General features: G+C 42.3%; 53 protein-coding genes and 3 rRNA genes. 18 read left to right on the top strand and 38 right to left on the bottom strand.

The window, feature by feature from the left end:
• Nucleotides 1-293: 293 nt before the first annotated feature.
• Entirely contained in the window at nt 294-1,409 is a 1,116-nt protein-coding gene (gene zapE / locus ND16A_RS12380; protein ID WP_033076978.1) for a cell division protein ZapE, read from the bottom strand.
• Nucleotides 1,410-1,633: 224 nt separating this feature from the next.
• On the opposite strand from zapE, the gene ND16A_RS12385 reads away from it, so the two are divergent.
• The 3 genes from ND16A_RS12385 (at nt 1,634) to ND16A_RS12395 (ending at nt 4,851) form a co-directional block, all read left to right on the top strand.
• Nucleotides 1,634-2,086 carry a YhcB family protein gene (locus ND16A_RS12385; RefSeq protein ID WP_033076977.1) on the top strand — a complete coding sequence of 151 codons (453 nt, stop codon included), beginning with the start codon at nt 1,634-1,636 and terminating at the stop codon, nt 2,084-2,086.
• A gap of 170 nt (nt 2,087-2,256) precedes the next feature.
• Nucleotides 2,257-3,624 carry a Do family serine endopeptidase gene (locus ND16A_RS12390; RefSeq protein WP_033076976.1) on the top strand — a complete coding sequence of 456 codons (1,368 nt, stop codon included), beginning with the start codon at nt 2,257-2,259 and terminating at the stop codon, nt 3,622-3,624.
• A gap of 168 nt (nt 3,625-3,792) precedes the next feature.
• Nucleotides 3,793-4,851, top strand: a complete 1,059-nt coding sequence (locus tag ND16A_RS12395; protein WP_033076975.1) for a trypsin-like peptidase domain-containing protein — start codon at nt 3,793-3,795, stop codon at nt 4,849-4,851.
• Between the two features lie 241 nt (nt 4,852-5,092).
• Here ND16A_RS12395 and murA read toward each other — a convergent pair whose 3' ends face one another.
• From murA to mlaF, 7 genes are read right to left on the bottom strand one after another with little or no spacing between them, the layout of a single operon-like run.
• Nucleotides 5,093-6,358, bottom strand: a complete 1,266-nt coding sequence (gene murA / locus ND16A_RS12400) for a UDP-N-acetylglucosamine 1-carboxyvinyltransferase (protein ID WP_033076974.1) — start codon at nt 6,356-6,358, stop codon at nt 5,093-5,095.
• 19 nt (nt 6,359-6,377) lie between these two features.
• Nucleotides 6,378-6,635, bottom strand: a complete 258-nt coding sequence (locus ND16A_RS12405; RefSeq protein WP_033076973.1) for a BolA family protein — start codon at nt 6,633-6,635, stop codon at nt 6,378-6,380.
• A gap of 43 nt (nt 6,636-6,678) precedes the next feature.
• The gene (locus tag ND16A_RS12410; RefSeq protein WP_160173493.1) at nt 6,679-6,984 is read right to left on the bottom strand and encodes an STAS domain-containing protein; all 306 of its coding nucleotides are present in this window, start codon (nt 6,982-6,984) and stop codon (nt 6,679-6,681) included.
• A gap of 2 nt (nt 6,985-6,986) precedes the next feature.
• Nucleotides 6,987-7,676 carry a phospholipid-binding protein MlaC gene (gene mlaC / locus ND16A_RS12415; RefSeq protein ID WP_081945510.1) on the bottom strand — a complete coding sequence of 230 codons (690 nt, stop codon included), beginning with the start codon at nt 7,674-7,676 and terminating at the stop codon, nt 6,987-6,989.
• 31 nt (nt 7,677-7,707) lie between these two features.
• Nucleotides 7,708-8,184 carry an outer membrane lipid asymmetry maintenance protein MlaD gene (gene mlaD, locus ND16A_RS12420; protein WP_033076971.1) on the bottom strand — a complete coding sequence of 159 codons (477 nt, stop codon included), beginning with the start codon at nt 8,182-8,184 and terminating at the stop codon, nt 7,708-7,710.
• 46 nt (nt 8,185-8,230) lie between these two features.
• Entirely contained in the window at nt 8,231-9,010 is a 780-nt protein-coding gene (mlaE, locus tag ND16A_RS12425; protein ID WP_033076970.1) for a lipid asymmetry maintenance ABC transporter permease subunit MlaE, read from the bottom strand.
• On the bottom strand, nt 9,010-9,813 hold the full coding sequence (mlaF, locus tag ND16A_RS12430) for a phospholipid ABC transporter ATP-binding protein MlaF (protein ID WP_033076969.1): 804 nt from the start codon (nt 9,811-9,813) through the stop codon (nt 9,010-9,012). The genes mlaE and mlaF overlap by 1 nt, the downstream gene beginning before the upstream one ends.
• Before the next feature lie 879 nt (nt 9,814-10,692).
• Here mlaF and ND16A_RS12435 point away from each other — a divergent pair.
• The 12 genes from ND16A_RS12435 (at nt 10,693) to mgtE (ending at nt 20,154) form a co-directional block, all read left to right on the top strand.
• The gene (locus tag ND16A_RS12435) at nt 10,693-11,670 is read left to right on the top strand and encodes a calcium/sodium antiporter (protein ID WP_033076968.1); all 978 of its coding nucleotides are present in this window, start codon (nt 10,693-10,695) and stop codon (nt 11,668-11,670) included.
• 14 nt (nt 11,671-11,684) lie between these two features.
• Complete coding sequence (locus ND16A_RS12440; protein ID WP_033076967.1) at nt 11,685-12,659, top strand: KpsF/GutQ family sugar-phosphate isomerase; 975 nt, start codon at nt 11,685-11,687, stop codon at nt 12,657-12,659.
• A 22-nt stretch (nt 12,660-12,681) separates the two neighbouring features.
• A complete protein-coding gene (gene kdsC, locus ND16A_RS12445; protein WP_033076966.1) occupies nt 12,682-13,230 on the top strand; it encodes a 3-deoxy-manno-octulosonate-8-phosphatase KdsC in 549 nt (182 codons plus the stop codon).
• Nucleotides 13,227-13,793, top strand: coding sequence for an LPS export ABC transporter periplasmic protein LptC (gene lptC / locus ND16A_RS12450; RefSeq protein ID WP_033076965.1), 567 nt, complete (start codon nt 13,227-13,229; stop codon nt 13,791-13,793). The genes kdsC and lptC overlap by 4 nt, the downstream gene beginning before the upstream one ends.
• Complete coding sequence (lptA, locus tag ND16A_RS0118995) at nt 13,783-14,343, top strand: lipopolysaccharide transport periplasmic protein LptA (protein WP_052072972.1); 561 nt, start codon at nt 13,783-13,785, stop codon at nt 14,341-14,343. Before lptC ends, lptA begins: the two co-directional genes overlap by 11 nt.
• Nucleotides 14,340-15,068: an LPS export ABC transporter ATP-binding protein gene (lptB, locus tag ND16A_RS12455; RefSeq protein ID WP_033076964.1), complete on the top strand. Its 729-nt coding sequence runs from the start codon at nt 14,340-14,342 to the stop codon at nt 15,066-15,068. The genes lptA and lptB overlap by 4 nt, the downstream gene beginning before the upstream one ends.
• An 85-nt stretch (nt 15,069-15,153) precedes the next feature.
• Entirely contained in the window at nt 15,154-16,653 is a 1,500-nt protein-coding gene (locus ND16A_RS12460) for an RNA polymerase factor sigma-54 (RefSeq protein WP_033076963.1), read from the top strand.
• Between the two features lie 26 nt (nt 16,654-16,679).
• Nucleotides 16,680-16,967, top strand: a complete 288-nt coding sequence (gene hpf, locus ND16A_RS12465) for a ribosome hibernation promoting factor (RefSeq protein ID WP_033076962.1) — start codon at nt 16,680-16,682, stop codon at nt 16,965-16,967.
• Between the two features lie 3 nt (nt 16,968-16,970).
• Nucleotides 16,971-17,423: a PTS IIA-like nitrogen regulatory protein PtsN gene (gene ptsN, locus ND16A_RS12470; RefSeq protein WP_033076961.1), complete on the top strand. Its 453-nt coding sequence runs from the start codon at nt 16,971-16,973 to the stop codon at nt 17,421-17,423.
• 11 nt (nt 17,424-17,434) lie between these two features.
• A complete protein-coding gene (gene rapZ, locus ND16A_RS12475) occupies nt 17,435-18,280 on the top strand; it encodes an RNase adapter RapZ (protein WP_033076960.1) in 846 nt (281 codons plus the stop codon).
• A gap of 74 nt (nt 18,281-18,354) precedes the next feature.
• Nucleotides 18,355-18,633 (top strand): HPr family phosphocarrier protein, encoded by a 279-nt coding sequence (locus ND16A_RS12480; RefSeq protein ID WP_033076959.1) that lies wholly within the window; start codon nt 18,355-18,357, stop codon nt 18,631-18,633.
• Nucleotides 18,634-18,792: 159 nt separating this feature from the next.
• Nucleotides 18,793-20,154 (top strand): magnesium transporter, encoded by a 1,362-nt coding sequence (gene mgtE / locus ND16A_RS12485; protein ID WP_033076958.1) that lies wholly within the window; start codon nt 18,793-18,795, stop codon nt 20,152-20,154.
• A 242-nt stretch (nt 20,155-20,396) separates the two neighbouring features.
• Here mgtE and pmbA read toward each other — a convergent pair whose 3' ends face one another.
• Nucleotides 20,397-21,740 (bottom strand): metalloprotease PmbA, encoded by a 1,344-nt coding sequence (pmbA, locus tag ND16A_RS12490; RefSeq protein WP_033076957.1) that lies wholly within the window; start codon nt 21,738-21,740, stop codon nt 20,397-20,399.
• Nucleotides 21,741-21,890: 150 nt separating this feature from the next.
• Between pmbA and yjgA the strand changes: the two genes are divergently transcribed.
• A complete protein-coding gene (gene yjgA, locus ND16A_RS12495; RefSeq protein WP_033076956.1) occupies nt 21,891-22,418 on the top strand; it encodes a ribosome biogenesis factor YjgA in 528 nt (175 codons plus the stop codon).
• A 106-nt stretch (nt 22,419-22,524) separates the two neighbouring features.
• Here the strand turns inward: yjgA and tldD are convergent, their stop codons facing one another.
• From tldD to ND16A_RS12575, 18 genes are all read right to left on the bottom strand, one after another.
• Entirely contained in the window at nt 22,525-23,964 is a 1,440-nt protein-coding gene (gene tldD, locus ND16A_RS12500; RefSeq protein ID WP_033076955.1) for a metalloprotease TldD, read from the bottom strand.
• 151 nt (nt 23,965-24,115) lie between these two features.
• Nucleotides 24,116-28,060 carry a YhdP family protein gene (locus tag ND16A_RS12505; protein WP_033076954.1) on the bottom strand — a complete coding sequence of 1,315 codons (3,945 nt, stop codon included), beginning with the start codon at nt 28,058-28,060 and terminating at the stop codon, nt 24,116-24,118.
• Nucleotides 28,060-29,523, bottom strand: coding sequence for a ribonuclease G (gene rng / locus ND16A_RS12510; RefSeq protein WP_033076953.1), 1,464 nt, complete (start codon nt 29,521-29,523; stop codon nt 28,060-28,062). The genes ND16A_RS12505 and rng overlap by 1 nt, the downstream gene beginning before the upstream one ends.
• The gene (locus ND16A_RS12515; protein WP_033076952.1) at nt 29,520-30,155 is read right to left on the bottom strand and encodes a Maf family protein; all 636 of its coding nucleotides are present in this window, start codon (nt 30,153-30,155) and stop codon (nt 29,520-29,522) included. The genes rng and ND16A_RS12515 overlap by 4 nt, the downstream gene beginning before the upstream one ends.
• A gap of 1 nt (nt 30,156) precedes the next feature.
• On the bottom strand, nt 30,157-30,639 hold the full coding sequence (gene mreD / locus ND16A_RS12520; protein ID WP_033076951.1) for a rod shape-determining protein MreD: 483 nt from the start codon (nt 30,637-30,639) through the stop codon (nt 30,157-30,159).
• Nucleotides 30,629-31,525 (bottom strand): rod shape-determining protein MreC, encoded by an 897-nt coding sequence (mreC, locus tag ND16A_RS12525; protein WP_033076950.1) that lies wholly within the window; start codon nt 31,523-31,525, stop codon nt 30,629-30,631. Before mreC ends, mreD begins: the two co-directional genes overlap by 11 nt.
• Before the next feature lie 150 nt (nt 31,526-31,675).
• Complete coding sequence (locus ND16A_RS12530; protein ID WP_033076949.1) at nt 31,676-32,719, bottom strand: rod shape-determining protein; 1,044 nt, start codon at nt 32,717-32,719, stop codon at nt 31,676-31,678.
• Nucleotides 32,720-33,140: 421 nt separating this feature from the next.
• Nucleotides 33,141-33,599, bottom strand: a complete 459-nt coding sequence (locus ND16A_RS20155) for a hypothetical protein (protein WP_052072971.1) — start codon at nt 33,597-33,599, stop codon at nt 33,141-33,143.
• Nucleotides 33,589-34,395 carry a PilW family protein gene (locus tag ND16A_RS12535; protein ID WP_033076948.1) on the bottom strand — a complete coding sequence of 269 codons (807 nt, stop codon included), beginning with the start codon at nt 34,393-34,395 and terminating at the stop codon, nt 33,589-33,591. Before ND16A_RS12535 ends, ND16A_RS20155 begins: the two co-directional genes overlap by 11 nt.
• Nucleotides 34,392-34,973 (bottom strand): type II secretion system protein, encoded by a 582-nt coding sequence (locus ND16A_RS12540; protein ID WP_033076947.1) that lies wholly within the window; start codon nt 34,971-34,973, stop codon nt 34,392-34,394. The genes ND16A_RS12535 and ND16A_RS12540 overlap by 4 nt, the downstream gene beginning before the upstream one ends.
• Nucleotides 34,963-35,445 (bottom strand): pilus assembly FimT family protein, encoded by a 483-nt coding sequence (locus ND16A_RS21005; protein WP_033076946.1) that lies wholly within the window; start codon nt 35,443-35,445, stop codon nt 34,963-34,965. Before ND16A_RS21005 ends, ND16A_RS12540 begins: the two co-directional genes overlap by 11 nt.
• 17 nt (nt 35,446-35,462) lie before the next feature.
• Nucleotides 35,463-35,936, bottom strand: a complete 474-nt coding sequence (locus ND16A_RS21845; protein ID WP_052072970.1) for a prepilin-type N-terminal cleavage/methylation domain-containing protein — start codon at nt 35,934-35,936, stop codon at nt 35,463-35,465.
• A gap of 15 nt (nt 35,937-35,951) precedes the next feature.
• The gene (locus ND16A_RS12550) at nt 35,952-36,575 is read right to left on the bottom strand and encodes a prepilin-type N-terminal cleavage/methylation domain-containing protein (protein ID WP_052072969.1); all 624 of its coding nucleotides are present in this window, start codon (nt 36,573-36,575) and stop codon (nt 35,952-35,954) included.
• A 91-nt stretch (nt 36,576-36,666) separates the two neighbouring features.
• On the bottom strand, nt 36,667-37,893 hold the full coding sequence (locus ND16A_RS12555) for a type II secretion system F family protein (RefSeq protein ID WP_033076945.1): 1,227 nt from the start codon (nt 37,891-37,893) through the stop codon (nt 36,667-36,669).
• A 10-nt stretch (nt 37,894-37,903) separates the two neighbouring features.
• A complete protein-coding gene (locus ND16A_RS12560; protein ID WP_033076944.1) occupies nt 37,904-39,616 on the bottom strand; it encodes a GspE/PulE family protein in 1,713 nt (570 codons plus the stop codon).
• 77 nt (nt 39,617-39,693) lie between these two features.
• A complete protein-coding gene (locus ND16A_RS12565) occupies nt 39,694-40,371 on the bottom strand; it encodes a hypothetical protein (RefSeq protein WP_033076943.1) in 678 nt (225 codons plus the stop codon).
• On the bottom strand, nt 40,371-40,976 hold the full coding sequence (locus ND16A_RS12570) for a hypothetical protein (RefSeq protein ID WP_033076942.1): 606 nt from the start codon (nt 40,974-40,976) through the stop codon (nt 40,371-40,373). The genes ND16A_RS12565 and ND16A_RS12570 overlap by 1 nt, the downstream gene beginning before the upstream one ends.
• Nucleotides 40,969-41,817, bottom strand: a complete 849-nt coding sequence (locus ND16A_RS12575) for a hypothetical protein (protein ID WP_152593837.1) — start codon at nt 41,815-41,817, stop codon at nt 40,969-40,971. The genes ND16A_RS12570 and ND16A_RS12575 overlap by 8 nt, the downstream gene beginning before the upstream one ends.
• Before the next feature lie 318 nt (nt 41,818-42,135).
• Here ND16A_RS12575 and ND16A_RS12580 point away from each other — a divergent pair, with 318 nt between their 5' ends.
• Complete coding sequence (locus ND16A_RS12580; protein WP_235282010.1) at nt 42,136-43,071, top strand: 1-aminocyclopropane-1-carboxylate deaminase/D-cysteine desulfhydrase; 936 nt, start codon at nt 42,136-42,138, stop codon at nt 43,069-43,071.
• A gap of 409 nt (nt 43,072-43,480) precedes the next feature.
• Here ND16A_RS12580 and ND16A_RS12585 read toward each other — a convergent pair whose 3' ends face one another.
• Together ND16A_RS12585 and ND16A_RS12590 are read right to left on the bottom strand one after the other, a co-directional pair.
• Entirely contained in the window at nt 43,481-44,209 is a 729-nt protein-coding gene (locus ND16A_RS12585; protein WP_052072968.1) for a complement resistance protein TraT, read from the bottom strand.
• An 18-nt stretch (nt 44,210-44,227) separates the two neighbouring features.
• Nucleotides 44,228-44,959, bottom strand: coding sequence for a complement resistance protein TraT (locus ND16A_RS12590; RefSeq protein WP_052072967.1), 732 nt, complete (start codon nt 44,957-44,959; stop codon nt 44,228-44,230).
• A 214-nt stretch (nt 44,960-45,173) separates the two neighbouring features.
• Between ND16A_RS12590 and dapA the strand changes: the two genes are divergently transcribed.
• Nucleotides 45,174-46,082, top strand: coding sequence for a 4-hydroxy-tetrahydrodipicolinate synthase (gene dapA / locus ND16A_RS12595; protein ID WP_033076939.1), 909 nt, complete (start codon nt 45,174-45,176; stop codon nt 46,080-46,082).
• Between the two features lie 240 nt (nt 46,083-46,322).
• Here dapA and rplI read toward each other — a convergent pair whose 3' ends face one another.
• The 9 genes from rplI to ND16A_RS0118975 all read right to left on the bottom strand — a co-directional run.
• Nucleotides 46,323-46,775 carry a 50S ribosomal protein L9 gene (rplI, locus tag ND16A_RS12600; protein WP_033076937.1) on the bottom strand — a complete coding sequence of 151 codons (453 nt, stop codon included), beginning with the start codon at nt 46,773-46,775 and terminating at the stop codon, nt 46,323-46,325.
• Between the two features lie 18 nt (nt 46,776-46,793).
• Nucleotides 46,794-47,021, bottom strand: coding sequence for a 30S ribosomal protein S18 (gene rpsR / locus ND16A_RS12605; RefSeq protein ID WP_033076936.1), 228 nt, complete (start codon nt 47,019-47,021; stop codon nt 46,794-46,796).
• A gap of 63 nt (nt 47,022-47,084) precedes the next feature.
• Nucleotides 47,085-47,393 (bottom strand): primosomal replication protein N, encoded by a 309-nt coding sequence (priB, locus tag ND16A_RS12610; RefSeq protein WP_033076935.1) that lies wholly within the window; start codon nt 47,391-47,393, stop codon nt 47,085-47,087.
• A gap of 6 nt (nt 47,394-47,399) precedes the next feature.
• Entirely contained in the window at nt 47,400-47,816 is a 417-nt protein-coding gene (gene rpsF, locus ND16A_RS12615; RefSeq protein ID WP_033076934.1) for a 30S ribosomal protein S6, read from the bottom strand.
• A 195-nt stretch (nt 47,817-48,011) separates the two neighbouring features.
• Complete coding sequence (gene rlmB, locus ND16A_RS12620) at nt 48,012-48,767, bottom strand: 23S rRNA (guanosine(2251)-2'-O)-methyltransferase RlmB (protein ID WP_033076933.1); 756 nt, start codon at nt 48,765-48,767, stop codon at nt 48,012-48,014.
• Nucleotides 48,768-48,802: 35 nt separating this feature from the next.
• Complete coding sequence (rnr, locus tag ND16A_RS12625) at nt 48,803-51,196, bottom strand: ribonuclease R (protein ID WP_033076932.1); 2,394 nt, start codon at nt 51,194-51,196, stop codon at nt 48,803-48,805.
• A gap of 341 nt (nt 51,197-51,537) precedes the next feature.
• Nucleotides 51,538-51,652 (bottom strand): 5S ribosomal RNA (gene rrf / locus ND16A_RS12630).
• A gap of 127 nt (nt 51,653-51,779) precedes the next feature.
• A 5S ribosomal RNA gene (rrf, locus tag ND16A_RS12635) occupies nt 51,780-51,894 on the bottom strand.
• A gap of 218 nt (nt 51,895-52,112) precedes the next feature.
• A 23S ribosomal RNA gene (locus ND16A_RS0118975) occupies nt 52,113-52,219 on the bottom strand; the annotation flags it as partial.

Genomic DNA, 52,219 nt, shown 5'->3' with positions numbered 1-52,219 from the left:
TAAGAAGAGGCTTTTGCATCCCGAGAAGCTAAAAGCTTTTGACGTCTTAGCCTCTTCTTCTCACTCTAGCTTAGCCCTTAAGTAATAATTTATTTAGGGGCTTCTTCTTTTATATGACGTGGTGTAAATAAACGAATACTGTGAGTGCTTTTATATTCTTAGAAAGCATGCACCGTCATTCCAAACTTGATTTGGAACCCCCATATTTGACAGCGAGCACAACTTAAACCCCCGCTCTTCGTGTTTCGTTTCTCGTTTCTCGTTTCTCTTTTATAGTTTCTCGTTTCTGATTATTACGGCAAATGCTCACTGGCCAAATAGTCATGCGACTGCATTTCTTGTAAGCGTGATAGACAGCGTTTAAATTCAAAATTTAAGCCGCCATCACTGTATAAACTTTCCATCGCCACGTCTGCCGAAATGATCAGTTTTACCCCACGTTCATAAAATTCATCAACCATTGCAATAAAGCGCCTTGCACTGTCGTCGCTATCACGTCCCATTTGCTTAACATTAGCAAGTAACACGGTATGATAAACTCTGCTTAGCTCCATATAGTCACTCTGACTGCGAGCCGTTTCACAAAGCTGATGAAAATCAAAATGTACTAAGCCATCAGATTCAGCAATGCTCGCTAATAATCGATTATTGATTTCTATATCTTTGCCCCGCACACCTTCTTCAACGGATAACTGTTTAAAATATAACGCTAAATTTTCATTTGCTTGCTGATCAATAGGGAAATGATAAATCTCCGCTTGTTCTAAAGTTCTCAAACGGTAATCAATACCACTATCGACATTCACCACATCACAGTTTTCATTAATGAGTTTTATAGCCGGTAAAAAACGTGCTCGCTGTAACCCATTGCGATAGAGCTCATCGGGAATAATATTTGATGTTGCGACTAACGTCACATTATGGCTAAAAAGCTCCTCAAACAGGGTACCAAGTAACATTGCATCGGTGATATCAGAGACGAAAAACTCATCAAAACAGATAATGCGGGTTTCTGCGGCGAATTTTTTAGCAATAATTTTAAGTGGGTCGGCTTGCCCGGTTAAGTCTTTTAGTTCTTCATGCACTCGATGCATAAAGCGGTGAAAATGCACTCGCATTTTGTTTTCAAAAGGCAAGCAATCATAAAAGGTATCAACTAAGTAAGTTTTGCCACGACCAACACCTCCCCAAAAGTAAATGCCGCGCACTGGCTTCGGCTTATTTTTAGCGTAAGTTTTCACCCAGCCTTTTAATACTTTTTTAAAGCCGGTTACCGCAATAGGCTTAGTTTGCAAATCATCATATAGACGTTGCAATTGTTTGACCGCATTTTCCTGAGCAGCATCAAAAGCAAAGCCCTCTTGGGTTAAATCCTGTTGATATTTTTGTAATGGTGTTAACTTGATCATCGCATTTACTAATTAATTGTCTTATATCATTGAAAAATTACAATTATTGCTCACCTTTGTGGTGTGCAATTGTAAAATTAGCGCTATTATAAAAGAATAAAACTATGTTTGGCATCTTTATCTTATTTCGATCAACATATAATAAGATTGCTGATGCCGGTTGTTATAATAAATCAACATAGTAATAAATTTCCCTCATTCATAATATTCATAAGGTAACTACTATGGAATTTCTTTATCTTTTCATCGGTGCTGTAATTGGAACCATAGGCGGATTTTTTATCAGCAATAAAATGTCGGCTTCAGAACAAGATTATAAGCGCCTTGAACAAGAGGCCTCTGCAAATAAAACCAGTCTCAAGAATTATCAGCAAGAAGTCGCTACTCATCTTGCCAGCTCAGCGCAATTACTTAACCAAATGAATGAAACCTGTGCAACGGCAATGGCACAAATGGAAAAGAGCACGATACTGTTACATAAGGCGACTAATGAAACGAAAGCAATGCCTTTTTTCTCCGAAGAGATAGAAGCTCAAATGCGTACCAGTCCTGACAAGTTGAAAGCAGCTCAGCCGCGCAAAAAAGAGCAAATCACTGAAGCTCCCAGAGATTACTCTGCAGATCCAAGCGGTTTATTTAATGACGAGAAACAAGTTGTTACAAATAGCCCAAGTTAAATCGGTATTTAATTAGGAACTTTCTGCATACTCTTGACTCTTTAATATCTAGTACCACATAAAAACATGATTCACCGTTATCTTGCGCTGAATCATAGTTTTAAAATGCTATTAACCCTAATCAGAATTACCTATCATTTAATAGTTGTAATATTTGGAGTCTCGATAGAATGATTAAAAGTTCAAAATTAACTGCCACAAAATTATCCGCTACCGCGTTAATTATCGGCTCGTTAAGCCTTTTCCCGCTATATTCTAATGCCGCTATCCCCCTGCAAGTTGATGGTAAGGAATTACCTTCACTAGCGCCCATGCTTGAGTCTGCTACTCCTGCTGTGGTAAGCATTTCTGTTGCCGGCACCCATGAAGTAAAACAGCAAGTGCCAGACGCCTTTAAATTTTTCTTCGGTCAACGTCGTGGCCAGCAAGCACAGGAAAGACCATTTCGTGGTTTGGGCTCAGGCGTAATTATTGATGCCGAGGAAGGTTTTATCGTCACCAACAATCATGTTATCGATGAGGCTGATGAGATTCTAATTAACCTCAAAGACGGCAGACAATTCGAAGCGAAAAAGATCGGTACCGATGCTCAAAGTGACATTGCCTTGTTACAAATTAAGGCTGAAGATTTAACCGCAATCAAAATCGCGGATTCCGATTCATTACGCGTTGGTGATTTTGCCGTTGCTATTGGCAGCCCATTCGGCTTAGGACAAACGGTGACTTCCGGCATAGTCAGTGCCCTTGGTCGTAGTGGCTTAAACATAGAACAACTGGAAGATTTTATTCAAACTGATGCCGCAATTAACAGTGGTAACTCTGGCGGCGCTTTGGTGAATTTACGCGGCGAACTGATTGGCATCAATACCGCCATTTTAGGCCCAAGCGGTGGCAATGTCGGCATTGGCTTTGCCATCCCGTCGTCTATGATGCGAAATTTAGTGAATCAAATTATCGAATATGGCGAAGTTCGTCGTGGCGTGTTGGGTATTACCGGCAATTCAATTAATGCCGAGCTCGCCAAAGCGATGGACTTAGACATTAATCAGGGTGGTTTCGTCAGTCAGGTGGCCCCAGACTCTGCCGCCGAAGAAGCCGGAATAAAAGCTGGTGATATTATTATTGAGGTAAACGATCGTAAGGTAAGATCGTTTAATGAATTACGCGGCAAAATAGGTTCTATTGGTGCAGGCAAAACGGTTGAACTTACGTTACTTCGAGATGGCGATGAAAAAACCGTAGAAGTCACATTAAAAGCCGCACCTGATGCCAACATCGCAGCCGTTAACTTACACCCAATGTTAAAAGGAGCTAAATTAAGCTCCAATGCGCAAGGTCCTGGGGTAATGGTAAATGATGTTGACGCCAACTCCCCAGCTGCTGCAGTAGGCTTGCAAAAAGGTGATGTAATTGCTGGAGTTAACCGCTCTAGAATTAATAATTTAGCCGCCTTGCGTGGTGCCCTTGAACAAATTCAGGGTGTGGTCGCGTTAAATGTAATGCGCGGTAATACCGAGTTATATCTGATGATGCGCTAGACTGTATTTTTATAATTTACATGTAACTAAGGGGAATGTTGATTCCCCTTAATATTTTCTACATCACTGTTTTTGACTTCGCCTGTTAAGCCTTTGTTAACCGTTAAAAAAGTGCTACTCTTTATAACAGTTACCCATTGCTCTACTTAACTCACAAAGTCATTCATTTTGAAATTAATTTCTGCTCTTACTTACATTCTTCGCGCTACCAGTTACGGCTTGTTAACTGCGGTGGTGCTACTCATTTTAGTGCCTGACTTACGCGAAGGTAATAATTTATCTTTGAATATATTTAAACCCAAAGAAGATAAGGTTAAACCCTTTTCGTTTTCAACTGCCGTGGCGCGTGCGGCTCCCGCGGTGGTTAATATATATTCGGAAACGATAGAAACCGACAGGCGCTATCAAAACCGGGCTATTCAACGGGTAAAATTAGGCTCCGGGGTGATCATGGATGCTCGTGGTTACATTCTTACCAATTATCATGTGGTGATGAACGCCGATTTAATCACGGTAGTGCTGCAAAACAGTACCGAATTAAGTGCTGAGTTGATAGGTAGCGATGAGTTAACCGATTTGGCGGTACTGAAAGTTCATGCCAACAATTTACCTGTGATACCCGTAGATGGCAACCTGTCACCTTTAGTGGGAGATGTTGTACTTGCTATCGGCAACCCACTTAACCTTGGTCAAACCATAACCCAGGGGATCATCAGTGCAACCGGTCGTAGTGGCTTGGGTAATACCAGTTACCGGCAATTCTTACAAATGGATGCCGCCATTAATGATGGTAATTCCGGTGGCGCTTTGGTCAACAGTAATGGCGACCTAGTTGGCATAACTACCGCAAAATTTAACCGTATTGATCCCCAAATGAACATTCAAGGGATATTTTTTGCCGTGCCTTATGAACTTGCCGCGAAGGTAATGGTTGAATTGATCAGTAATGGTCGTGTGGTTCGTGGTTGGCTTGGGGTAAGTTCGCAACAATATAATCCGCAACTTAAGGGTTTTGTTATTGGTGATATTACCAAAGGCAGTCCAGCCGATGTTGCTGGTTTAATGAAGAATGATGTGGTTTATAAAATCAACGATAATAAAATATCCAGCATCAACAGCGCCCTCGATATCGTTGCCGAAACCGATCCTGGAGAAATACTGAATTTTGCCATCTACCGGCAGAATCAACCAATGACAATACCGGTGAAGATTGTTGAGTATAAATAGGAGCAGCTACGGCGGCCAAAAGCTCACTGTCAAATATGGGGGTTCCGTTTTTCAACGGAATGACGGCATACTTTATAAATATGGCGTAATAATAACGCCGTCATCCCGTGCTTGCCACGGGACCTCCTAAATTCAAAACGTGCATAGAAACAATGGCTGCTCGTTTCTCGTTGCTAAGCAGCAACATAAAAAAAAGATTGCAACTTGCAATCTTTTATTATGTTCTGTTTACAGCAACAATTTACTGCTCTACTCTAAAACGCTTTATATCCGCGCCCAATGCTTGCAGTTTATCTTCAATATGCTGATAGCCCCGGTCGATATGATAAATACGATCGACTATGGTCTCACCACTCGCCACCAATCCGGCAATGACCAAACTTGCCGAAGCGCGTAAATCGGTCGCCATCACCTGAGCCGAAGTTAATTGCTCGACCCCTACTGAAATTGCGGTGTTACCTTCAAGCTTGATATTTGCCCCCATACGCTGTAATTCTGGCACATGCATAAAGCGGTTTTCAAATATCGTTTCTACCGTAGTTGCTGTTCCCTCAGCAATGGTATTTAGGGTTACAAACTGAGCCTGCATATCCGTTGGAAATGCCGGGTGTGGGGCAGTACGAATATCGACAGCTTTCGGCTTCTCGGTCATTTCCAGTTCTATCCAGTCATCACCGATAGTGAGCTTAGCACCCGACTCTTGCAATTTGCTGATCACCGCATCCAACGCACTTGGATCGGTATTGATGCAACGTATTTTGCCGCCCGTTACTGCAGCAGCAACCAAAAAAGTTCCCGTTTCAATTCGGTCCGGCATTACCGAGTAATCGGCACCGGTTAAACGCTCAACCCCCACAATCGTTAACATATCGCTGCCAACACCAGAAACATTACCACCCATGGCATTGATAAAGTTAGCCAGGTCAACAATTTCAGGTTCACGGGCAGCATTCTCAATGATAGTCGTACCCTCAGCAAGAGCCGCAGCCATCATTAGATTGGCGGTTCCGGTAACGCTGACCGTATCCATAAAGATGGTTGCACCTTGCAGTCGGCCCTGATTTTTAGCAATGATATAGCCGTTTTCCACCACGATATCTGCCCCCATCAATTTCAAGCCTTGAATATGGAGATTCACCGGTCGTGCGCCAATGGCACAGCCCCCCGGCAAAGATACCTCAGCATGACCAAAACGCGCTAACAGTGGCCCAAGCACCAAAATAGACGCACGCATGGTTTTCACCAAATCATAGGGTGCTAAACAATTATCGATGTTGCTGGCATCTATCTTAACGGCATTATCCGCCGACCAGTCGACATCGGCACCAAGTTCGGTGAGCAGCTTTAATGTGGTTTCAATGTCATTCAGCCTAGGTACATTGCTTATTTGCAAAGGCGTTTCAGCTAAAATGGTGGCGAAAAGAATGGGGAGTGCTGCATTTTTTGCACCACTGATGGTAACGTTACCGTGTAACTCGTTACCACTATTTATACGAAAGGCTTCCACAGGATTACTCGATTATTTTTTAAGATGGCATATTGAACATTTTTTCACGCTGCCACTGGGCATTGGTGAAAGTTTTGATGGTTACCGCATGAATCTGCCCTTGATTAATGGCATCGGCCAGAGGCGCATATACGGTTTGTTGTTTCTTCACTCGACTCATGTCGTCAAACATATCGGCAACGGCGATTACTTTGCATTGTGAACCATCAAAGGTAACGTGTAATTCATCCAAAGTTAGCTGTTGGTTAAGAAGATTCTCAATATCAGTTACATCCACAATATTGCTCCATTGTTAAGTTTTTTGGGTTGGCCAAACAAGTTTAGCCAGAGATAGGTAGCAGCTCATTAACACCACTTAGTTTGGCGAGTTTAACCAATTCTATAGGTGCTTGTGAATAGCTTAGTTGAATTTGTTTTTTCTCGGCAAACTCTAGCAGCGCCAATAGCCAGGCAAGGCCCGCGGTATCAATTTTGACAATGCCAGACAAATCAATGTCTTGATTTTTTGCTTTGATCAATTTGGAGAAATTTTTCTCCTGTTTACCGGCAATACTCTGCCGGGTTAATTGCCCTGAAATCGTTGTTTTTTCAGCGACTGAAGTTTGAATAGTAAAGTGAGTTGGCAAAACTATTCACCTGTCTCTTGTGCTTTAAGTTTTGCTTCTACGTCTGTATCTTGCTTAAACACAATTTTTCGGTCACTTTTTTCTTTCAGCATTTTAGTCACTTCGGCCACGCCATTTTGTGCCAAAATACTGCGCAATTCTTTTTGTTTGGCATCGAGTAAGCTAATGCCTTCAGCAACTAAATCAAACGCTTGCCATTCATTGGTTTTACTGTTTTTACGTACTTTAAATTTAATGTTAATCGGTGGTCGATTGTCATCAATGATATCCACCCCCACCATAATAATTTTTTTCTTGCCAATGGTTTTCGCTGGCTCAAATTCAACTCGTTGTTGCTCATATAAGGTAAAAACTTGCGCGTAGGAAGTGATTAAATACTCTTTAAAGGCGATAATAAACGCTTTAATATCGTCTTTAGAAGCACCTTTACGATAGTTACCAAGTACCTTTAACGCAGCATATTGATAGAAAATATGCGGCATCAACTCTTCGCGCACAATATCTTTAAGCAGCTCTGGATTGGCTTTGATTTGCTGATGTTCACGGGCAAATCTATCAAAAGTAACTTTTGACACCTCTTCAATCATCACATAAGGGTTGGTTTTATCCACTTCAACCGCGAAAGCTGTGTTGACTGTGCTAGACAATGCCAATAAAATTAGCGAAAACGTAACAAATAATTTCTTCATCATGTAAACCTTGCTGATATTCCCTTTGCCGAATTTAATCTTCAGAATCCTGGCTAAATAAAAACTGTCCGATTAACTCTTCTAACACTAAAGCCGGTTTAGTGTCTTCAATAAAATCACCTGGCTGTAGCACACCAATGCCTAGCTCTTCATCTAAAAAGCCCGGATCTAAACCCAGATATTGCTCACCCAATAAACCTGCGGTTAATATCGAAACCGATGTTGCTTCGGAAAAATTATCATAGTTACTATAAATATCTAAGGTAACTATTGGCATATAGTCTTCCTGGTCAAGTTTGATATGCTCAACCCGGCCAACCACAACACCGCCCACTTTAATTGGCGAGCGAACTTTTAGACCGCCAATATTATCAAATTTTGCATATAACTGATACGTTTTGCCATTGCCGGCGATACCGGCATTCGCCACTTTCAAGGCAAGCATCAAAATGGCCGCAATACCAATTGCAACGAAGAGGCCAACCATTAATTCAATTTTTTTCGACACCATGTCAAACCACCACTTTTTCTATTTTCATCGATATTATATCGATAGCTTAATTTGTAAACATTAATGCGGTTAAGATAAAATCTAAACCCAGTACTATTAATGAAGATTGTACCACTGTTGCTGTCGTTGCCCGACTAATTCCTTCTGAAGTGGGGACACAGTCATAACCTTTGTAAATTGCAATCCAGGTAATGACGAAGGCAAAAACGACAGATTTGATTACCCCGTTTAACACATCATCACTCCAATCGACTTCCGCTTGCATCACCGACCAATAAGTCCCTGAATCTACGCCCAACCAGTCAACGCCAACCAGGTGCCCCCCTAAGATGCCAACGGCTGAAAATATTGCAGTTAATAATGGCATACTGATAAAGCCAGCCCAAAAGCGAGGGGCAATGACTCGCCTTAAGGGATCCACCGCCATCATTTCCAGAGAGCTTAACTGCTCTGTGGCTTTCATTAAGCCAATTTCAGCGGTTAACGCCGAGCCGGCACGGCCAGCAAAAAGCAATGCCGTGACCACCGGCCCTAACTCTCGGATTATCGATAATGCGACCATAGGGCCTAAACTTGCCTCCGCACCGTACCCCACAAGTATAGTGTACCCCTGCAGGGCAATAACCATACCAATAAAGCCACCCGAAACAATGATAATCAACAGCGATAATACACCCACCGAAAACAGCTGATTCATCAATAACGGCCAACCTTTTTTCGGGTTTGGCACCTGCAGTATTGCTGACAACAACATCATCATCGCCCGGCCAAGGCCGGAAATAGTACTGATTGTGTTATGGCCTAAGCTTTGTATTCTTTCCAACATTAAGAGTTTTCTCCTAACAGTTGGCTCTTGTACGACTGAGCCGGGTAATGAAATGGCACCGGGCCATCGGCTTCACCTTGAATAAATTGCTGTACCAACTCAGATTTCATCTGACGGATTTGCTCAGGCGTACCCTGACCAATAATTTTTTGTTCGGCGACAATATAAATGTAATCGGCAATACTCATTACCTCGGGGACATCATGAGAGACGACTACTGAGGTTAGGCCTAACGCATCACTTAAATCGCGAATAAGCCGTACCACAACACCCATGGATATAGGATCTTGCCCGGCAAAGGGCTCATCATAGAGAATAAGTTCCGGATCAAGCGCAATTGCCCGTGCAAGAGCGGCTCTGCGTGCCATCCCGCCCGATAATTCACTCGGTTTTAAATGCATAGCGCCACGTAACCCCACCGCTTCGAGTTTCATCATTACCATTTTTTCAATGAGATTTTCCGGCAAACGACTATGCTCACGCATTGGAAATGCCACATTTTCAAATACTGACATATCGGTGAACAAGGCCCCCGACTGAAACAGCATGCTCATTTTTTTGCGCAATGCATATAATTTTGACCGTGAAAGGCGTGGAATATCTTGCCCGGCAAATAGTATTTGCCCGCTATCAGGCTTCAATTGGCCGCCAATAAGCCTCAGCAACGTAGTTTTGCCGATACCACTTGGGCCCATAATTGCGGTGACTTTTCCTTTGGGGATATTTAAGCTTATATCATCATAGATACAGCGCTCTTCCCTGTAAAAGCTTAAATTTTTAATCTCTACCAGATTTTCAGACATATAACGTATTGAGAATTCGTATCATTATCGATCAGATTCTACCTTAGCTCATTGATAACTGCATTATAATTTAGTAAGCAATTGTTAATAACTTATATTTTTCAACAAAACGTTCTATTTTATAGAATGTTTTGCTGAACCTTCGCAACTTTAACTAACAGGTTAATTTTGTTAATAATTTATGCTTAAGTGTTTATTTTGTTTCTCTGACCAGTCATTTAATGAAAAGGTTCCTGAAACTGGAAAACTATTCATTTTCGAAGGCAGCAATTAAACAATTCTAAAAACATCGTTTTAATAAATAAACCAAGTAATCGGCTTACCATGTGAGGGTGCGCACATTGTACTATTCGAACAGCAGACAATTTGTATAAAAATGTAACTTTCATTGAAAAATTAACACCTCAATTGCATAATCTCATTTATTTTGGCGCATAAATCGAAAAATATTGGCCTAATTGTTAAAATTATCGATCAAAGCAAGCTTTAGCGCTTTTCATTTGCTGAATTAACGGCGACAATTTGGCGCTATCATTCAAGGCCCAAAATTAATGCAAATGTAAATTCTAATTTGTCTTCCGAATGAGGGTCTGTTGATCTTTGCGGTACAAATTTTGTTCAAACAGGCGAACTTTGAACAAGGCTTGGCGATTGAAGTTTGGTTGTTCCAAATAATTGAGCCATAACGCGGTGTAAAGTTCGCCTGTTTGAACCCGAAGGGCAGCGTTTAGGAATCATTTTTGCTGCGTTTCTGCTTTTTTTATGTGGCTCACCACACGACAAAAAACGATGCCTTGCTAAAATGATTCCTAAACGCTGCAAAAATGCACAGCAAAGATCAACAGACCCTAGCGTCTTGATAACCATTGGAAATATTAAATGCTGCTCGAAATAATAATACTGTTAACCTCATTGGTTGTTCTTGTTTACAGTGCCGATAAATTTGTCTTTGGCGCGGCGGCCATTGCTCGTAATTTTGGCATTGCCCCGATGATCATCGGTTTAACCATAGTCGCCATGGGCTCATCGGCTCCGGAAATGGTTGTTGCTGCATCAGCAGCTCTGCAAGGGGCGCCAGATACGGCCATTGGTAATGCGATTGGCTCAAACATTACCAATATCGCTTTGGTCCTTGGTCTTACCGCCATTTTTAAACCCCTTATTGTTTCATCATTAACACTCAAACGCGAAGTACCGCTATTGTTACTGATCACGTTTATTGCCAGCTACATGCTTTTTGATCTAAATTTCACCTTAACTGAAGGGGCGATTTTAATGACGGGCTTTTTTGTGTTTATTATTACTTTGCTTGTTATCACCCTGAGGCAAACCAAGAATAAAAAAGCGGACGATCCGTTATTAGTCGAAGCGGAACTGGAATTACCAAAAAACGTTGCATCGGCTACCGCCATTTTCTGGCTAGTATTCGGCATTGTATTGCTGCCATTAAGCGCAAATTACCTGGTTGGTTCCGCAACCGTGATCGCCAAGGCGTTCGGCATTAGTGATCTGGTTATTGGTTTAACCATTATTGCCATTGGTACCAGTTTGCCGGAACTTGCCGCCAGTATTATGAGCTTGATTAAAAAAGAAGATGATTTGGCCCTGGGTAATATTATCGGCTCAAATATTTTTAATATTTTAGCGGTATTAGCCCTTCCGGCGTTAATTGCACCAGGGGCCGTTGATGCTGAAGTTGCATCCAGAGACATTCCTTACATGTTGGGAATAACATTTTTGCTGTTTCTGTTATGTTTTAGTTTGAGTGGTCAGTTTAGGATCACCCGTTTAAAAGGTGCCGTATTGTTTATTGGCTTTATTGCCTATCAATATCTAATCTTTAGTCAGCTTGCTTAAAAGAGAGAATATCAATGCCTCACGCTAGTGAATTTAAGAAACTTGCCGCACAAGTGATCGATATAGAACAGCAAGCCGTTGCAAATCTGCATAATCATATTGACGATGAATTCGCTAAGGCCTGCCAATTGATGTTTGCCTGTAATGGCAGAGTGATTGTCATTGGTATGGGGAAGTCTGGTCATATTGGCGGTAAAATAGCGGCCACATTGGCAAGTACTGGCACCCCGGCTTTCTTCGTTCATCCCGGCGAAGCCAGCCATGGTGATTTAGGTATGGTCACCAAAGAGGATGTGGTATTAACCATTTCTTACTCAGGTGAAACTGGTGAAGTATTAGCGATATTGCCAGTAATTAAACGCATTGGCGCGAAACTCATTGCCATGTCGGGCAATACCAAATCGACGATGGCGAAGTTGGCTGATGTGCATATTTGTGTTGATGTGCCGTTAGAGGCTTGTCCGTTAGGGCTAGCGCCAACCTCAAGTACCACCGCAACCCTGGTCATGGGGGATGCATTAGCCGTTGCCTTGTTAAATGCCAAAGGTTTCACCGCCGACGATTTTGCTCTGTCCCACCCAGGAGGCAGTTTAGGTAAGCGTTTATTATTGCGTTTATCAGATATCATGCACTCTGGTGAGCGTTTACCGCAAATTAAAGAAACCGCATTAATCAAAGAGGCACTGGTAGAGATGTCCAGTAAAGGTCTGGGCATGACCGCAGTGGTAAACTCTTCAGGTATCCTTACCGGTCTATTTACCGATGGTGATTTAAGACGTATCCTTGATGAAGAGATTAATATCCATCAAGATAGCATTAGCAGTGTGATGACTAAAAAACCTGTGGTGGCATCGGCCGATATGCTGGCTGCAGAAGCATTAAAAGCGATGGAAGATAAGAGCATAAATGGCCTAATCATAGTGGATGACAATCAGCAGCCCATTGGCGCGATGAACATGCATGATATTTTAAAAGCGGGAGTACTATAAATTGCCTAATAGTCCGAAAATGATGACCAACACCTTGTATGGCCAGGTTGAGCTGCCAATCGTTGCTAAGGCCAAACAGATTAAATTATTGGTTTGTGATGTCGACGGCGTTTTCTCTGATGGCCGTATTTATCTTGGTAACGACGGTGAGGAGTTAAAGGCTTTTAACACCAAAGATGGGTTTGGCATTAAAGCATTAGGCCAAAACGGTGTCGCAGTCGCGGTGATCACCGGCCGCAAATCAAACATAGTTGAAAAGCGTATGGCGGCTCTTGGGGTTAAGTTTATTGTGCAGGGTGAAGAAGATAAATTGCCGGCTTTACAGACCATTGCAGAAAAGTTGGAACTAAGCCGTAGTGAAATTGCCTACATAGGTGATGACGTACCCGATTTACCTTGCATTGAGTACGTCGGTTTAGGGGTTGCGGTCAATGATGCCCATCCACTAGTGAAGCGAGGAGCCGATTATATCACCTTCACTAATGGTGGTTATGGCGCCGTGCGAGAGCTGTGTGATTTAATTATGCAAAGCCAAAATACCTTACATCTGGCTACAGGCAGCAGTGTATGAGTCGACTGCATATTGTTTCAACGATTGTTTTTCTAATGGCATTGTCGGTATATGGGTATATCCAGTGGCAAAAATCGAATGAAACTGCAGTCAGTGTTATTGATTCTGAGGATCTACCCGATTTTATTGCAAAATCATTAAATACCAATAAATATGACAGTGAGGGCAACCTTACGCACACTATTTATGCGGAGCAAATGGCGCACTATAGTGCTAATAATGAAACCTTTTTTCAACAGCCACAATATACTATTTACCCTAAAGATGGCTCTGCCGCCTGGAACCTTTCGGCAAATAGCGGGAATTTAACTAAAGATAATATCTTACTGCTGCGTGATAGAGTAAGATTGATTTCTCAAGACAAGCACAGTTTTATCTCTGAGATACATGCGAAAGCAATAACAGTAAATTTAAATGACAATATCATTACATCAGAGCAAACCATCTTACTTAAAGGCCAAGATTTTACTATGTACGGCTCGGGTTTGCATGTTGATATCAATACAACCAAAATGACATTAAGTGAACATGTACAGACAATTTTTAAGAAACATGCCTCATAAACTGATACTGGGCATTGCATTATCCTTTCCTCTGAGTTCAGTAATGGCGGCTCAGGTCGATTTTGAGCAAGAAATAGTAATTATTGCTAAGAAACAATCGAGTGACTTAAAAAACAAGGTCGCCAGTTATATCGAAGATGTCAAAATTACCCAGGGGACACTGTCGATTGAAGCCGATGTGGTGCAAGTGAGCAACCAGGCCAATGGTGTTCACAAGGTTTATCTGGCCACAGGAAAACCGGCACGCTTTAGTCAAATTCTTGATGATGGCCAGAAAATAGAATTGCAAGCCAACGAAATAAGTTACTCACCAGCAACGCAAATCATTACCATCAAAGGTAATGCTTCGGTGAGTCAAGAAGGCAGTATGGTAAAGGGTGATATTATTACCTATAACATAGCGACAGAACAGCTCAGCGCCGAAAGTAACAGCGCGGTTACTACCATTTTGAAACCTGAACCCAAAAATAAGCTGGATGACATTGCCGAGAAACCTGATACTTTGCAAGAGAACAACGAAACCGAGCAAGAAAAAGAACAACAATTATGACGGCTACGTTAAAAGCACAGCACCTGGCAAAAAGCTATTCCGGTCGTAAGGTGGTAAAAGATGTCAGTTTAACGGTAAATTCAGGTCAGATTGTTGGGCTTTTAGGGCCAAATGGCGCCGGTAAAACCACATCGTTTTATATGATTGTCGGCTTAGTACCCAGTGATCAAGGCACAGTAACGTTAAATGAACAAGATTTAACTCTGCAACCCATGCATGAACGGGCACGTCAGGGCATAGGTTATTTACCACAAGAAGCGTCAATTTTTCGTAAGCTTAGTGTGCACGACAACATTATGGCGATTTTGCAAATCAGAAAAGATTTAGACGAACAGCAAAGACAAGAAAAACTGGACAGCCTGGTGGAAGAGTTTAACATTGGCCATATTGTGGACAACACCGGACAAAGCTTATCTGGTGGGGAAAGGCGCCGTGTTGAAATAGCAAGAGCTCTGGCTGCTGATCCAAAGTTCATCTTATTAGATGAACCGTTTGCCGGGGTTGACCCTATCTCGGTTGGTGACATAAAAAAAATCATCATCCATTTAAAAGATCGGGGCATAGGGGTGTTAATCACAGATCATAACGTTCGCGAAACCCTTGATGTATGCGAACACGCCTATATAGTAAGTCATGGTGAATTGATCGCCGAAGGCAATGCTGAACAGGTACTTAGTAACCAACATGTAAGAGATGTATACTTAGGTGAAAAATTCACGCTATAGTTAAAGTAATAAGATTAACGTATAAAGTTTTCCATTTATAAATAATTAATTTTCCATTTTGTAAAGTTAGGATTGTTTCGATAACATGAGACCTAGTCTTCAGCTCCGGATGGGGCAACATTTAACCATGACTCCACAGTTGCAACAGGCGATTAAGCTGCTGCAACTTTCGACTTTAGATTTGCAACAAGAAATTCAAGAAGCATTAGATAGTAATCCATTATTAGAGGTTGATGAAAACCAGGCAAGTAGTGAAGCTAATGATGAAAATATCGATAACCACTTAAATAATGAACAAGTTGCCACACCAGCCTTAGATGGTAGCGAAGACTCTGCTCCGACGAAAGATGAAATTAGCACCTCGGAAGCGCTCAGCCAAAACGAAATCCCTGATGAACTTTCGGTTGACACAACCTGGGAAGAAAGTTTTAGCGCCGGGACTTCAAATACCGGTCTCGGCAGTGTCAGTAATGATGATTATGTATATCAGGGAGAAACTTCCGAATCGATACAAGACCATCTTACCTGGCAGATGGAGTTAACGCCGTTTTCCGATACCGATAGAACCATAGCTACCGCCATTATCGATGCCATTGATAACAGTGGCTATCTGACCGTAAGCTGTGAAGACATTTTAGCCAGCTTAGGCGATGATGAAATTGAGCTTGACGAGGTGGAGGCGGTGTTAAAACGCATCCATATGTTTGATCCAATAGGTGCCGGGGCAAAATCCATTGCCGATTGTCTTCTTATTCAACTGGCTCAGTTTGACCAAGCTACGCCTTATATTGAAGAAGCCAAATTGGTGATTAGTGAGCATATCGACTTGCTCGGCAATCGCGACTTTCGCCAGATAATGCGTAAAACCAGGCTTAAAGAACCACAGCTAAAAGAAGTCATGCAACTGATCCACTCGTTAACACCAAGGCCCGGAGACGCTATCGTTCAAAAAGATGAACAATATGTTATTCCCGATGTCAGTGTATTCAAAAGAAATGGTCGTTGGGTGGTTGAACTTAATCCGGATACTGCGCCGAAAATTGGCATCAATAATCAATACGCCGCCATGGCGAAAACCTCAAAATCGACGGAAGACAGTCAATTTATCCGTTCGCATTTGCAAGAAGCGAAGTGGTTTATTAAATCGCTGGAAAGCCGTAATGACACCTTATTAAAAGTTTCACATTGTATTGTTCAGCAACAACATGGCTTTTTTGAACATGGTCCTGAAGCCATGCGACCTATGGTATTAAATGACATTGCTGAAGCCGTGGAAATGCACGAATCCACCATTTCAAGAGTAACCACACAAAAGTTTATGCATACCCCGAGAGGAATTTTTGAGCTAAAATATTTCTTCTCCAGCCATGTCAGTACTGAAAATGGCGGTGAATGCTCATCGACAGCAATTCGTGCGTTAATCAAGAAGCTAATTGATGCTGAAATTGTAGCGAAACCACTAAGTGATAGCAAAATAACACAATTATTAGCAGATCAAGGGATTAAAGTGGCAAGACGGACTATCGCCAAATACCGGGAGTCTTTAGGAATACCACCATCTAACCAAAGAAAGAGCTTACTTTAAACTAATAAAATACGAGGATATTATTTATGCAAATTAATCTATCTGGACATCATGTTGAAGTTACTAATTCGATGCGTGCTTTTGTAAGTCAAAAATTTGAAAAATTAGAACGCCATTTCGATCACATAAATAATGTTTACGTAGTATTAAAAGTAGAAAAATTACAGCAAGTTGCGGAAGCAACACTGAATGTTAATAGTGGAGAAATTTTCGCCTCGGCGAATGATGCTGACATGTACGCCGCTATTGATGGATTGATAGACAAACTTGACCGCCAGGTGTTAAAACATAAGGCGAAACTTAATAATCGTTAACTTATGAAATTAGAATCACTTTTAAGCCTGGACTGCACCAAGTGTTCCGTGCCTGGCAACAGCAAAAAAAATATACTTGAACAAATAAGTCATCTCGCAGCCCAAAAGATTGCAAGCAGCACCCCCAAAGAGCTACTTAACAGTTTGATCAATAGAGAAAAATTAAGTAGTACAGGCATTGGTAATGGTATTGCTATCCCGCATGGCAGAATCGATAATTGCGAAAAACCGGTTGCGGTTTTTATCACCACAGATAAATCAGTCGCCTTTGATGCCATTGATGATAAAGCCGTTGATATATTCTTTGCCCTATTCGTTCCTGAAGATCATTGCCAGCAGCATTTAGAAACCTTAGCCAGTGTCGCACGTTTCTTTAGTGATAAAGACAACAGTAAAAAAGCAAGACGCTGTCGCAGTTCTGAACAGCTATACCAGCTAGTATTAGATATTAAATAATAAGGTAGTAAATGAAATTAATCATTGTGAGTGGCCGCTCGGGCTCAGGCAAGACGGTTGCTTTACGGGTTTTAGAAGATCTCGGTTATTATTGTGTCGATAATATTCCGGTCAACTTATTACCAGCATTAACCCACACCGTCATTAATGACTACGAAAACGTGGCGGTGTCACTCGATGTACGTAACTTACCTGATAACCCGGAAGATGTTAGTGAAATCATCGATTACCTGCCCAATTCAGTAGAATTAAACATCTTGTACCTGGATGCTGATAATGGTGAACTGATCCGCCGTTATAGTGAAACCAGACGTCTACATCCATTGATCCGTAAAAATATGGCGCTTGATCAAGCGATTGACCTTGAGAAGAAATTACTCGATCCAATCGCCAGCCGAGCCAACTTATACATAAATACTACGCAACTCACTCCGCACCAATTAGCCGATTTAGTACGCGAGCGAGTACTCGGCTCTAAGACCGGAAATTTAGTGTTGGTATTTGAGTCCTTTGGTTTTAAATATGGCGTGCCCTCAGATGCTGATTATGTCTTTGATGCCAGGTTTTTACCCAATCCATTTTGGGAGCAAGGTCTAAAAAAATATAATGGTTTAGACCAGCCGGTGCAGGAATTTTTAGCCAGCCAGCCAATTGTGACAAAGTTTATCTGGCAGATAAATTCATTTATGATGACCTGGTTACCCCATTTGGAAAGAAACAATCGTAGCTACCTGACGGTTGCCATCGGCTGTACCGGCGGCCAACATCGCAGTGTGTATATTGCTGAAACCCTGGCGCAGCAATTTAAGAAAGAAGATAAAGAAATACAAATTCGCCATCGCGAACTTAATGAGTAGCCTGACCTCGGGATAAGCAGCACTCATTATCCTGAGTTCAGATTAAACGATTTTAACCAAGACATTCAACGAACATGACAACAATCATTGAGCAAACTGTGCTGATCGAAAACAAGTTAGGTTTACATGCCCGTGCAGCCACTAAACTTGCAAAACTCAGCCAAAATTATCAAGCTCGACTTACCCTGACACTTGAGGATAAGTCCGCCGATGCTGGCTCTATTATGGGCTTAATGCTGTTAACCGGCAGCCAGGGAAAACAGGTCCATATAAAAGCCGAAGGCGTGCAGGCGGAACAGGCATTGTATGCCGTATGTCAGCTATTCTCTGACAAATTTGACGAGTCGGAATAAGCCAAACAAAACAGCTCTGTTACTAAACAGTGCTCTGAGCCCTTGATATTTTTATTAAAAAAGCTGAAAAATCACCATAGTTACGTTACACTTCTGACATAATAACAAACCTGAATTCATTACCCCGACTTCGGGTTATAAGCTTGCACAGGGTGATTCATGCCAGACATATCAGAGCAAGAAATTAGCCAAAAACGTTTACTCGAAATTAATACCGCTTTAGAAAGTGGTATGTTCGTCTACGTGCGAAAAATGTTTCAGAACATGCCAGCTTATGATATCGCCTTATTGCTTGAATCTTCAACTTCGCGCAGTCGTACTATCTTATGGCAATTAACCGATGCTGATTTGCAGGGTGAAATTCTCGAAGAATTATCGGAAGAAGTACGGAAAGGCATTTTAAAGAACATGCAGCCGGAAAAGCTTGCTGCGGTTGCCGAAGGCATGGACATTGATGATCTTGCCGAAGTATTAAGAACTCTGCCTGACTCCGTTTATAACGAAGTATTAAACTCAATGGACTCGCAGGACAGAACGCGAGTTGAACAAGCGCTATCGTACGAAGAAGATACCGCCGGCGGTATCATGAATACCGATACCATCACTCTTCGTCCTGATATTACTATTGATGTGATCTTACGTTACTTACGTTTAAAGGGGGAGCTCCCTGAAGCAACAGACTCTTTCTATGTAGTTAACCGTCAGGATAAGTTTATTGGTTCGGTATCATTGGCCACTCTGATCACCGCGAGGCCGGAACAAACGATTGATGAAATCACCGATTACGATACCGTACCAGTACCTGCTGATACTGAAGAATCAGAAGTGGCAAAATTGTTTGAACGCCATGATTGGTTCTCTGCCCCCGTTATTGATGCCGACGGCCGTTTATTAGGTCGTATCACCATTGATGATGTTATTGATATTATTCGTGAAGACGCCGAACACTCAATGATGAGTATGGCCGGCCTGGACGATGAAGCCGATACCTTTGCCCCAGTGTTGAAAAGTACGCAACAGCGTTCTATTTGGCTGGGAGTGAACTTAATTACCGCTTTAATGGCCGTCGCGGTGTCGAGTATGTTTGAAGGCATTCTCGCCGAAATGGCGATATTAGCCGTACTTAACACCTTAGTGCCAAGTATGGGTGGCGTTGCCGGTAACCAGACCTTAACGCTAGTCATTCGAGGCATGGCACTCGGTCATATTGGTGAAAATAATTCACGCATCATTCTTAACAAAGAAATTGCTGTCGGTTTTTTAAATGGCTTAATTTGGGCATTGTTCATTGCCGGAATTGTCGCCATCTGGAAACAAGATATTGTGCTTGGTGGCATCATTGCTTTTGCCATGCTGATGAATTTAACTGTCGCCGGCCTGGCAGGAGTTGCAACACCGCTATTTTTGAGAAAAATAAATATTGATCCGGCATTGGCCGGGAGTGTAATACTGACGACTATCACTGATGTGGTGGGAATATTTGCTTTCTTGGGGACGGCAACCTGGTTGTTAGGGAAGTAGGGAATAGAAAAAGAGCACCGTCATTGCGGCGCAGGCCGCAACCTCCATTCGGATATAAAGTGCCTAGAAACAAGCGTTTCCAAATTTTGAGGTAGTGTGTTGCATCGTGAACAAGCACAGTTATTAGGAAAATATTTTAATAAGGCTCTGTTTGCGTCAGGAGGTACCGGCCTGCGCCGGCATGACGGCGTATTTTTTATAGTTTATAACCGACGTAAAGAACTTCCACTGTTTCTCTTACCCTACTGTCCCGACACTTGCATTTCTTCGACGATTATTGAGCCGGTTAAAATACTGCCACGCTTGTCATAATCACTACCTGTTGCCACTATCGATTTAAAGATATCTTTTAGGTTACCGGCAATAGTGATTTCAGAAACAGGGTAAACAACCTCACCATTTTCCACCCAAAACCCGGCAGCACCACGAGAATAATCACCGTTGACAACATTCACTCCCTGGCCCATCATTTCGGTGACTAACAAGCCGGTGCCCAAAGTTTTCAACATCGCATCAAAGTCACCGCCATTGGCGGAAATTTGCCAATTATGAATGCCACCGGCATTACCCGTTGAAGTAAGTCCTAACTTACGGGCTGAATAGCTGGTCAAAAGATAGGTTTGCAACACGCCATCGGTAATGATCTCTTTATCAACGGTGGCAACACCTTCAGCGTCAAAGCTGCTACTGGCTAATGCTTTCAATACATGCGGTCGTTCAGAAATATTCAGGTGCGATGAAAACACCGGTTTGCCAATCGCATCGAGTAAAAAAGACGAATTGCGGTATAAATTACCCCCACTAATCGCGGCGATAAAATGGCCAAATAAACTATTGGCAACATCGGCACGAAACATTACCGGCACTTTTTGGGTCTTTAACTTTTGGCTGTTTAAGCGCGCAATGGCAGCGGTTGCCGATTCAACACCAACCTTTGTAGGCGATTGTAACTGGTCAAATTCACGACTTACGGTATAACTATAATCACGCTGCATATCCTCGCCAGAACTTGCAATCATCATACAACTTAAACTGTGACGGGTGCTTGGGTAACCTACCAACTGACCATGACTGTTGCCGTACACTTTAAAACCTTCGTAACTGGCAAAGTTGGCACCATCGGAGTTGGTGATCTTGGCATCATAAGACAAGGCACTGTTTTCCGCTTCTACGGCAATAGCAATCGCTTGTTCGGTTGATAATTGCTGTGGATGATATAAATCTAACTCTTGCGGAGTAAACGCCAATAATTCTTTATCGGCTAGACCTGAACAAGGGTCGACTGAGGTATACTTTGCAATATTGACAGCCGCTTGGACCGACTGCTGCAGAGCCGTTTCGCTTAAATCGGCCGTAGATGCCGAGCCTTTACGGCCATCTTTGTATACCGTGATGCCTAGCGCACCGTCATTGGTGAACTCTACCGTATCTACGTCGCCAAGTCGCGTTGAAACACTTAATCCTTGTTGCTTACTTATCGAGACTTCCGCATTATCTGCGCCCAACTTCTTGGCTAACTCGAGTACTTTAGCAACACTGTTTTTTACCTGCCCGATGGCATCATTGATTGATTTAGCTTTATCCATTTTTTACATCAATAGTTACTACCAATTCAATTACATTGGTATTGAAAACGTTAATTTTGCTAGCATAGCATACAGAGATTAATTAACTGACTGTTATGTTGTATAATCACATCATTATTTTTAATTACCCAGCAATATAAAGATTCCGTTATGGCCAAGAAGAAAGCAAAAGAGATAGATGAAGATATCATCATCGTTAGCAAAACCGAAATTAAGCAAGACATGAAAGATATGCAAAAATTAGGTGAGCAAATTTGCAAATTAAATCAGAATCAACGCAAAAAATTACCGCTTAACGAAGAAATTGAAGCAGCCCTGGTCATTGCCGATAAAATTCGTGGCAAACACGACGCCTTCCACCGTAACGTGCAATTTATCGCGAAACAGTTAACCGCTTCGAATCATGAAGAAATACAGCTTGAACTTGATAAGATGAACAACAAGCACTCGCATGAGCTGATAAAAATAGCCAAACTAGAACAGATCCGCGAACAATTAATCAGCCAGGGCAATAGTAAGGTTGAAGAACTGTTAGCCAACTATGAAGGATTCGAACGCCAACGCATGCGCCAATTGGTCCGCCAGGCAGCGAAAGAAGTAAAACAGGAAAAGCCAGGGAAAAGCTTCAGGGAATTATTTAAATACTTAAAAGATAATATTCCGTTAAACCAGATATAAAATATAGTGGGGTCATACCCTTGCTTCTATACCCGCTCCACTTCAAGTGGTGGAACGGGTATAGTATTAGCACGCATGGATAATGACCCCACTATATTTTAAATCGCTACTGAGTGCCGCCGATGGTCATTTCATCGACTTTCAATGTTGGCTGGCCAACGCCTACAGGTACGCTTTGACCATCTTTGCCACAAACTCCCACGCCGCTATCTAGCGCAAGATCATTACCCACCATGCTCACCTGTTGCATCGCTTCGGGGCCACTACCAATTAAGGTGGCACCTTTTACTGGCGCGGTTATTTCACCATTTTCGATTAAATAAGCTTCGGCGGTGGTAAATACAAATTTTCCAGAAGTAATATCTACCTGGCCACCAGCAAAATTAGGCGCATAGATACCTTTCTTCACCGATTTGATAATATCTTTCGGTGAGTGCTCGCCGGCGAGCATATAAGTATTGGTCATGCGTGGTAAGGGTAAATGCGCATATGATTCACGACGACCATTGCCGGTGGGTTTCCCTCCCATTAAATGGGCATTATGCTTATCTTGCATGTAACCTTTTAATATACCATCTTCAATCAGCACATTATATTGACCGGGCGTGCCTTCATCATCAATTGCCACCGAACCGCGACGATTATGCATAGTGCCATCATCAACAATGGTGCAGTGTTTTGACGCGACTTGCTGACCAATTTTTCCAGAAAAAGCGGAAGAGCCTTTTCGATTAAAGTCCCCTTCAAGACCATGACCAACAGCTTCATGCAATAATACTCCGGGCCAACCAGCACCTAACACTACCGGTAACATACCGGCGGGCGCATCAACGGCAACCAAATTTACCAGTGCTTGTCTTACCGCTTCTTCGGCATATTGCTGATAACGTGGTTTACCGTGTTCTACTTCAAAAAAGTAACTGTAGCCTACACGGGCTCCGCCTCCTGAGTTTCCGCGTTCACGCTTGCCATTTTCGGCAACGAGAACGGAGCAATTCAAGCGCACTAAAGGTCTTATATCGGTGGCAAAAGTACCATCACTGGCAGCAACCAATATTTTCTCATAAACTCCCGACAAGCTAACAATTACCTGCTCAACGCGAGTATCTTGATCCCGAGCATGAGCTTCAACATCATGCAGTAACGTGATTTTTTGCTCTTGCGATAGCGTTGCTAACGGATCTTCGCCAGTATACAGTGGCCGATGTTGCTGCCCTGAAAATACTTTTATCGTTTGACTCTTGTCATCCTGAACAATACCACGGGCTGCAGAGCCTGCTTTTAATAAGGCACTGGCATTGATGTCATCCGAATAGGCAAAACCCGTTTTTTCACCACTTATCGCTCGTACACCGACGCCGCGTTCAATATTATACGAACCTTCTTTTACAATACCATCTTCGAGCATCCAGGACTCATGGCTCGATGATTGAAAATATAGATCGGCAAAATCAATATTGCGATGGCAAATATGATCTAATACCTTGCTCAGATCTTCCTGACCGAGTTGGCTTGCGTGTAAAAGTTCTTGTTCAACCAAATTCATCATAGTTTCCGTGATAGTTTAAGTGTACGTTGTTGTGCTACTGATTAGATTTTAGCACGACTGAAAATTTATTATGTGTGGAGACCGGGATGTCGGATCTCACTTTCTTTAACAAGTCAGGCTCAAAACTAGCCTTTTTTGTTTCACCGATTCACTCAGTCGACTCGCTCTTAGGTCCAGTTTCCGGTTTAAGTTCTGGTTCTGGTTTTTGTTCGGGTTGGGCTTGATCCGGTTTACTTTTGCCGACGTTGACGTTTCGACTCTTGCGATCAACTTCTTTCAAGTTTGGCTCCGCGGTACTGCCGGTTAATTCAAAATTGATCACCGAAAACACTTCGGCTTTCTCTATCACTTGGTCACCAGCGAGAATGATCACGCCAATAATTGGATTCACTACCCAAGCCGCAATAACCGGTAAACTGGAAGTCACTTTTGGCGCAAAAGCCATTTTATAATCAAGCTGATTAGTCGTCAGGTCGGTATTGCCTTTGATCGTTAAATTGCCAGCCGCACCATTCATTTTCAGATTATCGGTATAAACGATGCCGTTTGCTACGTTAAATGTACCTTTAAAATCATCATAAAACATCCCCTTGGAAAATATATCACGAAAGTCTAAGGTTAACTTTCTGACCAAAGACTGCAAACTGAAAAGGGATAATAAACGAGCGCCCTGATCGCTAACATCGGCAAGGTAGCCATCATCGAGTTTGCCTTTAAACTTACCATTTAATGTCGACAAATTGAATTGCTGCGGACCGCCTTGCCAATTGAAATTAAAACTGCTTTTCATGCCACTGTCTTTAATGCCAGACTCGATACCAAACGCGGCAATTTCAGCTTCAATATCTTTAGTATTGAGGCTACCGGAGAGCGACGTGATATCTACCGTACTATCTTTTTTCCAGCTGCCGCTAAGATCTACTTCACTACCCTTGCGTCTGGCGGTAAAGGATTTCAAACTGAGTAGCTCATTAGAAGTATTTTCTAAATCAAACTTCACCTTGCCAAGGTCTAACTGTTGATAGCGACAACTATCACAAGAAAATCTTATTCGTGGTATTTCCGCAGGGCCAATAACTGCCGTGTCAGAACTTGCTGCGACGCTACTTTGCTCATTATCGCTGGTGTTGGCGCCGTCGGTAGTTTGCTCAGTATTAGTAAAATTAATATAATCGGCGTCTATTTCAAGCCCTTGTTCGACAAAATCGTGATAAAACTTGATCCGGCTACGCACTTGCTCACCGTTTAATTGCAACAACCACCATTGATCTTGATTGAGTAAATTAAAATCAACATCGGTGATCGTCTGGCCAAAAAAATCGATTTCATTGACATCGCCACGAATTCTTTCTGGCACTTGCAATAAAGCGACTCCTGCAGTGTCTTCATTGTTGCCTTCACTATCTCCTGTAGAGTCTGGTAGTGAATCAACAATATCAAAAATAAGCTCATGCCATTGTTGATAGACAATGCTATCCAGGCCGGTGGTAATGTGAAAACCCTTCATCGGCAATAACATTTTTTCATCACCTAAGGTCAGCTGTGCCCGTTCGAAGGTGACTTTTTGATGATCTAAATCACCATAAAAACTTAACATGTCACCAAGCTTGGCTTTGATCGTTGATTTTGATGAACCGCCTTTGACGTTAGCGCTTAAATTCTGTTTGTCACCATATGCTTTCATGTACGGGTCAGGCAACGCCAGCTCGGCTTGTTCAAGGCTTGAAGCGATATCTAATTGATAACTAAATTCTCCATCTTGCGGGATCGCTAAAGCAAGCCGGCCTTGCCAATCGACTACGCCATTAAGGTAACTATGCAATGGTTGCGGTATTTGTGGCCGATACGCTGCTTGCTGCCAGTTCGCAAGAAGTTCGATATTGAGTTGATAATAATCATCTTCCACCTGACCTTCGACATTAAGAGCCATCGGCATGCCACGCCAATCTAAAGTCAAATTTTCAGTACTAATCACTTCATTAGTAAAACTTAATTGGCCGGCCACCTTACTAAATTCCATTTCCGGTGCACTAAGCTTGATCAGGTTATCATTGAGGTTTATCAGCCCGCGCGCTACGGTATTATCGGTATCAGAGAGCGGTACGTCTAAGGCAAATGTGCCGGAGATAAATCCCTGTGGACCAAGAACATCCAGAGTTGCCCCTACACTGCCGGCCATTGGGCTTGCTAACATCAATTGATGTATTGCTTCGGCCTGTGTGGCAACCGGCGCACGCACCGTTAATATTGAATCACCACTTAATGATTCAATACCAACCACGACACCTTGGGTTGCCGTACCCATTAAGTCACCATCGTAAGCGGTAATCAACATCGAATCGTTGGTAAAATTTAAGTTTAGTTGAGCTTGTTCAATCGCTGGCCAGGTATCAACGAAGCGGTATTTAGCCTGTGTGATATCGGCATCGACCATAAAAATACCGCTGCTATCCAAGAATGGAAAAGTGGCAACTGGACCATTAAAAACCACCGCAGCTTGCTTAACGTCACCATGAAAAATAGCGCCGGTCAAATAATCAACCAAACTTTCACTCATCACCGGTAATGGTAAATAATATTGCACTTTACTGGCATCGCCGTCGTGCACGTATGCAAATAAACTTAACACACCACCTTGTTGCTCTTGCTGTGAAAATTGCACATCAGCAGAGATAGATAGTTCATCAGAAAGTAGTTGAATATCAGAGACTGCTAACTTCCATCCAGCTTCTCCCCAATTTAGCTCAGTACGGGCAGTCAATTGATTAAATGGTATTGGCCGCGAAAAACCGTCGGCAAAATCCAAAGCACTATCGTGCGCATCAATATCCAGCTGTATTTTATCTTTGTTAAACAGCAGTTCACCAGAAACGTGTTCTATTCCAGGGATACCATTTGACGCTTGCCAACCTAAATCATCGAGTAATAATTTTACCTGCACATCCTTGGCAGTTTTACGCATTTGGATATTGTTAACAGCACCGCTTATTTGCAAATCTGAATATTTATCCAGAGCCGGGAAGTTGTCACTAATTACCGGAAATAATTGCCATAAATTATCTAGTGAAACGCCTGAAATATTGGTCACCACCTCGCCCGCGTTGGCCGTTCCCTGAACTTGTAAATTGGCCCATGGAGTATCGTTAAACGAAATGGGGATATTGCTTGATTGCATGATGAAATCTTGCCCATTTTGTTGACGATATAGGCTGATATCACCCGCAGGTATTTTCAAAAAATGTTGTTGTTCATTACTATCCCAGGAAAACACATTCTCTCCTAGCGATAGATGCATTTCGGTAGCAATACCCTGGTCGATTTCAAGCCAGGACTGAAAATTAATGGTGGAATTAAATTGCTCAGATTTCTCTGCAAAATAACGTTCTAGCCACGCGGATAAATTAATATTTCGCCCTTCTAAATAGACTTGTCCTTGTAAATCTTTTCTGTTTTCACCAGTGAGTTCCACCACTAATTTAGCACTATTAGTCGACACCCCGGCAATCTCAACTTTGCCAATACCTTTGTGGATATTATCTTCATTATGCCAGGCAAGCTTATTAATGATGGCAACATGCTCACGGGTTGGGTGCTTAAAGATAATTTTGCTGCCCACTACCGAAAATCGATTAACCTGCTGAAGTAATAATTCGGATAGCGCGTCAATATCAGTCTCTGTTTCTGATTCAATGCTTGCACTGCTCTTAAACAAAGTTCTGTCGATGGTAACTTCACCGCCAATCAAGGTTAAATTATTGCTTTTCAATTTCTGTGTTTTTATCGATCCCCAAAAATCAATGCCAATGTCAATTTCATCGATTTCAACAAAAAATGCCGCGGAATCAGACAAGATCACATCTTTAATGATTAGGGTAGGACCAAACCGCTTCCAGGCTGCTGATAAATGACCAATCTCTACTTCACCCTGATAGGTTTCATTGATGTAGTCTTCAAGATCCGTGGTAAACGTATCGGCATAAGGTAAAAATACCCGCGCAGAAGTTAACAGCACAGCAAAGAGCACCAACAAAACAGCCAGAGTTTTATAGAGTCGGTTTAACCAGCGATTGAGATAGCCCCAAAACGTTTTCACTACATCATTACCACATCAAATTGCTCTTGGTTATACATGGTTTCGGTTTGCACTTTTATTTGTTTGCCAATAAATACTTCTAACTCTGCAAGGTGGTGTAATTCATCATCATTTAGCCAATCGCTGACTTGTGGAGAGGCGTAAACAATGAATTTGTCAGCATCGTAGGCGCGGTTTACCCGCACAATTTCTCGCAATATCTCAAAACAGACCGTTTCTACGGTTTTTAAATTTCCACGGCCATCGCAAACAGGACATTCGCCACAAAGAATATGTTCGAGTGATTCACGGGTGCGTTTTCGGGTCATTTCCACTAAACCGAGAGCTGAAAAATTACTGATGCTATATTTCACTTTGTCTTTCGCCATAGCCACATCAAGGCTGTGCAAAACTCTGCGTTTATGTTCATTGGAAATCATATCAATAAAATCGACAATAATGATGCCACCGAGATTTCTCAATCTTAATTGCCTGGCAATCGCCTGAGTGGCTTCAATATTGGTATTAAAGATGGTTTCTTCCAGATTTCGATGACCAACAAAGGCGCCGGTATTGATATCAATCGTAGTCATTGCTTCAGTTTGGTCGATAATTAAATAGCCACCTGATTTAAGTTCTACTTTACGTTGTAATGCCCGTTGGATTTCATTTTCAACCGCAAACAAGTCAAAAACTGGCCGCTCGCCCGGGTAATATTCAATGATAGGTTTTATTTCTGGCACAAACTCATCAGTAAACTCAATGAGTTGATCGAAAGTCAGGCGAGAATCGACGCGTACGCGTTCCAGGCCACTGCCAACAAAGTCGCGTATGATCCGAGAAGCCAAAAATAAATCCTGATAAATCGGTAAATTGGTTTGTTTTCGCTGTTTGCGCTCTGATACTTTTTGCCAAACCCGGCGTAAAAATTCGGCGTCGTGAGCAAGCTCTTCATCACCGGCCCCTTCGGCCACAGTACGCACAATAAAGCCGCCCTGATCATCACAAAATGGCAACACGATATTCTTTAAGCGACTACGTTCATTTTCATCCTCAATACGTTGTGAAACGCCAGCATGAGTTGAATTAGGCATCATCACCAAATAACGTGATGCTATGGTGATATCTGTGGTTAACCGCGCCCCTTTTGTGCCAAGCGGATCTTTTACCACTTGCACCATGATGTGTTGCCCCTCATGCACTAAAGTGCGAATATCTGGCACTTCATTTTCACTGGCTTCGGCATTAATGATCAATTTGGTACGGATATCCGAAGCGTGTAAAAATGCGGCTTTGTCTAAGCCGATATCAACAAAAGCTGCTTGCATGCCCGGTAATACCCGAATAATTTTTCCCAGGTAAATATTGCCAACAATACCGCGCTTGGAATTACGTTCGATATGAACTTCTTGTAACGTGCCATTTTCTATTACCGCAACTCGAGTTTCACTCGGCGTTACATTAATCAGTAATTCACCACTCATAACAAACCTTTTTTATTAATTTTTTTTGCATTAAGCAGCAACTGTTCGGTTTCGTATAAGGGTAAACCAACGACCGCTGAATAACTGCCATTAATACTTTTCACAAATTTTCCGGCAATACCTTGAATGCCATAGCCACCGGCTTTATCTTGTGGTTCACCCGTTTGCCAATATTGGCTGATTTCCTCAGGACTTAATTCTTTAAAATGCACCTCGGTAGAAACGACCTCAGACAATATTGTCTGCGCCTTACTCACAGTGACATCAGAGGCTTTGGTTAACTCGGGTTGTTCAGCCTTAATGATAGCAATTGCGGTCAAAACTTGATGCTGTTTATTCGATAAAGATGTAAGCATTTGCAAATAGTGTTCAAAACTGTCCGGCTTGCCGAGTATGTTGCCGGCATTCACCACTACCGTATCGGCGCCCAAGACCATATCTCCAGCATTGATGTTAATTAAATTATTATAGCCCGCCTGGGCTTTTTCTATTGCCATACGCCCAACGAAGTGTCTGGCGCTTTCGCCACTTTGCGGGATTTCGTCGATGCTTGCAGACACTAATTCAAACTGCTGGGCAATTTGCAATAACAGTTCTTGTCGTCGTGGCGATTTAGAAGCTAAATACAGCATGTTAATGCACCTTAAACTGACGTCTTATTTTACGTAATAATAAAAACACCACTGGCCAGATAATGGCAGAAGTGAGCACCGGTTTGAGGTAGCTGATGGAAAAATCTACATCAAAAATAAATCGTTGCAGCCAAAAAATAATCAAGTGATACAAGGCGACGAGTAAGCCAATAATAAAGGACTGTTGCCATAATGAAAAATTGCGAATTTTTTGATAATTATTGGCGGAGACATATACCACTAAAGCCGTAGCAAAAGCATTGATACCCAATACCGACCCCAGTAGTACATCAATAATAAAGCCAATCATCCAGGCAAACAGCACATTCACCCGATTTGGCAGGGCGATACTCCAATAAGCCACCACCAGTAATGCCCAGTTCGGTCGAAAAGCATCAACGCCAATAGGCAACGGCATAATGGTTAATATCAAAGAGATGACCAACGTAAATAAGATCACTGAATTGTTATGTTTAGCTTTCATCCGCCACCTGCCTGGTTTGCTGGTTGCTCGGTAAAGGCTTGTCATATTGACTTTCAACGAGCGGAGTCTGATGCGGCCAAAGCAACAATAAGTAACGTAAACGGTTCATCTCGACAATAGGCTGAACCCGAATGCGGGCAAATTCTTTATTGGGGTTTTCCGAAATGTAAGACACCATTGCCACCGGGTAACCTTCTGGAAATTTCCCGCCTAACCCGGAAGTAACCAGTAAATCCCCCACCCTGATATCGGTGGAATGAGCAATGTGATTTACTTCCATTTGATTAAAGCTACCGGTACCACTGGCAATTAACCGCACCCCATTACGATGAACTCGCAGTGGAATGGCGTGAGTAATATCGGTGATCAGCAAGACTCTGGAATTATTGGCGCCTACATGCAGGATTTGGCCAACAACACCGGTTTCATCAATAACCGGTTGGCCTTCATAAATTCCATCATTTATACCGCGGTTGATCACAATTTGGTGTGAATAAGGATCGCTGTCGACAGCAAGAATTTCTGCCACCATTTTTTTCAACGGATTGCGCAACGGTGATGCCAGCAATTTTCTTAAACGATCATTCTCTTGTTTAAGAATGTCCAACTCAAGCAACTTCTCATAAAGCATCAGCTCATTCATTTGTAAGCGCTGGTTATCCAACATTAATTGTTTGCGCGAAACCAGATTATCACTGGCATAATCCATAATTTGTTTAGGCGTGCTGGCAATATATTGTAATGGACTTACCAGTGATTGTAGGTAACCTCGAGCAACTTCAAAGCTTGCTAGTTTATGGTCGCAATAAATGAAGACGCCTGAGAGTAGCAGCGCAACAAGCATCCTTCTATGGCTGGAATAGCCATCTATAAAAATGGGTTTCATGATATCAGCTTAACTAAATTCCCAATTCAGAGCTATGAAATAACAAGTTAGAGTAACAACTTGCTTACTCAATAAATTACACCAATCGGTCGTAAGGTATATATTACAAAGGCAGCTGAAGCTGCCTGTTGTTTATTTACTGATAGGGTGTTATTCGTAGGCGAATAAATCACCACCGTGCATGTCAATCATCTCAAGTGCCTTACCACCGCCACGAGCCACACAAGTTAGCGGGTCATCGGCAACAATCACCGGAATGCCCGTTTCTTCGGCCAACAGACGATCTAAATCTTTTAACAAGGCGCCGCCACCGGTTAACACCATGCCACGTTCAGAAATATCGGAAGCAAGTTCCGGTGGTGATTGTTCTAAGGCAACCATAACCGCACTTACGATCCCAGAAAGAGGTTCTTGCAGAGCCTCTAAAATTTCATTACTGTTTAAGGTAAAACTTCTTGGCACACCTTCCGCAAGGTTACGGCCGCGAACTTCAATCTCAACCAGTTCTTCGCCTGGGTAAGCACTACCAATTTCTTGTTTAATGCGCTCTGCGGTCGCTTCACCAATAAGGCTACCAAAATTACGACGAACATAGTTGATAATCGCATCATCAAATTTGTCACCACCAATTCGCACTGATGAAGAGTAGACCAAACCATTTAGTGAGATAATACCGACTTCAGTGGTACCACCACCAATATCCACGACCATAGAACCGGTTGCTGCCGAAACAGGTAAATCAGCGCCGATTGCCGCAGCCATAGGCTCATCAATTAAATGCACATCACGAGCGCCTGCTCCTTCTGCCGACTCTTTAATGGCACGTCGCTCAACTTGCGTTGAACCACAAGGAACACAGACTAATACGCGAGGGCTAGGACGAAGGAAGTTATTCGAATGAATTTGTTTGATGAAATGCTGCAGCATTTTTTCAGTCACAAAAAAGTTAGCAATAACGCCATCTTTCATTGGTCGAATGGCTTCGATATTACCCGGCGTACGACCTAGCATTTGTTTGGCTGCGGTACCGACTGCGGCAACACTTTTATTGCCGCCAGATCGGTCTTGACGAATCGCTACTACAGACGGTTCGTCCAGGACGATGCCTTGGTCTTTAACATAAATCAGAGTGTTAGCTGTTCCTAAATCGATAGACAAATCGTTTGAGAACATACCACGTAAAAATTTAAACATGGGGAGAAAAATCCTATTGCTTAGCGTTGCATTTTTTATCGTTTTATCAGGCTGAAACTCGCGGTATTAACCGACTTTTTCTGTTATTTTTATTATATCCATTTATTGTTGTCGCCAGATAAAAATAATCATTATTTTTTAGTGCGAACATCATAACCCAGCCGATAAAAAAATGTACTAGATAATTGTTAAAAATAAGGCAAATGTTGCACTTTTTTAGTTAAATGCTTTTTTTTATAAATTTATCGATTTCTTTTGTTCACAGCTTAAGCCTTCACCGTCGTCAACAATTACAAAAGATGGCGTTGCTGATAGGGATTGAGCAGGAGGTTCTGCCGCGACAACAGCGAATACTGTTGCCCCCAAAAGTAAAAAATGGCGGTTAACAATTACATTCTTGCTGTTAATTAGTCGGTAAAATTTACTGCAAACTCCTCGCCTCAACCTGTAATGTTCTACTTGTTCTTACACTACCCGCATCACAAGCGCCGGTTGCCGTTAAGGTAAAATATGTCACCCCAGATTCGATAAAATCAGTACATTGTAAAGTCTCGATATGACAACCTATTAATCCAGGTACATTGGCAAGGTCTGGTACTGTGGCCGCATTCACTACCGCACAATCCACAATTTCGGAGCCTAATGGAAATAGTTGCTGCAACCCCCATTGATTACCGATATCTGCCGCCGCATAAGCACGAGTACCAAAGACTTGATAAGAAACGGTTTCACTCGACGATGCGATGATCCGTACTAATGCTGCTGCCATTAAACTCAATACCACAATCATAAAAACGGCCATGATCAAACTTGCGCCTTGCTGTTTTTTTTGAGCAAGGTTTAACGTCGGCGAAAAGTAAGCAGAACGATTATGGGACATTGCTGATGTGCACTCCATTACTAAAGAACACATTGTCATTATTTTTTGAAAATTTAAAATTAACCTGCACTATGGCAGCACGTTGCAGTATTGCGTCGAACACAAATGGAAAGCAGCTGCCATGGCAAACATCGATATGTTCCGCCATTAAAACGCCACCGCTGAGAATCGACTGGTTTATCGAAAAACCATAATTTTGATGACGATGTAAACTGCCGTTTGTTGCACAAAAACTCACCGGCTCAGAGACGATGAATAACCGTCCACTGGGGGATTCGGCGGCAAAACTAAAGGCCGAATCTATGGTGATCCGCCATTTATTACCTGCAGGCTTAGCGACACTCGTTAAGCCTATGGCTTTTTTGCTGCTCGCATGATCGTAGATGTCGCTGCTCGCAATTGGGTAAACAATCACCATATCCTTGCTGTTCGTTTGATAATCACTACTGGCTTTTACGACATCAAAAGTCGTTTTTGGCGGATCTGGCAGCAGCGGAATATCAAGGTAAAAGCTGCTCACCACAATGGGAACAAATTCCAGGCATTGAGTGCTGCCATCATCGATAATTCGAACCGAATTAGGCAACGCATTGCTTAATTCCCGGTTTAACCGTTCTATGGCAAAGCGAGCATCCGAGATTAACGCATCACGGCCAGATACATCCTGATAAACCTTTGAACCTATGGTGATAAAACCGATAAAGCCTACTGAGGTAATGCTTAAAATCGCGATTACCAGTACCAGTTCAACTAAGGTAAAGCCTTTGCTTGTCTTATATAAATGGCCCTTGTTCATTCAACGTTGGCCTTATAAGTCGCAAAAGTAACCTCGGTTTCAAGCGGCGTTGTCACAGTAACGGTGATAAGTTTAGCCAGTAAAGCATTATCGATGATGGCGGCATAGTTATCGCTGTTACCATCATAATTATTATCGTAAACCACTTTTATCCGGACACTAAAACCTCGGTAGATGTCATTAATGTCTCGACCTAAAGCATCTTCAAAAACATCTAAGCCATGATAATCATCAACATCATTGTAATCAGCTCTGGTTTCTGCCCCGTCCACTCCTAAGGTGAGACTGGAAGTGCAAGGTCTCCAACCGGTTTCATTGCAACGTAATACCCCGCCATTAAAATCTGATTGTTGATCAAACGCTTTTGACCTAATTTCATTGAGCAACGACTGACCCAGCTCGGCCGCTCTGAGCAAATGAATTTGATCGGCACTTTCCCTCTCCTTTGGCATCATTGCCGCCATCATGAAGCCAATCACAACCACCATAAAGGTCATGCCAATGACCAATTCAATTAAGGTAAAACCGGCTTGTTTATGATGCCCAGGAATTGATCGGTGCAAATGATTAACAGGCATGAATGTAGCCCTCACGTTCAATACAGAGCCGTGCTGTATCCACAGCATTGGTAAATTCTATGATGCATTGAGTGGAACATTCCAATACTCTCCCCCAAGAATCTATGGTTAAGGTTTCATTCGATGAGGAATTAATTAATACATTGGAACGGATAGGAATTTCAAAACCGGTATTATCGCGACGCCAGTCTGCCGTTAATATTTTATTGCGACAATCTGTCGTACTGCCGTATCCGGAGCCATCGCTTTTGATCAATATTTGATGGCAAGTTGCTGAGTCAGTCTGCTGCATTGCCCTTTGCTGTTTTAAACGCAGGTGGGAGATCATTTGATCGCGATATACAAACGCATCAAAACTGCTGCTCCCGAACTGCTTTGGCACCACAGTGATTGCCAAAATTGTGATAATAAGAACAACCACAATAAGTTCAACGATAGTAAAGCCTGATACTCGGCGAATTGTGCTTGCCATTATCTGTGCTTCAAACCTTAACAACCGATTAAATCGGGAGTGACATTGGGCCTATCTTCGACGGCATTACTTTCGGTATAGGTAATGATGCAAGTGGCTGGATTTTGCGCTCCTGTGATGCTAAAAATGCCCGTTTGATCATCATAACTGTAATCCGAGGTTTCCCATTCGATTTTAAGTAAGCTTTGGATACCCAGGCCATTGCCCGTGGTACCAGAACCGTCACCGGCAGCAGCGGCTGTCGGCCACCCGGCCAATAACGCATAAAAGTTAGAATCGACCTGAATTTCAGTATGATCACCGCTGATTAACGCTTTCGCGTGCGCAATATCAATCGCTGAATTTATCCGGCCCTGTAAGCCTTTCATGGTCGCGGTGCGTGCAGCGCCAGTTAAGTTGATGAATTTGGGTGCGGCAGTAGCGGCTAAAACACCTAAAAGTACGATAACAATGATTAATTCTATTAGGGTAAAGCCTTTGTTATTTGGCATAAAAAAGCCTCGATACTAAATGTCATTTACCGTTATCACTACTGAGCTGTTAGCTGGTAGATATGAAAAATTAATACCAATAGATTCATCACCATTAGGACTTATAAATTCATCGTCCGTTTTCGCTAACGTTTGTTTTAAATGATAAACACAACTTCGCAATGGCGCGATACCGGTGATAGAGACGAAATATTTATAGCTATCCGAGTCGATGCCATTTAGTTCGCCAATATTTTGCGTCACTAACGGCGGCTGTTGTAAAATATTATTCCAAATATCAACACAATCGACAAGCTCCAGGGTATCATTAGCCCCGGCTAGTCCAATGGGGTAGCCGGCACGTATGCCATTACTTTGGTTTTTTGTGGTGAGAATAAGGTCACTACCATCGTAATTCACCACGTTATAAGTACCATCCGTAGGGCGGCCTTCAACTTCCCACTGTGCTCTGGCTAATGACACTGCACTAGCAAAGCCGCCAGCCATACCTTCGATATTTGCCTGCTGGGCTTTATCAGTCAAATCCATGAACTTCGGAATTGCCGTAACGGCAAATAAACCGATTAAGACAAGAACAACCACTAATTCGATTAAAGTAAACCCTTTAATCTGATGCTTTTTATTTTTATTTTTATTCATAACTTCCTCAAACTTCACTATTTTTAACTCTAATATAGATTGCCTAAAAATCAATATAAAATACAGTAAGTGGTTAATTTTTCGTGATTATTTAACTTTGCACCACCGAAAACATATCCCACATTGGGGTAAAAATACCTAACGCCAGTATCAGCACCATTACCGCCATGACTATAATTAAAATTGGCTCAACTCGGTCTGTTAAGGTTTTGAGATCGTATTCAACTTCTCGCTCATAATAATTTGCCACATTCTCAAGTAACTCATCAAGTTTGCCGGTTTCTTCGCCCACCGCGATCATTTGCAATACTAATGGCGTAAATAGGCCACTGGTGCTGGCTGTACGCAGCAGTGTTTCACCGGTTTCTACCTTTTTGCGCATACCGACAATTTTATCCGCCATATAAGAATTTCCGATAGACTCAGCGATTAAACTTAACCCTGTGGTTATAGGAACACCGGCCTTGAGCACAATGGCAAAGCCATGGGAAAAACGAGCAAGTAACGCCCGTTCGATTATCTTGCCAATAATGGGTATTACAAGCTTACGCTTATCCCAATGGTATAAGCCTTTTTCAGTAGCGACATAGCTTTTAATGGCTAAGCCGCTGACGGCAAACATAACCAGGATCAATAACCAATAATCGGTAAAAAACGTTGAACTGGTAATTAACATTTTCGTTGTCAAAGGCAAGTCCGTGTTAAATTGGCTAAACATATCGATAAACACCGGGATCACCCAAATATTCAGCACAAACATCGCGATAACGATAGCGAAGACGACAAACATTGGATAACGAATGGCTTGCCTGATATTTTTTTTGGTCTCTTCTTCGCGCTCGATATTTTCAGCAAGTTTGGCGAAGGATGGCCCTAACAGCCCGGTATTTTCGCCAACATGGATAACAGAGACGAACAATTGATTAAAGATATTTGGGTGATGCGCCATCGACGATGACAGACTAAAGCCTTTCTCCAGTTTCGCATGAAGATCAAGCATCACACTTTGTAAAGCCTTTGATGTTGTTGTTTCTGCCAAGCCCTTTATCGCACTTAATGTCGGTACCCCTGAACGTATTAACGCGTACATTTGCCGACAAAACATGATTAAATCAACCTCTTTTACCCTTTTTGGTTCAAACCTGACTGAAAGCTTAAGATCTTTCGATACTGATTTTGTGGCAGAATTTTTGATGGTGATTGGGATGATATTTTGCTTAGTCAATTGTTCAGCGACAGCGACACTTGTGCTCGCATCAACTGAACCTGAAATTTGTTTGCCCTGACTGTTACGACCAATGTAGTGAAAAAGTGCCATAATATTTCTGCTAACTAATATCTATCATTTCGGCTAACCGCAGTACTTCATCAATAGTGGTTACCCCCTGCTGTGCATAATCAAAAGCGGCCAATGCTAACGGTCTGTAATTTTTGCTTAGTTTAGCGGCCCGGGTGAATGCTTCGGTGTCTTCTCGTTTTAAAGCATCCATCATGGTCGAGTCCAGTTCTAATAATTCAAACACCCCAACTCGACCACGGTACCCCGAATAATTACAAGATTGGCAACCACTGCCTTTATAGAAGGTGCTGTTCACATCCGCTTTGGTCAGGTTTTCTAACCACACTTTTTCTTGGGGCTGCAGCGTATGGTCAATTTTACAGCCCTCACAAATGCGCCTTACCAGACGTTGTGCGACAATAGCCCTTAACGCACTGCTGATTAAAAACCCCGGCGCGCCCATGTCGAGTAAGCGAATTGCTGAAGTAATTGCATCGTTGGTATGTAGCGTTGATAACACCATGTGACCGGTTAAAGCTCCACGCATACCGATTTCAACCGTTTCGGTATCCCGCATTTCACCGATCATTAGTATATCGGGATCTTGACGTAATGATGTTCTTAACACTCGAGAAAAAGTTAAGTCGATTTTTTCATTCACCTGTACCTGATTTATTCGTGGCAGACGATACTCAACCGGATCTTCGACGGTAATAATTTTCTTTTCTGGCTGATTTAATTCAGCAAGCGCGGCATACAAAGTTGTGGTTTTACCACTACCGGTAGGACCTGTAACCAGCACCATGCCGTTTGGACGGGTGATTTGCAGGCGTAGTCGCTCAACCAGAGCTAACGGCAAGCCAGTTTTTTCCAGCTTGATTAAACCATCGGTTTGATCGAGTAAACGCATGACCACCGATTCACCGTGTTGCACCGGCATTGAAGAGATACGTACATCGATTTCATGGCCTTTTACCCGCAGATGAAAACGGCCATCTTGCGGCAGGCGTTTTTCGGAGATGTCCAGGCTTGCCAGCAACTTCAGTTTTAACACCAGGGCATTGGCAATTTTTACCTGTTGAATAATGCTCTCTTGTAATATTCCGTCAACACGCTGACGAATTCGTAACTGTTCTTTCTCTGGTTCAATATGTACATCTGAGGCACGCATTTGTACTGCATCTTCAAACACCGATTGCAATAATTTATCAACCGTAGCATCACTTGAATCATCACCAAAATCGGCGGTGCTAAAATCAATTTCCTTGACATCAACATATTCTTCTTCAAGTTGACTGGCAAAGGATTTGATGTCTTCGGTGCGGCGATATAAATTATCAAAAGCATTGAATAATTGCGATTCGGCCACCGCGGCAATGTTGATGACTCTGGGAGTTAAATAGCTTTCAAGCTGATCAATGGCATTCAAATCTGCAGGGTCACTCATGCCAACCAATACCGTATCTTCATCATACTCCAGCACCAACGCTCTTAACCGGCGGGCATGAACTTCTGGCAGTAACTCAACAACATTGGCGGCAATGAACCTTTGCGTAATATCGATAAAGGGTAAATTCAATTGCTTAGCAAGAAATTGCAACAACTGGCGTTCACTGATAAAACCTAATTCGATCAATGAAGCCCCTAACTTGCGATGGGTGGTATCTTGCAATTGCAGCGCGTGTTCAAGTTGGTCGTCAGAGATAATATTCTCTTCTACCAATAAATCTCCCAAACGTAACTGTAATTTGACTATCGACACTCTATCCTCCCAATGTCACTAATTGACGAGCAAAAGTAAAACTATTGACCAGCAAAAACGCACAAGTTAATAAAAATTTATACACCAATAAATTCCTTCTTGGTACTTAAACTGTACATTTCAATATTCAGCTTGCCATTTGGATAATCACTCACCGAATAATCAAACTCGTGCCAATAAAATGGCCAGGGCAATTGTTCAACTTTTTGCAAATAATCACGCAACTGCAAATAACTTCCTTCCAGCGAAATCCGAAAATTATGGCGGTAAAGGTCAATTTGCGGTGTTTGCCTATCCCGTAACACTTTTGCCGAACGCAAGTCCTTCCTAATTAACGGCTCTGGCGCCATTGACTTAAAGGACAACAGTGTTACCCCGGGAGAAAGCTGCAGCATATCTTGTAAAGCGCTGCGCATTTTATCCGGTAAAATAAGCTCATCCGTTAACGAACCTAATTCATTGTCGATGGCTTTTAATTTATTCTCAAATTGTGCGATTTGCTTATCCAAATCTTTATTCGCATCTTTTGCCAAACGTACTTGCGCTTTTTCTGATGCTATCGTTGCGGTAATATTTTTATTTTTGAATTGAGTAATTGCGCGCTGAAGTTTGTTCATTTTGGTGGCATTGGTTTCGAACGCGATGGCATTAAACAATAAATAAAAAATGAAAACACCCGCGAATAAGATGATATATTTCTCTCGGTTACTCAACTTTGAGAATTTTTCAGAAGATACAAACCATTGTTTTTGCATTAGTGGCTTCCCTCAGCTGCGCTTTGCTTAGAGCTTACAACAAATTGTGTATCACCTTTTTCATTGACCGATAAATTAAGTTGGGCAAAGTTTCTGCCCGACATAAAGGCTGCACCTTCAAATCCCGATAACCAAATAGGTACGGACTCAGCTTTCGGCGCCAAACCAGAAACACTGAAATTGTCATTGTCTATTTTGATGTTTTTTAAACTAATTTCACCGTGATGATTTATCGCCAATTCCGACATTATTCCGGCAAAACCGGTGAAACTTAGTTGGCTGTGATCGGTTAATTGCCGATGCAATATTTGTTTATTTTGAAAAATAAACTTTAATGTCGAAAGTTGATTGATTTTCTTTGAACTTATCGTACGGTTATCCAGCACTTGTTGATACTGCTTAAGCTTATTTTTCAACTGCACATTTTTTCTTTTTAACGCGATATATTCATCGTTAAATTGAGTATGAGTGATATTCAAGTAGGCGGTATATAGAGCAAAAATAGAAAAAAATACGGCCCAAACTCTTACCACATTGGTCAATGTTAGCCAGGATTGCACCGCGATTAATTCATCTTTTAGCAGGTTAATACGGGTTTTAGTCATTTACTACACCCACTTTTTCAAATTCTGTTAACGCACCAATACTGGCTGCACAATTGCGTAATTTCGCAAATGGCTCAGGCAATTCAATTTCTGATATTACTACCTCAGTATTTTTCGCTAAATTTTCGATAATAAAGTCTTCATGGGTTACCGGTAATAATACTTTTATCCGGGTTACTGGCGATTGTTTGAGCAGCCGTTCAAAATAGTCCATCGATTTTTGTATTTCAACGCTTAAAGAATCGCAAATGCCTTGGCTCAGTTGCTCTCTTGAATAGCCGCCGATATCATTAAAGCCGCGTAATCGCCGGGAGAAATATATTTCCCCCTGATTTACAATCAGTAAAAATACATCTTCAAACGGTTGCTGACATACCATTAAGGTTGAATTATCAACGTTATCGACTAAATTGGCAAAGGCAAATTCATCGGTGATGATGCCTTTAAGTTCGACCTGATGGCGTTTAAATGTATCGGTAAATTTTTTAAGATGAGAAAGGTGACTACAAACTACATTAATCTTTTCAGTGCCTGCAACAATCACGGGTGAATCAAAATAATCGACGATCATATCGTCCGGATCAATTGGTACGATATCCTTCACCAGCCATTTTATTGCTAAGGGAATTTCATCATCGGGTAAATTGGGCTTGTTAATTTGTACACTGTAGTAGTGACTAGCTGATAACACCAGATAACCCGAGCCGGTAAAGGTGTGAGTAGCTAATAGTGTTTGTAACCACTCACCGGCTGATTCTGTGGTTTCGGTAATAAACTCATCCGCTTTACACTCTTCATTAACTTCTTTTTCGAAGGCGTATGCCCCTACCTGGTTGCGCAAAGCAATACCGAATTTAACATTCGTATTCTTTTTGGAAAAAAGTGATCTTAATCCGTTCAACATCGACTTCATTTACCTATACATAGTTATATTATTATTTTGTACAGTGCTATCCCTGTTACCATTGAAGGTGTCGGTTTCAGCGCGCTTGCCCAATTTTTTTGAAAGCGACCCAATACAGTAAAAGGGTTATCTCCATTATGGCGGATTTACTCTTTGGTGCAAGACATTTATTATTGACCGATTACACGTTCAAAGTGAGCCCTTAATACATTTACATATATGTATAAAATCAGCAACTTAAAAGAAAACAAAGAAATGAGCAGTTTAAATAAAATAAATTATCCTGCCTTTAGCAAACATCAGGTTGAGGTGTTTATTAAGCGCGACGATTTAATTCACCCGATAATCTCAGGCAACAAATGGCGCAAATTGAAATACAACCTTAAAGCCGCCAAAGAGATGGGCAAGACACAAATTTTAAGTTTTGGCGGGGCTTATTCCAACCACATTCATGCCCTGGCTTATGCTGGTAAAATAAATAACCTCGACGCAATTGGCATCATTCGTGGTGAACCGCATTATCGAAATAATTTCACCCTAACTTGGGCAACACATTGGGGCATGACTCTTGAGTTTGTTGATCGTAAAACCTATAAACTGCGTCACAATGAAGAGTATTTGGCACAATTACAGCTGCAATACCCTGACGCTTATATTATCCCTGAAGGCGGCAGCAATCACTTGGCTTTACCGGGTGTAGGAGAAGTCATTACTGAACTTAATGAGCAACTAGAATATGACTATTTACTTACCCCGGTGGGCAGCGGTGGTACTTTGGCAGGCCTTATCAATGCAGATAACAATCAACATAATCTGCTCGGCATTGCCGTGTTAAAACAAGATGGCTATTTAGCCGATGAGGTGAACCTGTTATTAGCCGCACAAGCGAGTAACCTTGATAACTGGAAAATTTTGAATCAATTTCATCGTGGCGGTTACGGCAAGTATAAAACGGCAGATGCCCAGCGGATTTTGCAGTTTAGCCAACAAACTGGGATCCCCTTTGAGCCGGTATATTCAGGCAAGATGTTATTGGCCTTTCTCGATTTGTTAGAGCAGGGCTATTTTCAAGCTGGCGCCAAAATCGTGTTATTACACACTGGCGGGCTACAAGGTTTGGGCGGTATGGCGGAACGCGGCCTGCTAAATGCTGATGAGTGGCCTGTTCCAGAGAGAGCACCTAACTGCTAAGACCTAAAATTGAAAAAGTAGAAACAATTAACCACGTCATATCCCTGAGGAGCATAAGCGATATCAGGGACCTCATATAAAGCTAATGTGGTTTGGATATATACGCTCTTTGAGTGAGCGCAAATATTGTTTAAAAGCACGTTATGAATTAGGGAGGTCCCACATCTCGCTAGTGCTTGTGAAGGGATGACGGCGCTAACTTTCGAAGATTGTAAGTAGCTGCAATTTACTCATTCCACCCCAGATACTCGTACCCTGTATATGCTGCCTGTACCTTGTACCAGATTTACACAATAGTTAGCACATTCAAACATGCTGCCCGTAGCTAGAAGCCCGTAGCTTGCCACAAAACTTACACGATTAATCGTCAGTGCAAATATGCTGCTTGTACCCTGTACCTATTATCTTTTTATAACATCCCAGAAAGAGAATTAATTAACCCCTGGCGCAACGGTGGCTCCGCTTCAGTAAATTCAAGGTTCGCTTTGTTGGCAAGTGAAACAATTCGAGTTTGATACTTTTTCCGATCAATCACTTCAGAGCTGGTTTGTGTTTTTGAACCTGACTCGCCCTGTTTTAATACCGCTTTTTCTGACTGATTTACTCTTACCCCTTCTTTTGCTTTTTCAGAGATCTGAATGTCGGTGATCATAGTAAATAAATTATCATCGACCATGGCATCAAAAATAATGCCTAAACCGGCACCGGCAATACCGGCTGCAACCTGGCCGCTACCATCACCAATTTGCGCACCTGCGGCTCCAGCAAGTACCGCAGTGCCAAAAGTCCCAAATGAATCACCAGCACGTAGGTCAGTTTTTCCCACCTGCAAAATATTGACTTGTAACCAGTAGTGAGCAACATCTGGATTGTCGATTACTCGATAACCTTTGGCTGTTATTGCCGCACGCACTTCATTTTCATAAGTGAGCCCTTGCTTGTCAGAAGTATTGCGCAGTTGCAAAAACACCGTACGCTTTTCAGCAGAGACTGGATCTAACCAAACGGTCGATGACATTTTAGTTTGCACATCCAAATTGCGTTTTTTTACCGAAGTATGCAGTGCGCCACAACCGGCTATCGATATGGTAAATATCAATAAAAAGGCACTGCTCATATATTTATTTAGCGTTTTCATAATTAATCCTTATAGCCTTTATAAAATTCCCGACATGGATTGTATTAACCCTTCTAACAATTTCAATTCGGCTTCTTGCCACGTTAAGTTCACTTGGTTTGCGGTTGAAGTTATTCGCGTTTGATATTTTTTACGGTCGACGATTTCTTCACTGGTTTGTGTTTGCGTGCTTACCTCACCTTGTGTCAATACCGCCTGTTCCGACTGACTTACCACCACGCCAGCTTTCGCTTTTTCGGAAATTTGTAAGTCGGTGATCATCACAAACACGGTATCATCTACCAATGCATCCGTCAGTACGCCGATTAAACCGCCCACCACCGTCGCCGCTATCTTACCGTCACCATCACCAAATAATGAGCCGATTTCTGCCCCTTGTATGGCGGCACCAAAGCCCTGATCGGTTTTACCATCATTGGTACGTAAATCCGTCTTGCCTACCTGTAACACATTTGCCTGAATCCAATAGTGTGCTTGCTCTGGATCGTTAACTATAGTGTAGCCTTTGCTGGCGATGGCTTCGGTGACTGCTGCCGCATAATCTATGCCTTGCTTGTCTGACGTATTTCTTAATTGCAGAAATACCGTTCTTTTGTCGGCACTGACTGGATCCAGCACTATAGTTGCCGACATTATGGTCTCAATCGTTAAGTCTTTCTTGTTAACCGAAGTATGCAAAGCACTGCAACCTGACATCGCAAGTAACAATGATACAAATACCCAAGTTATTAACCGCTTTCTCGCAATCACCGGTATTACCTAAAAAAGCCTATTTTATAAATAGTAATGTATATGACCACAATTGTGTGTATTTTTATCCAAAAATTTGTAAAAATTTAATTACTAAATTGACAAAAAAGCACAGCTGGCGCTAAACAAGTATTTATCCTTTACGCTGTTATTGCTAATATTGAGGTTAATCAATTACCCTCGCAGCATTTACTACAGCAATTTGAGAAATATCATGAAGCGATTAAAGTCGGCCAGTTTAATTACTGCCATCAAAACTCCATATAACCAGCAAGGAAATATCGATTTAAACACCTACGATAAGTTGGTAGAACAACAAATTGCTGCAGGTGTCGACGGTATCATTGTAGGCGGTACCACAGGTGAAGGACATTTGCTGAATTGGGAAGAACATTTAATGTTGATTGCCCACAGTACTAACAAATTCTCTGGCAGACTCCTCATCGTCGGCAATACCGGCAGTAACAATACCCGAGAAGCGATAAATGCAACGGAAAAGGGCTTTGCCATGGGAATGGATGCAGCCTTACAAATCAATCCATATTATGGCCGCACCTCCACAGCAGGTGTGATTGATCATTTCAATCGCGTCCTTGCCGTTGGTCCGGCATTTATCTACAACGTACCGGGTAGAACAGGGCAAGACTTAACACCTGATATCATCGAATCGATTGCCAGCCATAAAAACTTCATTGGCGTAAAAGAATGTACTGGTAATGCACGTATTGATTACTATGAAAAACAAGGCATCGCCTGTTGGTCAGGCAATGATGATGAATGCTTTGCCGGCCGCCATCAGTTTGGCTCACATGGTGTGATTTCTGTTACTTCCAATATCATACCAGGCCTAATGCGTACCTTAATGGATGACAATAATGTGGAACTTAATGACGAGCTGCAAGAGTTGATGCAGTGGCTGTTCTGCGAACCGAATCCCATTGCCTTAAATACGGCGTTAATGATGACGAATGCGGTGGAAAAAATATTCCGTGTTCCTTACCATGCCCTTACCCTTGAGCAGCGCCAGCAAGGATTTGATTTATTATCTAAGCTTGATAGTAAGGATATCGTTGGCGATAACTTGTCATTATTAGATGACAGTGATTTTATTTATAAGATTTAGATTGGTAACCCTCTCTTTTCCCCATCCATGGTGCGAGAGGATAAGCACGTCCCCGGCAATTGCTCCCTGCTTTGCTCTGTGCTCTACCTCCATTATCCATGTTGTCGTAATATACAACGTCGATGTTGAAAATGTGCAACGCCGCTCCATACTTCCATGTATCCACGGCATTTAGGCCAATCCCTGGCCAAAAAAAAGCCTGCTAAAAGCAGGCTTTTTTACATCAAAAAGTATTTTTGATTAAGCTTGAGCGATAACTACAACGTTGATAGTTGTGTCTACGTCTGCGTGCAGGTGGATAACGATTTCGTTAGTACCAGTTTCACGGATTGAACCTAAAGGAAGACGAACTTCTGCTTTAACAACTTCAACACCAGCTTCAGTAATTGCTGCAGCAATATCGTTAGTACCGATAGAACCAAACAATTTACCTTCGTCACCCGCTTTAGAAGCGATAGTAACTTCAGCTAACTCAGTTAATTTAGCAGCACGTGCTTCAGCTGTAGCTAAAACACCCGCTAGTTTTGCTTCAAGTTCAGCACGACGAGTTTCGAAGTGCTCAACGTTAGCTTTTGATGCGATAACTGCTTTACCTTTAGGTAATAAGTAGTTACGAGCATAACCAGATTTAACCGATACCTGATCACCCAGGCCGCCTAACTTGGCAATTTTATCAAGAAGAATTACTTGCATTTTAATAGCCCCTTTAGGTTACTTGTGTAAGTCAGTATATGGTAATAAAGATAAGTAACGAGCACGCTTGATCGCACGACCAAGTTGACGTTGATACTTAGCTGATGTACCAGTAATACGGCTAGGAACGATTTTACCACTTTCAGTGATATAGTTTTTTAACGTTGCGATATCTTTGTAATCGATAGCGGCAGCGCCCTCTGCGCTAAAGCGACAGAATTTACGACGTCTAAAAAAACGTGACATGGATTTCTCCTAATATACGGTGTTACTTTTTTTAGCAAAAAACGCGCTAATATGGGTAAACACCTAATTAATCATTTCAATTTGTTGAGCATGTAATACCAAAATCGGGTTACCATTTCGGGTTTCGTGACGGTTGATAAAACCGCTCACTTTTACATTACTGCCCACAATTATTTCACGAGATAAATTTTGTGACCACTGTCCGGTTGCCACCACTTGCATTCTTGCGAATACTTGTCGGGTTAAGCCATTTTCGGTTTGCAGAGAGCGATGCTCTAATGAAAACTTAATATGGGCGATACCCGCAGGGCTTATCGATAATTCAGCAGTTTTTGCTACCGAGCCTATCAATACCAGGCAATTTTCAGTCACTAATTACTATTCTTCGCTTGCAGCTTCTTCAGCAACTGGTGCTGGCGCAGCTGGAGCTTCTTTAGCAACTTCTCTTTTCTCGCGGCGGTCTTCGCGACGGTCTTCTTTAGCAGCAGCCATTGCTGAAGCTTCAGTTACCGCGCCTTTAGTGCGCATGATCATGTTACGAATAACAACATCGTTATAACGGAAAGAAGTTTCTAACTCATCAATAACTGACTGAGGCGCTTCAATGTTCATAAGAACATAGTGTGCTTTGTGCAGTTTGTTGATTGGGTATGCTAATTGACGACGACCCCAGTCTTCTAGACGGTGGATTGTGCCTTCAGCAGCAGTGATCATGTCTGAGTAACGTTGGATCATACCAGTTACTTGTTCACTCTGATCAGGGTGAACCATAAATACGATTTCGTAATGACGCATTACGAGCTCCTTACGGTAGTAGCCTCTTTCTGGCTCAGCCAAGCACCAGTATAAAGGCAAGGAACAAAAGTTAAGGCTGAATTAAGGACGCGTATTGTAGGGAAAATGAGCAATTAAAGCAAGCATCTTTGGCAAACTCACGAAAACTAATCTAAGTTTAGCGTTTGCTAGCATTATTTAGCCAAATAAGGTTAATTAAACAAGGCGTTGGCGGACAATCTCAAACAGGCAAATACCCGAGGCCACCGATACGTTTAAACTGGATACCGAACCTGCCATCGGCAATTTTATTAACTCATCGCAGGTTTCACGCGTCAAACGCCGCATGCCTTTACCCTCAGCGCCCATCACTAAAGCCATTGGCCCTTTTAACTTACAGTCATATAACGACTGGGTTGCCTCACCCGCCGTGCCAATGATCCAAACACCCATTTCCTGCAGCGCTTTCATTGAACGGGCCAAATTAGTCACTTGCACTAATGGTATCGTTTCGGCAGCACCAACGGCAACTTTACGCACCGTAGGAGTAATTTTAGCGGCATTATCTTTGGGCACAATAATCGCTTGTACGCCAGCAGCATCGGCATTACGTAAACAAGCGCCAAGATTGTGTGGATCGGTAACACCATCGAGGATCAATAAAAACGGTTGTTCATTTTTCGCCAAGGTTTGCTCAACAATGTCGGATAAGTCATTTTCCGTGAACGCTTTGCCGGGTTTTACTTTAGCAATCACGCCTTGATGCTGCTCGCCAGCACTTTTATCGTCCAGCGCTTTACGGTGCATAAATTGCACCGAAATACCGTATTTACCGGCAAGGTTAATAATTGGTAATATGCGATCGTCTTCACGGCCTTTTAATAACCACAATTCAACGAAGCGCTCTGGCGCTATTTCCATCAGCGCGCTAACCGAATGAATACCAAAAACTAAATCATCTTGTTTTGCCATATTTCTCTTCTTTAATCTTTATAACCGATAGGTTGTTAATTCTTTTCTTGTTTACGGGCATTTTTACCCGGGCGACCTTTTGCTTTTTGTCTTTTGCCTGCCTTAGATTTGGCTTTCGGTTTTTTTGCATCTTTCGCTTTTCTGGCGCCAGGGACAAATGGTGATCTCTCGTCTGTTTTTTTCTTACTGGCTTTATAATCGGCGCTTTTGCTCTTTTTCTTTAATTTCTTATTGGCATCAAGCACGGTACTTTCGCCACCAAGTATTAAATCAATTTTCTTTTCTTCCAGATTTACTGCCGCAACCTGTACCTCAAGGATATCGCCAACATGATACTTTTTCTTCGAGTTCTCACCAATTAAGCACATTCGTACCTCATCATGAGTATAATAATCTTTACCAAGCGAGCTAATATGCACTAAGCCTTCAATATGAAAATCTTGTAAGCGCACAAAAAAACCAAAGCCAGTTACGGTTGCAATCACGCCACTAAAGGTATCGCCAACGTGATCTTGCATAAATTCACATTTTAACCAGTCAGAAACTTCACGAGTGGCATCATCGGCACGGCGTTCGGTCATCGAACAATGCTCACCTAGCTCACTCACTTCTTGCTCATCGTATTGGTAATAGCCAATATTTACCGAATTTTCTTGCTGGTTATTGATAATCGACTTGATCACCCGGTGAATGACTAAATCAGGATAACGTCGAATTGGCGAAGTAAAATGTGAATACGCAGGTAACGCCAAACCAAAATGACCAAGATTTTCGGCCTGATAGACCGCTTGCTTCATTGAGCGTAATAACATGGTTTGGATCAGCTCTTTATCCGGCCGGTCACTCACTTTTTCAGTGATAGCACCAAAATCAGCCGGAGTCGGTTCTTCTTTTTTCTCCATTTCGATGCCAAGCTCATTAAGATAAGTGACCAGGTTATTGTATTTGTCCTGGTTTGGTTTATCGTGAACTCGATAAAGCCCAGGCTTTTCATGTTTAGCAACAAATTTGGCGGTGGCAACATTAGCCAAAATCATACATTCTTCGATGATTTTATGAGCATCATTACGCACTACCGGCACTACTGAATCAATTTTTCTGTCGGCATTGAAAACAAAGCGCACTTCTTCGGTTTCAAATTCAATGGCGCCACGGTTGCGACGGGCACCCACCAGACAATGATAGAGTTTATGCAGCTCTTCCAAGTCTTTTACCTGACTCTGGTAGTAATCACGTAAATCTTTGTCTCCCTCTAGAATTGCTGCCACTTTGGTATAAGTAAAACGGGCATGGGAGTTCATTACCGCCGGGTAAAATTTCGCCCCGGATAACTTACCATTGGCGCTGATGGTCATTTCACTGACCATACACAAACGATCGACATTTGGATTCAACGAACACAAACCGTTTGATAACACTTCCGGCAGCATTGGGATCACTTGATTCGGGAAATAGACCGAGTTACCGCGTTTTATCGCCTCACCGTCAAGCGCGGTGCCTGGCCTGACGTAATAACTGACATCGGCAATGGCAACCCATAAACGCCAACCACCAGATTTTTTCGGTTGACAATATACCGCATCATCAAAATCTCTTGCATCTTCTCCATCAATGGTCACTAATGGTAGTTCACGTAGATCGATACGACCTTGTTTTGCCGCCTCATCCACTTCAGGCGTCAGTGACTGTATTTCTGCTAATAACTCTTCCGACCAGGAGTGGGGTAAATCGTGTTGATGCAGTGCAACTTGCACTTCCATACCCGGCGCCATATGCTCGCCCAGGACTTCGCTAACTTGCCCTAATGGTGTGTTGCGCTTGCTGGGACGCTGAATAATATCAACAATCACCATTTGCCCATGACGAGCACCTAAATGCTTGCCTTTTGGCACAATGATTTCGTGACTGATTCTGGCATCTTCCGGGATCACGGTAATAACGGAATGTTCAACGAAGATGCGGCCAATAATCTTATCTGTTCTTGGCTGCAATACATCGAGAATTTTAACTTCTTGTTTACCTTTATTATCGGTGCTTGCCGTTACTCTGGCTTCAACGATATCACCATGAATAAGTTTGCGCATTTCATAGTAAGGAATGTATAAATCTTTATCGCCTTCATCCGGCTTGAGAAAACCAAAACCGTCACGATGACCAATAACCTCCCCGGTTATTACCTCGGATGCGGTAGCAATGGCATATTGTTTAAATTTGGTAAACACTAACTGCCCGGCATTTTCCATCGCCCGTAAACGGCGTTTCACCCCAATAATTTGCTCTTCATCTTTATAGTCTAATTCTTTACAGAACTGGACAAAGGTCATCGGGTGGCCTTTTTGCTCTAACAGCGCTAACAGAAATTCACGACTCGCGACAGGCTTATCGTATTTGGCGGATTCTCGTTGGAAGTGGGGATCTTTATGTTTCACTAGTTATACTATTTGATTTTTTTATTAGTATAACATAACAAGTTATCAAGGGTTGATTATCATCGTTGGATGAATATTTGATGGTTGGCGGGACTGCAGTCTCACGGTTGGCGATAGCCAGCTTAAGTTGCCTGCGGCAATAACGCGAGGTTGAAACCCCGCCAACCCATAGGTTCTGAGCCCTGGTTGGCGGGACTTTAGTCTCGCAGGTTGATAATGCCAAGCTCTGCTTAAAATGGAAAGGGCATCCGTACACTCTCGATAAAAAACGCTATCTATACTTTATTTTGGACAAACAAAAAGGGCACCCTTACGGATGCCCTTTTCATTTTCAATTAGGAGCCTAGCGATGACCTACTCTCACATGGGAACTCCCACACTACCATCGGCGCAACTGCGTTTCACTTCTGAGTTCGGCATGGGATCAGGTGGTTCCACAGTGCTATTGTCGCTAGACAAAAATCGGATAAATCTTGAAGACTTAATTGATTAAATACTTTAGTAAATAATTAATCAATTAAAGCTTCACTCTAATTTTAGAGTAAAAAGCCCGTTCATAAGAACGGGCTTTTCGAAATTAGGAGCCTGGCGATGACCTACTCTCACATGGGAACTCCCACACTACCATCGGCGCAACTGCGTTTCACTTCTGAGTTCGGCATGGGATCAGGTGGTTCCACAGTGCTATTGTCGCCAGACAAAAACCATTTCGTTAGAAATGCCCTAAAAATCATGTGCTGAACTTGGTTCAGTATCATTTCAGGGTCTCCTGACGCCTATTGTGCATCAGTCTTCTAACATAATTTGGAAAAAGCTAGTATTAAACCTGAATCTTACTCATGATTCTATGTTATGCGTGATTTATATTTCTATAATCTTTGTCAGACCATACAAGCCAAAACTTCTTGGGTGTTGTATGGTTAAGCCTCACGGGCAATTAGTATCAGTTAGCTCAAGACCTCACAGTCCTTACACACCTGACCTATCAACGTTGTAGTCTCCAACGACCCTTTAGGGGACTTA

Source organism: Thalassotalea sp. ND16A, assembly GCF_000764205.1.
GTDB lineage: Bacteria > Pseudomonadota > Gammaproteobacteria > Enterobacterales > Alteromonadaceae > Thalassotalea_A.
This window is presented reverse-complemented; position numbering and strand designations above follow the sequence as displayed.

Coding starts and splice junctions, on each gene's coding strand:
- ND16A_RS12390 (WP_033076976.1), top strand. CDS start 2,257: ATGATTAAAAGTTCAAAATTAACTGCCACAAAATTATCCGCTACCGCG.
- ptsN (WP_033076961.1), top strand. CDS start 16,971: ATGAAATTAGAATCACTTTTAAGCCTGGACTGCACCAAGTGTTCCGTG.
- ND16A_RS12515 (WP_033076952.1), bottom strand. CDS start 30,155: ATGCTGTATTTAGCTTCTAAATCGCCACGACGACAAGAACTGTTATTG.
- mgtE (WP_033076958.1), top strand. CDS start 18,793: ATGCCAGACATATCAGAGCAAGAAATTAGCCAAAAACGTTTACTCGAA.
- lptA (WP_052072972.1), top strand. CDS start 13,783: ATGCCTCATAAACTGATACTGGGCATTGCATTATCCTTTCCTCTGAGT.
- rpsR (WP_033076936.1), bottom strand. CDS start 47,021: ATGTCACGTTTTTTTAGACGTCGTAAATTCTGTCGCTTTAGCGCAGAG.
- ND16A_RS21005 (WP_033076946.1), bottom strand. CDS start 35,445: ATGGCAAGCACAATTCGCCGAGTATCAGGCTTTACTATCGTTGAACTT.
- lptB (WP_033076964.1), top strand. CDS start 14,340: ATGACGGCTACGTTAAAAGCACAGCACCTGGCAAAAAGCTATTCCGGT.
- ND16A_RS20155 (WP_052072971.1), bottom strand. CDS start 33,599: ATGTCCCATAATCGTTCTGCTTACTTTTCGCCGACGTTAAACCTTGCT.
- ND16A_RS12435 (WP_033076968.1), top strand. CDS start 10,693: ATGCTGCTCGAAATAATAATACTGTTAACCTCATTGGTTGTTCTTGTT.
- ND16A_RS12580 (WP_235282010.1), top strand. CDS start 42,136: ATGAGCAGTTTAAATAAAATAAATTATCCTGCCTTTAGCAAACATCAG.
- yjgA (WP_033076956.1), top strand. CDS start 21,891: ATGGCCAAGAAGAAAGCAAAAGAGATAGATGAAGATATCATCATCGTT.
- hpf (WP_033076962.1), top strand. CDS start 16,680: ATGCAAATTAATCTATCTGGACATCATGTTGAAGTTACTAATTCGATG.
- kdsC (WP_033076966.1), top strand. CDS start 12,682: ATGACCAACACCTTGTATGGCCAGGTTGAGCTGCCAATCGTTGCTAAG.
- ND16A_RS12480 (WP_033076959.1), top strand. CDS start 18,355: ATGACAACAATCATTGAGCAAACTGTGCTGATCGAAAACAAGTTAGGT.
- mreC (WP_033076950.1), bottom strand. CDS start 31,525: ATGAAACCCATTTTTATAGATGGCTATTCCAGCCATAGAAGGATGCTT.
- ND16A_RS12565 (WP_033076943.1), bottom strand. CDS start 40,371: ATGCAAAAACAATGGTTTGTATCTTCTGAAAAATTCTCAAAGTTGAGT.
- ND16A_RS21845 (WP_052072970.1), bottom strand. CDS start 35,936: ATGCCAAATAACAAAGGCTTTACCCTAATAGAATTAATCATTGTTATC.
- rplI (WP_033076937.1), bottom strand. CDS start 46,775: ATGCAAGTAATTCTTCTTGATAAAATTGCCAAGTTAGGCGGCCTGGGT.
- dapA (WP_033076939.1), top strand. CDS start 45,174: ATGAAGCGATTAAAGTCGGCCAGTTTAATTACTGCCATCAAAACTCCA.
- tldD (WP_033076955.1), bottom strand. CDS start 23,964: ATGAATTTGGTTGAACAAGAACTTTTACACGCAAGCCAACTCGGTCAG.
- mlaE (WP_033076970.1), bottom strand. CDS start 9,010: ATGTTGGAAAGAATACAAAGCTTAGGCCATAACACAATCAGTACTATT.
- ND16A_RS12585 (WP_052072968.1), bottom strand. CDS start 44,209: ATGAAAACGCTAAATAAATATATGAGCAGTGCCTTTTTATTGATATTT.
- ND16A_RS12440 (WP_033076967.1), top strand. CDS start 11,685: ATGCCTCACGCTAGTGAATTTAAGAAACTTGCCGCACAAGTGATCGAT.
- ND16A_RS12570 (WP_033076942.1), bottom strand. CDS start 40,976: ATGACTAAAACCCGTATTAACCTGCTAAAAGATGAATTAATCGCGGTG.
- ND16A_RS12535 (WP_033076948.1), bottom strand. CDS start 34,395: ATGAACAAGGGCCATTTATATAAGACAAGCAAAGGCTTTACCTTAGTT.
- rlmB (WP_033076933.1), bottom strand. CDS start 48,767: ATGGCAAAACAAGATGATTTAGTTTTTGGTATTCATTCGGTTAGCGCG.
- rapZ (WP_033076960.1), top strand. CDS start 17,435: ATGAAATTAATCATTGTGAGTGGCCGCTCGGGCTCAGGCAAGACGGTT.
- ND16A_RS12540 (WP_033076947.1), bottom strand. CDS start 34,973: ATGCCTGTTAATCATTTGCACCGATCAATTCCTGGGCATCATAAACAA.
- lptC (WP_033076965.1), top strand. CDS start 13,227: ATGAGTCGACTGCATATTGTTTCAACGATTGTTTTTCTAATGGCATTG.
- mlaC (WP_081945510.1), bottom strand. CDS start 7,676: ATGATGAAGAAATTATTTGTTACGTTTTCGCTAATTTTATTGGCATTG.
- rng (WP_033076953.1), bottom strand. CDS start 29,523: ATGAGTGGTGAATTACTGATTAATGTAACGCCGAGTGAAACTCGAGTT.
- ND16A_RS12530 (WP_033076949.1), bottom strand. CDS start 32,719: ATGTTTAAATTTTTACGTGGTATGTTCTCAAACGATTTGTCTATCGAT.
- rpsF (WP_033076934.1), bottom strand. CDS start 47,816: ATGCGTCATTACGAAATCGTATTTATGGTTCACCCTGATCAGAGTGAA.
- mlaD (WP_033076971.1), bottom strand. CDS start 8,184: ATGGTGTCGAAAAAAATTGAATTAATGGTTGGCCTCTTCGTTGCAATT.
- ND16A_RS12460 (WP_033076963.1), top strand. CDS start 15,154: ATGAGACCTAGTCTTCAGCTCCGGATGGGGCAACATTTAACCATGACT.
- ND16A_RS12550 (WP_052072969.1), bottom strand. CDS start 36,575: ATGAATAAAAATAAAAATAAAAAGCATCAGATTAAAGGGTTTACTTTA.
- pmbA (WP_033076957.1), bottom strand. CDS start 21,740: ATGGATAAAGCTAAATCAATCAATGATGCCATCGGGCAGGTAAAAAAC.
- zapE (WP_033076978.1), bottom strand. CDS start 1,409: ATGATCAAGTTAACACCATTACAAAAATATCAACAGGATTTAACCCAA.
- mlaF (WP_033076969.1), bottom strand. CDS start 9,813: ATGTCTGAAAATCTGGTAGAGATTAAAAATTTAAGCTTTTACAGGGAA.
- ND16A_RS12555 (WP_033076945.1), bottom strand. CDS start 37,893: ATGGCACTTTTTCACTACATTGGTCGTAACAGTCAGGGCAAACAAATT.
- mreD (WP_033076951.1), bottom strand. CDS start 30,639: ATGAAAGCTAAACATAACAATTCAGTGATCTTATTTACGTTGGTCATC.
- ND16A_RS12385 (WP_033076977.1), top strand. CDS start 1,634: ATGGAATTTCTTTATCTTTTCATCGGTGCTGTAATTGGAACCATAGGC.